The sequence below is a fragment of the Nonomuraea sp. NPDC050643 genome, from assembly GCF_040654715.1.
In the GTDB taxonomy this organism is placed as follows: Bacteria; Actinomycetota; Actinomycetes; order Streptosporangiales; family Streptosporangiaceae; genus Nonomuraea.
This window is the reverse complement of record NZ_JBFAIM010000010.1, coordinates 1-57,099: the sequence shown is the minus strand read 5'-3', so window position 1 is coordinate 57,099 and position 57,099 is coordinate 1. Positions and strand designations below refer to the sequence as shown.

At 72.2% G+C, this 57,099-nt stretch carries 46 protein-coding genes (1 of these 46 only partly in view); 18 read left to right on the top strand and 28 right to left on the bottom strand.

The window, feature by feature from the left end:
- Positions 1-702 carry the 3' portion of a glucose 1-dehydrogenase gene (locus AB0I15_RS15085; RefSeq protein ID WP_358094953.1) on the top strand. It extends 54 nt beyond the left edge of the window, so 702 of the gene's 756 nt are visible here — the last part of the coding sequence; its start codon lies beyond the left edge, outside the window; it ends in the stop codon at positions 700-702.
- A 44-nt stretch (positions 703-746) separates the two neighbouring features.
- On the opposite strand, the gene AB0I15_RS15080 is transcribed toward AB0I15_RS15085, so the two are convergent.
- Positions 747-1,307, bottom strand: a complete 561-nt coding sequence (locus AB0I15_RS15080; RefSeq protein WP_358094952.1) for a helix-turn-helix domain-containing protein — start codon at positions 1,305-1,307, stop codon at positions 747-749.
- A gap of 92 nt (positions 1,308-1,399) precedes the next feature.
- On the opposite strand from AB0I15_RS15080, the gene AB0I15_RS15075 reads away from it, so the two are divergent.
- Positions 1,400-2,548, top strand: coding sequence for an acyltransferase family protein (locus tag AB0I15_RS15075; protein ID WP_358094950.1), 1,149 nt, complete (start codon positions 1,400-1,402; stop codon positions 2,546-2,548).
- Here AB0I15_RS15075 and AB0I15_RS15070 read toward each other — a convergent pair.
- The 3 genes from AB0I15_RS15070 to AB0I15_RS15060 are packed head-to-tail and all read right to left on the bottom strand — an operon-like array spanning position 2,520 to position 5,768.
- On the bottom strand, positions 2,520-3,881 hold the full coding sequence (locus AB0I15_RS15070) for a sugar ABC transporter substrate-binding protein (protein WP_358094948.1): 1,362 nt from the start codon (positions 3,879-3,881) through the stop codon (positions 2,520-2,522). The genes AB0I15_RS15075 and AB0I15_RS15070 overlap by 29 nt on opposite strands.
- A gap of 11 nt (positions 3,882-3,892) precedes the next feature.
- Positions 3,893-4,840 (bottom strand): carbohydrate ABC transporter permease, encoded by a 948-nt coding sequence (locus AB0I15_RS15065; protein WP_358094946.1) that lies wholly within the window; start codon positions 4,838-4,840, stop codon positions 3,893-3,895.
- A 10-nt stretch (positions 4,841-4,850) separates the two neighbouring features.
- A complete protein-coding gene (locus AB0I15_RS15060; protein ID WP_358094944.1) occupies positions 4,851-5,768 on the bottom strand; it encodes a sugar ABC transporter permease in 918 nt (305 codons plus the stop codon).
- A gap of 145 nt (positions 5,769-5,913) precedes the next feature.
- On the opposite strand from AB0I15_RS15060, the gene AB0I15_RS15055 reads away from it, so the two are divergent.
- Positions 5,914-6,990, top strand: coding sequence for a LacI family DNA-binding transcriptional regulator (locus AB0I15_RS15055; RefSeq protein ID WP_358094942.1), 1,077 nt, complete (start codon positions 5,914-5,916; stop codon positions 6,988-6,990).
- A gap of 16 nt (positions 6,991-7,006) precedes the next feature.
- On the opposite strand, the gene AB0I15_RS15050 is transcribed toward AB0I15_RS15055, so the two are convergent.
- From AB0I15_RS15050 to AB0I15_RS15020, 7 genes are all read right to left on the bottom strand, one after another.
- Positions 7,007-7,546, bottom strand: coding sequence for a hypothetical protein (locus AB0I15_RS15050; RefSeq protein WP_358094940.1), 540 nt, complete (start codon positions 7,544-7,546; stop codon positions 7,007-7,009).
- The gene (locus tag AB0I15_RS15045) at positions 7,539-8,063 is read right to left on the bottom strand and encodes a hypothetical protein (protein ID WP_358094938.1); all 525 of its coding nucleotides are present in this window, start codon (positions 8,061-8,063) and stop codon (positions 7,539-7,541) included. Before AB0I15_RS15045 ends, AB0I15_RS15050 begins: the two co-directional genes overlap by 8 nt.
- 48 nt (positions 8,064-8,111) lie before the next feature.
- A complete protein-coding gene (locus AB0I15_RS15040; protein WP_358094936.1) occupies positions 8,112-18,842 on the bottom strand; it encodes a hypothetical protein in 10,731 nt (3,576 codons plus the stop codon).
- 10 nt (positions 18,843-18,852) lie between these two features.
- Entirely contained in the window at positions 18,853-19,197 is a 345-nt protein-coding gene (locus AB0I15_RS15035) for a hypothetical protein (protein ID WP_358094934.1), read from the bottom strand.
- On the bottom strand, positions 19,194-19,601 hold the full coding sequence (locus AB0I15_RS15030; RefSeq protein ID WP_358094932.1) for a YbaB/EbfC family nucleoid-associated protein: 408 nt from the start codon (positions 19,599-19,601) through the stop codon (positions 19,194-19,196). Before AB0I15_RS15030 ends, AB0I15_RS15035 begins: the two co-directional genes overlap by 4 nt.
- An 89-nt stretch (positions 19,602-19,690) precedes the next feature.
- On the bottom strand, positions 19,691-20,098 hold the full coding sequence (locus AB0I15_RS15025; protein ID WP_358094930.1) for a hypothetical protein: 408 nt from the start codon (positions 20,096-20,098) through the stop codon (positions 19,691-19,693).
- Positions 20,095-20,982: an SseB family protein gene (locus AB0I15_RS15020; protein ID WP_358094928.1), complete on the bottom strand. Its 888-nt coding sequence runs from the start codon at positions 20,980-20,982 to the stop codon at positions 20,095-20,097. Before AB0I15_RS15020 ends, AB0I15_RS15025 begins: the two co-directional genes overlap by 4 nt.
- Before the next feature lie 83 nt (positions 20,983-21,065).
- Between AB0I15_RS15020 and AB0I15_RS15015 the strand changes: the two genes are divergently transcribed.
- Positions 21,066-21,932 carry an aldo/keto reductase gene (locus tag AB0I15_RS15015; protein ID WP_358094926.1) on the top strand — a complete coding sequence of 289 codons (867 nt, stop codon included), beginning with the start codon at positions 21,066-21,068 and terminating at the stop codon, positions 21,930-21,932.
- A gap of 4 nt (positions 21,933-21,936) precedes the next feature.
- On the opposite strand, the gene AB0I15_RS15010 is transcribed toward AB0I15_RS15015, so the two are convergent.
- From AB0I15_RS15010 to AB0I15_RS14985, 6 genes are all read right to left on the bottom strand, one after another.
- On the bottom strand, positions 21,937-22,377 hold the full coding sequence (locus AB0I15_RS15010; protein ID WP_358094924.1) for a hypothetical protein: 441 nt from the start codon (positions 22,375-22,377) through the stop codon (positions 21,937-21,939).
- A 246-nt stretch (positions 22,378-22,623) separates the two neighbouring features.
- Entirely contained in the window at positions 22,624-22,899 is a 276-nt protein-coding gene (locus AB0I15_RS15005; RefSeq protein WP_358094922.1) for a hypothetical protein, read from the bottom strand.
- Between the two features lie 10 nt (positions 22,900-22,909).
- The gene (locus AB0I15_RS15000) at positions 22,910-23,818 is read right to left on the bottom strand and encodes a carbohydrate ABC transporter permease (protein ID WP_358094920.1); all 909 of its coding nucleotides are present in this window, start codon (positions 23,816-23,818) and stop codon (positions 22,910-22,912) included.
- On the bottom strand, positions 23,815-24,714 hold the full coding sequence (locus AB0I15_RS14995) for a sugar ABC transporter permease (protein WP_358094918.1): 900 nt from the start codon (positions 24,712-24,714) through the stop codon (positions 23,815-23,817). Before AB0I15_RS14995 ends, AB0I15_RS15000 begins: the two co-directional genes overlap by 4 nt.
- Before the next feature lies 1 nt (position 24,715).
- Entirely contained in the window at positions 24,716-26,086 is a 1,371-nt protein-coding gene (locus AB0I15_RS14990; RefSeq protein WP_358094917.1) for a sugar ABC transporter substrate-binding protein, read from the bottom strand.
- An 11-nt stretch (positions 26,087-26,097) separates the two neighbouring features.
- Complete coding sequence (locus tag AB0I15_RS14985) at positions 26,098-27,981, bottom strand: beta-L-arabinofuranosidase domain-containing protein (RefSeq protein WP_358094915.1); 1,884 nt, start codon at positions 27,979-27,981, stop codon at positions 26,098-26,100.
- Positions 27,982-28,190: 209 nt separating this feature from the next.
- Here AB0I15_RS14985 and AB0I15_RS14980 point away from each other — a divergent pair, with 209 nt between their 5' ends.
- From AB0I15_RS14980 to AB0I15_RS14960, 5 genes are all read left to right on the top strand, one after another.
- Positions 28,191-30,107: an Ig domain-containing protein gene (locus AB0I15_RS14980; protein ID WP_358094913.1), complete on the top strand. Its 1,917-nt coding sequence runs from the start codon at positions 28,191-28,193 to the stop codon at positions 30,105-30,107.
- A 137-nt stretch (positions 30,108-30,244) separates the two neighbouring features.
- Complete coding sequence (locus AB0I15_RS14975) at positions 30,245-31,579, top strand: ABC transporter substrate-binding protein (protein WP_358094911.1); 1,335 nt, start codon at positions 30,245-30,247, stop codon at positions 31,577-31,579.
- Positions 31,579-32,490, top strand: a complete 912-nt coding sequence (locus AB0I15_RS14970; protein WP_358094909.1) for a sugar ABC transporter permease — start codon at positions 31,579-31,581, stop codon at positions 32,488-32,490. The genes AB0I15_RS14975 and AB0I15_RS14970 overlap by 1 nt, the downstream gene beginning before the upstream one ends.
- On the top strand, positions 32,487-33,296 hold the full coding sequence (locus AB0I15_RS14965) for a carbohydrate ABC transporter permease (RefSeq protein WP_358094907.1): 810 nt from the start codon (positions 32,487-32,489) through the stop codon (positions 33,294-33,296). The genes AB0I15_RS14970 and AB0I15_RS14965 overlap by 4 nt, the downstream gene beginning before the upstream one ends.
- Before the next feature lie 21 nt (positions 33,297-33,317).
- Positions 33,318-35,540 (top strand): family 43 glycosylhydrolase, encoded by a 2,223-nt coding sequence (locus AB0I15_RS14960; protein WP_358094905.1) that lies wholly within the window; start codon positions 33,318-33,320, stop codon positions 35,538-35,540.
- On the opposite strand, the gene AB0I15_RS14955 is transcribed toward AB0I15_RS14960, so the two are convergent.
- Entirely contained in the window at positions 35,525-36,121 is a 597-nt protein-coding gene (locus AB0I15_RS14955; protein WP_358094903.1) for a TetR/AcrR family transcriptional regulator, read from the bottom strand. The two genes, AB0I15_RS14960 and AB0I15_RS14955, sit on opposite strands and share 16 nt — an antisense overlap.
- Positions 36,122-36,177: 56 nt before the next feature.
- On the opposite strand from AB0I15_RS14955, the gene AB0I15_RS14950 reads away from it, so the two are divergent.
- Positions 36,178-36,834, top strand: coding sequence for a class I SAM-dependent methyltransferase (locus AB0I15_RS14950; RefSeq protein ID WP_358094901.1), 657 nt, complete (start codon positions 36,178-36,180; stop codon positions 36,832-36,834).
- A 9-nt stretch (positions 36,835-36,843) separates the two neighbouring features.
- Here the strand turns inward: AB0I15_RS14950 and AB0I15_RS14945 are convergent, their stop codons facing one another.
- From AB0I15_RS14945 to AB0I15_RS14910, 8 genes are all read right to left on the bottom strand, one after another.
- Positions 36,844-37,002 carry a hypothetical protein gene (locus AB0I15_RS14945; RefSeq protein WP_358094899.1) on the bottom strand — a complete coding sequence of 53 codons (159 nt, stop codon included), beginning with the start codon at positions 37,000-37,002 and terminating at the stop codon, positions 36,844-36,846.
- Positions 36,999-37,424, bottom strand: coding sequence for an organic hydroperoxide resistance protein (locus AB0I15_RS14940; protein ID WP_358094897.1), 426 nt, complete (start codon positions 37,422-37,424; stop codon positions 36,999-37,001). The genes AB0I15_RS14945 and AB0I15_RS14940 overlap by 4 nt, the downstream gene beginning before the upstream one ends.
- 259 nt (positions 37,425-37,683) lie before the next feature.
- Positions 37,684-39,294: an ABC-F family ATP-binding cassette domain-containing protein gene (locus AB0I15_RS14935; protein ID WP_358094895.1), complete on the bottom strand. Its 1,611-nt coding sequence runs from the start codon at positions 39,292-39,294 to the stop codon at positions 37,684-37,686.
- Between the two features lie 227 nt (positions 39,295-39,521).
- Complete coding sequence (locus AB0I15_RS14930) at positions 39,522-40,073, bottom strand: ABATE domain-containing protein (protein ID WP_358094893.1); 552 nt, start codon at positions 40,071-40,073, stop codon at positions 39,522-39,524.
- Positions 40,074-40,294: 221 nt separating this feature from the next.
- Positions 40,295-41,122 (bottom strand): alpha/beta fold hydrolase, encoded by an 828-nt coding sequence (locus AB0I15_RS14925; protein ID WP_358094891.1) that lies wholly within the window; start codon positions 41,120-41,122, stop codon positions 40,295-40,297.
- Between the two features lie 249 nt (positions 41,123-41,371).
- Positions 41,372-41,830, bottom strand: coding sequence for a MaoC family dehydratase (locus AB0I15_RS14920; RefSeq protein WP_358094889.1), 459 nt, complete (start codon positions 41,828-41,830; stop codon positions 41,372-41,374).
- Positions 41,827-42,735, bottom strand: a complete 909-nt coding sequence (locus tag AB0I15_RS14915) for an amidohydrolase family protein (RefSeq protein WP_358094887.1) — start codon at positions 42,733-42,735, stop codon at positions 41,827-41,829. The genes AB0I15_RS14920 and AB0I15_RS14915 overlap by 4 nt, the downstream gene beginning before the upstream one ends.
- Positions 42,732-43,634: an SDR family NAD(P)-dependent oxidoreductase gene (locus tag AB0I15_RS14910; RefSeq protein ID WP_358094885.1), complete on the bottom strand. Its 903-nt coding sequence runs from the start codon at positions 43,632-43,634 to the stop codon at positions 42,732-42,734. Before AB0I15_RS14910 ends, AB0I15_RS14915 begins: the two co-directional genes overlap by 4 nt.
- Positions 43,635-43,717: 83 nt before the next feature.
- On the opposite strand from AB0I15_RS14910, the gene AB0I15_RS14905 reads away from it, so the two are divergent.
- Both AB0I15_RS14905 and AB0I15_RS14900 read left to right on the top strand, forming a co-directional pair.
- Positions 43,718-44,563: a PaaX family transcriptional regulator C-terminal domain-containing protein gene (locus tag AB0I15_RS14905; RefSeq protein ID WP_358094884.1), complete on the top strand. Its 846-nt coding sequence runs from the start codon at positions 43,718-43,720 to the stop codon at positions 44,561-44,563.
- Between the two features lie 62 nt (positions 44,564-44,625).
- Complete coding sequence (locus AB0I15_RS14900) at positions 44,626-45,492, top strand: MBL fold metallo-hydrolase (RefSeq protein ID WP_358094882.1); 867 nt, start codon at positions 44,626-44,628, stop codon at positions 45,490-45,492.
- A 96-nt stretch (positions 45,493-45,588) separates the two neighbouring features.
- Here AB0I15_RS14900 and AB0I15_RS14895 read toward each other — a convergent pair whose 3' ends face one another.
- Complete coding sequence (locus AB0I15_RS14895) at positions 45,589-46,926, bottom strand: mannitol dehydrogenase family protein (RefSeq protein ID WP_358094880.1); 1,338 nt, start codon at positions 46,924-46,926, stop codon at positions 45,589-45,591.
- A 44-nt stretch (positions 46,927-46,970) separates the two neighbouring features.
- On the opposite strand from AB0I15_RS14895, the gene AB0I15_RS14890 reads away from it, so the two are divergent.
- The 3 genes from AB0I15_RS14890 (at position 46,971) to AB0I15_RS14880 (ending at position 53,081) form a co-directional block, all read left to right on the top strand.
- Complete coding sequence (locus AB0I15_RS14890) at positions 46,971-48,146, top strand: acyl-CoA dehydrogenase family protein (RefSeq protein WP_358094879.1); 1,176 nt, start codon at positions 46,971-46,973, stop codon at positions 48,144-48,146.
- A 232-nt stretch (positions 48,147-48,378) separates the two neighbouring features.
- Positions 48,379-51,345 (top strand): AAA family ATPase, encoded by a 2,967-nt coding sequence (locus AB0I15_RS14885; RefSeq protein ID WP_358094877.1) that lies wholly within the window; start codon positions 48,379-48,381, stop codon positions 51,343-51,345.
- A gap of 194 nt (positions 51,346-51,539) precedes the next feature.
- Complete coding sequence (locus tag AB0I15_RS14880; RefSeq protein WP_358094876.1) at positions 51,540-53,081, top strand: FAD-dependent oxidoreductase; 1,542 nt, start codon at positions 51,540-51,542, stop codon at positions 53,079-53,081.
- Here the strand turns inward: AB0I15_RS14880 and AB0I15_RS14875 are convergent.
- Positions 53,059-53,520, bottom strand: a complete 462-nt coding sequence (locus tag AB0I15_RS14875) for a hypothetical protein (protein WP_358094874.1) — start codon at positions 53,518-53,520, stop codon at positions 53,059-53,061. The genes AB0I15_RS14880 and AB0I15_RS14875 overlap by 23 nt on opposite strands.
- 224 nt (positions 53,521-53,744) lie before the next feature.
- On the opposite strand from AB0I15_RS14875, the gene AB0I15_RS14870 reads away from it, so the two are divergent.
- Genes AB0I15_RS14870 through AB0I15_RS14860 form a run of 3 tightly spaced genes read left to right on the top strand, consistent with a single transcriptional unit; the run spans position 53,745 to position 56,941 of the window.
- Positions 53,745-55,427, top strand: a complete 1,683-nt coding sequence (locus tag AB0I15_RS14870) for a metallophosphoesterase family protein (protein ID WP_358094873.1) — start codon at positions 53,745-53,747, stop codon at positions 55,425-55,427.
- Positions 55,428-55,484: 57 nt separating this feature from the next.
- Positions 55,485-56,135, top strand: a complete 651-nt coding sequence (locus AB0I15_RS14865) for a hypothetical protein (RefSeq protein WP_358094872.1) — start codon at positions 55,485-55,487, stop codon at positions 56,133-56,135.
- A complete protein-coding gene (locus AB0I15_RS14860) occupies positions 56,132-56,941 on the top strand; it encodes a hypothetical protein (RefSeq protein ID WP_358094870.1) in 810 nt (269 codons plus the stop codon). Before AB0I15_RS14865 ends, AB0I15_RS14860 begins: the two co-directional genes overlap by 4 nt.
- The last annotated feature ends 158 nt before the right edge of the window (positions 56,942-57,099 follow it).

The following is a 57,099-nucleotide window of genomic DNA, read 5'->3' as shown; positions in this document are numbered from 1 at the left end:
GGAATCGGCCGGGCGATGGCCGAATCCTTCGCCAAGGCCGGAGCCCGTGTCGTGGTCTGCGACATCGACCGGGGCCGCGCCGAGGAGACCGCCTCCGGGATCGGGGACGCGGCCGTCGCCGTGGCGGCCGACATCTCCGACGAGGCGTCGGTGGCCGCGCTCGTCGAGGCCGCGCTCGGCGCGTACGGGCGCATCGACGTGCTCTGCAACAACGCCGGGATCATGGACACCATGGCCCTGCCCGCCGACATCCCGCTCGAGCTGTGGGAGCGGATCCTGCGGGTCAACCTCACGGGCACGTTCTTGGTCACGCACGCGGTGCTGCCCCACATGCTCGGCCAGGGCGCCGGCGCCATCGTCAACACCGCCTCCGAGGCCGGCATCCGCGGCGGCGCGGCCGGGGCCGCCTACACCGCCTCCAAGCACGGCGTCGTGGGCCTGACCCGCAGCGTGGCCTGGGCGTACGCCAAGGACGGCATCCGCTGCAACGCCATCCTGCCGGGCCCCACCATGACCAACATCGCCACCGGCGCCACCTTCGACCCGGTCGGCGCCGCCCGGCTCGGGGGCGTCCTCGCCCTCGGCGAGCGCCTCGCCCAGCCCGAGCAGATGGCCGACGCCGCCCTCTTCCTCGCCTCCGACGCCGCCTCCTTCATCAACGGCGCCATCGTCCCGGTGGACGGCGGCTGGTCGGCCGCCTGACCACCGGTGCGGCGCTCCCCGGTCACACCGGACGGCCCTCTCGGTCAGGCCTCGATGCCCGCGCGCAGCAGCTTCCAGACCCGGTCGGCGGTCCGGCGGCGGGCGGGCGCGGCGGTCTTGGCGAGCACTCCGGCCAGCATGCCGACGACCAGCACCAGATCGTCGGCCGTGACGTCCGGGCGGATGCCTGCGGTCCGCGCGGGGTCGGCGAGCACGCCCGCCAGCAGGCCCGCCACGCGGTCGCGGATGCCGAGGATGCGGGGGTCGGGGTCGATCGGCGTCAGGGTGACCATGTCGATGAACGCGGTCGAGGCGATGGTCTGCTCGGTCATCAGCGCCAGCACGTCGTCGAGGGTCGTGCCCGGCTCGGCGGCCAGCGCCTCCAGCTCCGTCACACCCTCCTCGAACACGGCCATCGCCAGGCTGACCCGGTCGGGGAAGTGCCGGTAGAGGCTGCCCTGGCCGACCCCGGCGGCGCGGGCGACCATGCTGAGCGGCGCGGAGTAGCCGGCCCCGGCGAACACCTCACGGGCCGCAGCGATCAGCGCCGCCCGGTTCTCGGCGGCTGCGCTGGGTCCTCTGTTCGGTCGGCGAGTGGCGGGCACAGCGGCCATGGTAGCAACCGGACAGTATTGTCCGGATCATCCCGCCGGGCGACCCCGCCGGGCGACCCCGCCGGTGGCCTAAACTGCGACAGATGTTCCTGGCCCCCGCCCGGCTGGCCTGGCTGGACGCCCTGCGGGGACCGGCAGCGCTGGCCGTCACCATGCACCACGCCGGCTGGACCTTCCTCCCGGAGGTCTGGGCGGAGGTGGATCGCCGCATCGACTTCGGCACGTGGGGCGTGTTCGTGTTCTTCCTGGTCAGCGGGTACATCATCCCCGCCTCCCTGGAACGGCGGGGCGACCTGCGCGCCTTCTGGACCGGCCGCGCCTTCCGCCTCCTGCCGCTGCTGCTGGCCGCCTTCTGCCTGGCGCTGCTCCTCGCGTACGCGGGCGCGCTCCCGCTCGACCCACGGCTCGGCGAACGCCCCCTGCCGGTGGTCGTGTTAGGCAACCTGTCGATGCTGCAGGAACTGCTCAACCTGCCCTCGGTCATCAGCGTGACCTGGACGCTCTCGTACGAGATGGCGTTCTACCTGGTGTGCGTCGCGTTGTTCGCGACCCGGCAGGCGCACAGGTCGGCGGGGATCGCCGTCGTCCTGGCGCTGGCGGCCGTGCCGCTGGGGCTGCTGCTGCCCCGGACGGTGATCGGCGGCCGGGCCGACCTGGTCGCCACGCTGCTGGCGGTGGCGGTCGTCGCGGCCATCGCGATGACCGCGCTGGCGCGGGGCGGCGCCCGTACGGTGGCGGCCGTCGTGGGCGGCCTGCTCGGGCTGGCGCTGGTGGTGCTGGGCAGCCGGGGCGGCACCTGGCAGGGCGTGATCATCCTGGCCACCATGTTCGCGGGCACGGCCGTCCACCGCGCCGAGCAGGGCACGATCTCCTGGCGCGCGGCCGGGCTCGCGGTGACGGCGGTGCCGGCCTGCGGGGTCTTCGCCAAGGACGACCCCGCCTGGGCCCCGGCACTCGTGCTCGCCTTCGCGGTCTTCGGGCTGGCCTTCGCCCTGCGCGGCCGGGCGTTCCCGCGCTGGCTGCCGTGGCTCGGCGTGATCAGCTTCTCCCTCTACCTGCTGCACCCCCTCCTGCTGCACCTGCTCCCGAACCTCCCCCTGTTCCTCCTCGTCCTGATCCCGCTCAGCCTCCTCACCTACCGCCTCATCGAGGCCCCGGCCCAGCGCCTCGGCCGGCGCCTGTCCGCCGCCGACCGTCCCCCGCCTAGCCGACCACCTCGAACAGGGCGTTGAGCTGGTCGTTGACACCCGTCAGCGACGCGGCGGGGGCGCTGCCGATGTAGACGGCGTCCAGCCGGGGCCGCAGCAGCGCGGTGATGTCGGCCGCGTTCGTGGTCACCGGGAACAGGAACGTGGTGCCGTCCTTGACCTGGTCGGTGAACGGTGACACGTCGAGGTTCCGTTCGTTCCTGTTGTACTCGATGGCCAGCTCCGTCCCCCGCGGCCGGGCCGGGAACACCACGCCGGACTCGCCGATGATGTTCTGGCACTCCTCGCCCGACAGGAACTTGACCCATTTGGCGGCGTCCTCCGGCTGCTTGGAGAACGTCGTGACCGAGTCGGCCAGGCCGTTGAACATGGAGGCCCGCTTGCCGGTCGGCCCGATCGGGGTGGGCGCGAGACCGATGTCCAGCTTCTTGCCGGCGGCGTCGGTGAGCTTGGTGAACGCCGAGATCGTCCACGAGCCGTTGAGCCCCATGGCGGCGATGCCCGACTGGATCTGCTTGTCCGGGCCCATGGCGTTGTTGCCGCCGATCGCGGCGAAGTCGGCCATGTAGCCCTTGCGCGCCAGCCCGAAGTACCAGTCCAGCGTCTCCTGGAGGACGGGCTGGTCCAGGTTGAAGCGGGTGCCCCACGGGTTCTTGTCGGTGGCCTGCCAGCCGGCGCTCCCCGTGAACGCCGACCACTGGGTCTGGCCCCAGCTCGTGCCTCCCGAGCCGTCGGCGGCCAGCCCGTACGTCTTGACCTTGGTCTTGTCGAAACCGGGCTCGTCGCCGCGCACGCCGTTCTGGTCGACGGTGAGGCGCGCGATCGTCTTCTCGAACGTGCCGCCGTCCTTCGGGTTCCAGGAGAGGTCGCGCAACCGGGCCGGGTCGAGGCCGGCGGCCCGCACGGCGGCGGTGGAGTAGAACAGCGCGATCGTGTCCCAGTCCTTGGGGGCGCCGTACCGTTTGCCGTCCTGGCCCTTCCAGAGGCCGGCGAGGCCCTGCTGGTAGTCGGAGTCGCGCAGGTCGCGGGTGGCGGCGAGGTCGTCGAGGGGGCGCAGCACCCGCAGGTCCACGAACTGGGGGAACTTCGACAGGTGGTCGGTGAACACGTCGGGGGCGGCGTCGGCGATGAAGCCGGCGGTCAGCTTGGACCAGTAGTCGTCCCAGCCGTACTGGGAGATGTGGATCCGCAGGCCCGGGTTCTGGCGCTGGAAGGAGTCGGCGCACTTCTGGTAGCCGGGCTGCTGGGCGGCGTCCCAGAGCCAGTACTCGATGGTGCCCGTGGTGCCCACGCCCCCGCCGCCGCAGGCGGTGGTCAGCAGCACGAGTGCCGCGGCCGCGTACGCTTTCCTGATCATCGCCGGCCTCCTCACTTGATCCCGCTGAAGCCGATGGAGTTGACGATGCGCCGGGCGAAGAAGAGGAACAGCACCAGCATGGGCAGCGCGGCCACCAGCGTGGCCGCCATGAGCCCGGCCCAGTCGGGGCCGGTCTGCGGGGACTGCGACTTGAACACGCCGAGCGCGACGGTGAGCACGCGGGAGTTGTCGGTGTAGCTGACCATGAGCGGCCAGAAGTACTCGTTCCACGCGGTGATGTAGGTCAGGATCGACAGCGTCGCGATCGGCGCGGCCGAGATCGGCAGGATGAGCCGGAAGAACACCCGCGTCTTGGAGGCGCCCTCGACGAGCGCGGCCTCCTCGACCTCGCGGGAGATCGTCAGGAAGAACTGGCGCAGGAAGAACACCGCGAACGGGGTCATCAGCATGCTGGGCAGCGCGATCCCGAGCACCGTGTCCACCAGGCCGAGTTGCTTGATCAGGACGAAGTTGGGCAGCAGGGTGAAGATCGCGGGGATCATCAGGCCGGCGAGGAAGAAGGCGAACACCTTCTCGCGGTGCCGCCAGCGCAGCCGGGCGAAGGCGTAGGCCGCCATGGCGGAGAAGAACACCTGCCCGGCGGTGATCAGTGTGGCGACGAGCACCGAGTTGAGCAGGTAGCGCCAGAACGCGATCGGCTGGCCCGCGCCGCCCGCGTCGATCGCCTCCTGCCCGGTCTGGAGGCCGAAGACGCGGGCGAACCCGCCCCACGAGGGCTGCACCGGCAGCAGGCTGTCGCCGCCGGCGTAGAGCGCGTTGTTGCTGGACAGCGCGGTACGCAGCATCCAGTAGAACGGGAACAGGCTGACGAAGATCACCAGGATCATGAACGCCCAGGCGAGCACACGGCCCACCTTGACACGGGGCCTGCGCGGCGGCTCCGCCTCGGCGGCGCGCGAACCGGCCGCGGCGGCCGGGGTGCCGGTGGCTATGGCCATGACCGCCTCCTCAGGACAGGTCTGTGGACTCGGCCCTGGTGAGCCGGTACTGGACGAAGGTGATGACGACCAGGACGACCAGCAGCGCGACCGACATGGCCGAGGCGTAGCCGAACTGGAAGCGGCCGAACGCGACGTCGTAGATGTAGTACTGCAGCACCCGCGACGAGTCCACGGGCCCGCCCTCGGTGGCGATGGCGACGGTGTCGAACACCTGGAACGACCCCACCACCGTGATGATCAGCACGAGGGCGATGATCGGGCGCAGCAGCGGCACGGTGATGCTGCGGAACATGCGCACCTCGCCCGCCCCGTCCATCCGGCCGGCCTCGTACAGGGTCGCGGGGATCGTCTGCAGGCCCGCGAAGATCAGCAGGGCGGTGTAGCCGACGTGCCGCCACACGTTGATCAGCGCGACCGTCGGGATGACCCAGGCCGAGTCGGACAGGAACGCGATCTTGCCGACCCCGATGGCCTCGAGCACCTTGTTGCCGATGCCGAGCTGGTAGTCGAGGATCCACAGGAAGACCATCGCCGCCACGACGTTCGACACCAGGTACGGCGTCAGCACGATCCCCCGTAACCACGTCCGGCGCGTCAGCCGCTGCATCATCACGGCGATGGCCAGCGCCACGACGGTCTGGATGCCGATGTTGACGACGACGTAGTAGACGGTCACGCGCATCGCGTTCCAGAAGACCGGGTCCTGGACCATGCGCACGTAGTTGTCGAGCCCGTTGAACTCGGCGGGCGTGAGCAGGTTGAACTTGGTGAAGCTCAGGTAGATGCCGCGCAGCGTCGGCCACACGAGGAAGACCAGGAATCCGATCAGGGCGGGCAGGATGAACAAAAGCGCCAGCCGCGTGTCGTCGCGTGGGCGCCGGGTGGTGCCGGTCCTCGCCGGCCTGGTCGTGGCGCTGGTGGCCATGGGGTCTCCTTCGCCGATGACCGCCGGCCGCTCTCAGGCCGGTCGGAACGGCGGGTGGCGGTCAGTGGACGTGCTCACGTCGAGACTTCGGCGACTGTGCTAAATATTTAGCGTGAGTGTGCTTCTCCTCACATTCGATGTCAAGGTGCATGTCCTGACAAACCACGCCATCGGCTCCGAAGACGGGCAGGCCGACATGACCCCCGGCAAACGCACTCGGGTGACGCTGCGCGACGTCGCCGAATGGGCCGGCGTCTCCACGACCACCGCCTCCTTCGTCCTGTCCGGCCGCCGTGACATGCGCATCTCCGCCGAGACGGAGGAGCGGGTCTTCCAGGCCGCCAGGACACTCGACTACCGCCGCCGGCTCGTGCCGCGGACGCCCCTCCCACCGGGGGCGCCGGCGATCGGCGTCATCTCCGACGTCGTGGCCGGCGGGCACTTCGCCGGCGAGATGCTCCGCGGGTGCGTCGCCGCCGCCGCCGACCACGGCCACGTGGTGCTGATGGCCGACAGCGAGGACATGGACGCCCTGGAGTCCTCGGCCGTGCGCGCCCTGCTCGGGCAGGGGGTCCACAAGTTCGTGTACGCGACCATGGCCACCGTCGTCCACACCGTCCCCCAGGTGCTGCGCGGGCAGCGGCTCGTGACGGTGAACAACGTCGACCCGACGCTCGGCGTGCCCGCGATCATCCCCGACGACACCAGGGCCGGCGAGGACGCGGCGCGGGCGCTGGCCGAGGCCGGGCACACCACCGGGATCTGGCTGGTCGGCCAGGTGCTCCCGCGCGCCGTCGCCGCCGGCCGCCGCCTGACGGGTGTCAAGGCGGGCCTGCGCGCGGCCGGGCTCCGGCTGGCCGGGCACGTGCGGTGCGGCTGGTGGCCTGACGAGACCCGGAGAGCGCTGAGCGGGCTGTTCAGCGCGGGCTGGTGGGAACGGGACCGGCCGACGGCGGTGATCGCCATGAACGACCGGGCCGCGATGGGCGTCTACCAGGCCGCCGCGGAAGCCGGCCACCACGTCCCCGGCGACCTGTCCGTGATCTCCTTCGACAACTCCGACCTGGCCCGCTGGCTGCATCCGGCGCTGTCGAGCATGGACCTGCCGTACTTCGACCTCGGCCGCCGCGCCGTCGAGCTGCTCCTGACCGAGCGGGCTGAGCCACGGGTCCACAAACTGCCGATGGAGTTACGCGCCCGAGCCTCCGTCGCACACCGCTGACCCGCCGCTGAGCCGGTCAGTCGTCGGCCGTGTGGAGCCGGTGGAAGTCGTCCAGGCTCTGGCGGTAGAAGGCGAGGTCGCCCTCCAGCTTCGCCCGGGTGAACCGGCCGGGGTCCGCCTCGCGGGCCGACCTGCCCGTCTCCGTCCAGAACTCCGCCACGGGCACCTCGTCGTCCTCATCGGCGAGGAACTTCAGCGCCTCGGCCACGGCCTCGGCCGCGAAGCTCCAGTCGGCGGCCACGGCGTCGTACTTCTCGGCGTCCGAGGGGTCGGCGGCGTAATAGAGCGCCCCCTCCAGGGCCCGCTCGGCGTACGTCGCGCCGACCAGCACCCACTGGCCGGGGTCGAGCAGCTCGGACAGCCCCGTGCCGAACACGGCGCCGGAGAGCTGCGCCGCGTCCTCCGCCTCGTACGGCACGAGCACCTCGACGTCGCCGGCGCTCAGCACCCACCCGTCCGGCTCCTCGGCGACCGTGGCCCGCTCGGACTCCCCGGTCGTCAGGTCCAGATGGACGTACGCCTCCACGAGGGAGCGGGCCACGCCGCGCTCAGGCATGCCGCGCCTTCAGCTCGCGGTAGGTGTCGCGGACGATCAGCAGCCGGTCGAGCTGGAACCTGCCCGGCTCGGCCGCCCGCACCCCCTGCCCCCGATCGGACCAGAACCCGTCGTCGGGCACCTCGTCCGCGCCGGGCGGGATGAACTTGACGACCTCCTCCACGGCCGCCGCGGCCACCGCCAGCGTCCGGCGGGCCTCGGCCCGGTCGTCGACCGGGACGTTCCCCGCCGTCAGGTCGGCCACCCAGAGCCACTCCCCCGCGTCGAGCAACTGCGACGCCTCGGCGCCCCCGAACGTCGGGTATCCGGCGGGCATCACCGGCTTCTCCGGCAGCCCGAACAGGTATTCCCTGGCTCTCCCGCAGCTCTCGCAGGCACCGGAGTAGCGGTTGGCCAGCTCGCCGCCGGCGCTGACCAGGCCGCTGTCCCAGGTGGTCTCCACCGATCCGCACGCGCACGGGTGCAGGTCGAGGTAGAGATGTGCCTCATCCCTCGTCCGTGCTACCGCGAATGCCATAACCGTCCTTCCTCCGGGGGTTCCCATCATGCCGGTACTCCCCCGCGCTCACACCGACACGACATTCGTCCCCGACGCCGGTACGTCCCGCAGCCCGCACCAGCACGGACCCGCTTCAGGACACCGGCACCTCTCCTCCGGCGGCGCTCCGGTCCCGCTGTGGAGCCTGCGCATGCGCTCCCAGTCGGCGTGCCGGGCGCCGGGACGCGGGCCGTCGAGCAGCGCGGCCAGTTCGGCGGCCAGCGCGGCGGAGACCATCCCGGTGGGGGCCGTGGCGGCCAGGTCGTACAGGACGGCCCGGCGGCCTGGGCGCTGCGCCGGGGTGGCCGTGCGAACCTGGCGGACGGCTTCGTACAGTTCGGCCAGCGCCCGGTGGTCGGCGACCGGCAGGCCACGGGCCTGAGCCACCGCCCCGGCGGCCGTCGCGGCGGCGATCCGCTCGTTCGCGCCGACCGTGAGGTGGCCGCTCACCTGGAACGTCAGCACCCCCTGGGGGACGAGCCCGGCCTGTGCCGGGCGGATCTCGACGGGGATGGGCGGGTGGCCGGGGAGCACGATGTCCAGCAGGCCGGGGCCGTGCGTGCGGACGCGGGCGCCCATGAGCGCCGCACCGCGCTCGACGGCCTTGGCGGCGGCGGCCTCCGGCAGCGCCGGCCGGCCTCGCAGGGCCGCGACGTGCTCGGGACCGAGCTCGCCTGCCCGGGCCAGCGCCGCCATCCTGCCCGCCGCTCCCGGCTGCCCGTCCGCCAGCCCGGCCCTCGCGGCCTCCGCCCGCAGCGCGGCGGCCAGCGCCTCCGACGATGCCGAAGCGGCCGCCGCACCACCCAGCGCGGCGGCGAACGACCCCGGAGCGGTGTCCTGCCCACTCAGCGCCGCGGCGATCGATCTTGGGGCGGCCGTCGTCGGGCCGCTGCCGAGGGCGGCGGCGAGGGAGCGGGTCTTCGGGGCGGACGACGCGTCGGCCAGGGCGCTGATCAGGCCGCGAATCCTGGCCAGCGTCATCGCGTCTTCCACGCCCAGCGCACGCGGCCCCGGCACCGTGGCCGTGCCGAGGGCGCTCCCGGGCGGGCGGCCGGTGAGGGCGGCGGCGTGCGCGGCGACCTGCACGGCCACGGCGACCCTGGCCTGGGCGCCACCGTCACGCGGCACCTCCAGCACGAGCCGGTCCCGCGCCCGGTCACGCACGCGCACCTCACCGTCAACCCGCCCACCATCCGGGGAGGCGGCCGGGCCGGGGACCTGCGTCGCGGCCTGGCCGGGGGCCGGAGTGGCGGCCTGGCCGGGGGGCGGGGTGGTTTCGGTGAGGACGAGGGTGAAGGGGCCCGCGGCAGTCGTCACGACGTACTCGCCCGGCCGGTTCCCGGGCGCCACCGACGCGACCCCCGCCGCCTCCGCCACCCGGTCGAGCGTGGTGGCCGGCGCGCGCGGCCCCGAGCCCCAGGGCGGCGACGGCGGGGTGTGGCCGCGGCGTTCGATGTCGGCGGCGATCGCGTCGATCGCGGCGGCGATCACCTGGCGGCCCTGGCCCTCACCGGCCGCCCGCCACTTCCGCGACAGATGCGCGTGCTCGTCCAGCCGGGGCGTCAGGCAGTGGTCCGTGCCCTCGGCACGATGCTCCGACAGCGCCCCTCTGACCACCCCTTGCCGCGCCCCGGCCGCGGCCGCGACGCCCTCCTGGGCCACGTGCGAGATCTCGTGCACCAGCACCGACGACACCACGTGCGGCTCCACCCGGGGCCCGATCCGCAGCACGTGCGGGTCCGCCGCGGTGCCCGCCCGCAGCTCGGTACGGCCGGTGAGCCCCTCCCCCGGATCCTCCGCCAGCACCCGGACGTGCTGGTCGCCCGCGCCCGGCAGTTGGAGGACGAGCCGGTCGGCCCCGGTCCAGCGGACGTGGGAGACGGCGCCGCCGAAGTCGGAGGCGGTGACGTCCTGGCGGCGGATCTCGGCGACGGTCAGGTCCGGGACCCCCTCGGCGCGGGCCGAGGCGGCGAACGGGGTGCCGTCCAGCGCCGGGGAGGTCACCGACGGGGGCGAGGTCACGCCCTGGGAGACGCTGCCGCCCTCGGGCACGTGCGCGGGCTCGGTCGCGGCCGGCCAGGCGGGGTCGGCCGCCGGGACCGGGCGGACGTTCCTGGCCTCCAGCGCCGCCGTGACCTGCTGGGCGAAGGTGCCGGGCTCCTGGGAGTTCAGGAAGACGTGCCGCAGGTCGAGGTTGCTCCACTCGGCGGCGTCGAGCAGGGGCGGGGGCAGCGTCGAGAACGCCGCGGCGAAGCCGCCGTCGGGGGTCACGCTGCGTACGATGCCGTCGGGGGCGACCTCGTAGCGGCGCATGGCGCCGCCCGGGTCGTACGCCGGCACGAGCGCCACGGCCACCCGCTCGCGCGCCGCGACCCGCGCGTCCCGCAGGGTCTTGATCAGGTTCTCGCGTCCCTGCTCCGGAACGAACGTGAACGTGTCCAGCGCCGGCAGCGCGGCCCCGAGGCTGATCCCCGCCTCCATCCGGGCCTGCAGTTCCTCGATCTCGTGCCCGAAGAGCGTCACGTCCACGAAGCCGCCGCTGGCGCCCGGCATGTGGTCCGGCTCGCCGACGGGCCGCACGTTGCCGTCGCGCCGCCGGGCGACGTGCTGGAAGGTGAGGTCGTAGTCGACGCGGAACCGGACGGTGTAGGCCTTGCCCTTCACGAACATGCTGCGCTCGCGGCGTGCGCCATGGTGCTCGGTCACGCTCTCCGAGGCCTGCTCCCCGACCCGCATGCCGACGTCGATGCCCAGCGCCTCGCTCCTGCCGCCGCCGCCCGCGGCGACGGGCACGGCGTGGCCGCGGGACATGGACACGTTCTGGTTGTCGGCCTTCCTGTCGACCTCGCCCTTCTCGGCGTCGAACGGCCCCGCCACGACCGTGAGGTCGGACAGGCGGGCCTTGATCGTGACGTCCGCGCCCTGGTCCTTGAACTTCTGCCTGGCCATCCGGACGACGATGTCCCCGCCCGGGCCGGACATCCGCTCGAAGCCGGTGATCAGCGCGGACGACGACAGCCGCGTGAACAGCTCGGCCTGGCGCTCGCTGACGGTGTCCGCGCCCAGCATCTTCGACAGCTTGGCGGAGATGACCTCGTACAGCGAGGGCCTGCCCGGCTCCTGCCACAGGGTCTCGGCGAAGTGGCCGGGGTGGAGTTCGGCCCGCCGGGTGTCGGTCACGGTGACGAGCGGCCCTGGGTCCTCGCTCTCCTGCCGGGTCATCCCGGTCGGGATGCGGCGTACGAGCCGGGCCTGGAACCGCTGGGGGGCGGCGGGGTGCCGCCGGCGGCGGATGCGTTCGGCGGCCCGCTGGATCGCGGCCGGGCGCGGGACGCGCGACGTCACCGCGCGGCCGGCGGCCTTCACCCGGCCCGCGCCCGGCAGCGTCCGCTGCCTGGCCGGGCCGCGCTCGATCTCGATGACGAGCACCATGTCCTGCTGCACCCTGTCGAGCCCGTTGAACAGGCCGATCCGCTGCAGCCTGGTCCCCTGCTCGTTGCTGGTGCCCGCGTGGGTGCGGCCCCGGTCGGTGGACACGCCGGTGCTCCGGCCGCTGCCGTCGTCCGCGGCGGCGTAGTCCAGCCCGACCGCGTAGGAGCCGTTGTACGCCTCGGTGTGCGACAGGTCGGTGTAGCGGTAGCGCTGGACGATGATCCCGGAGTCGGAGGTGTGGCCGAGGAGGGTCGCCTTGCGGGGGTCGGACGCGGGCTGCATCCGTACCTTGACGGTGACCTCTTCGGTCTGGCCGGCCTGAGGGCCGGTGTGCACGGTGTAGCTCTTCTCGAAGCCCCGCGGCGACCACATGTCGGTCAGGTGGATCTGCGCGCGGTCGCCGTCGAGGTCGACCTTCAGCTCCTTGCGCAGGGTCGGCGTGCCCTCCACGGCCCCCGGCACCTTGTCGTTCAGGACGCCCAGCACCGCGTCCAGGAGCTGGACCTGCTCGCCCTGGTCGTTGGTCACCGTGAAGGACTCCACGGCGCTCAGGCCCATGCCGTTCTCGTACGGCGGCGCGAGCACGACGTCCCTGGCCCGCCTGATCAGCTCCTGGGCCTCGCTCAGCACCTCGCGCAGACGCTGCGCGGCCTTGCCCTGGCGCTCCTGGCCGGCCGTCCTGCCGAGCCCGGTCACCGCCTTGAGCGCCTTGATCAGGTTCTTGGGGGTGTGCTTGTCGGCGATCTCCGGGGCCGTGCCTTCGGCCCGCGCCTGGGACAGGGCCTTGACGTACGCCTGGACCAGGGGGACGGCGAGCATCTTGTCGAGGGTGAGGCTGCCGTTGCGGAAGCGTTCCACCGCGTCGCCCACCAGCGCCAGCGGCAGGGCGAGGTCGCCGTCGGCGTACATGCGCAGCGCGTCGTACTCCGGGATGGCGAACAGGGCGCTGCCCTGGGCGGCGGTCTCCTCGCCCGGGACGAGCGGGATCCGGCCCTGCCCGTTCGGCACCGCGTTCGCCATGCTCTCGGAGCCGTTGAGCGTGAGGTTGACGTCGGCGCGCAGGAGGTACTGCCGGCCGAACTCGATCGTCAGCTCCTCGGTGCCCCAGATGTCCAGGATGGACGTGGAGGTGGCGGTGCCTCCCGAGCGGGAGGGCAACCCGAGCGTCCCGCCGTCGTTCGAGGTCCCGCCGTCGTCCAGGTCGGAGGCCCCGACCGAGGCGCCGACGGAGAGACCCGACGAGCCGCCCCACGACACTCCGGAGCTGCCCAGCCCGAACACGATGCGCCCGTTCACGTGGTCGACGACGCCCAGGACCTCCGCGTTGTCCATCTCGCCCGAGACCGACAGCTCCGAGCGCGTGGACGTCGCACCCTGCGGGCGGATGCCGACCTCGGTGGCCAGCGGCCTGGTCAGCAGCTCGGGGTGGGAGATGAGGTTGCGCATGTTGAGGAACGCCGCGATGTGGTGGAACGCCGGCGAATCCTCGCGCATCCCCCGGGGCAGCACCTGCCGCGCGGCGTCCATCACGCCGCGCACGTCCATGTGCAGGAGCGTCGCCCGGTCCAGCAGCGCCGCGCTCGGTTTGCCCACCGAGGTGGAGGCCGCCGGGTCGCTCGACGGGAGCAGGTCGGCGGCGAACACCAGCCGGGCCTTGCCCTCCTCGGAGGCCAGCGGCGTGACCTCGCCGTCGTGGTGGAGGGTCACGGAGAGCCGGTGCTTGACGTTGAAGATCGCCACCGGGCCGGTGCTCTCCGAGAGCGTCACGATGTTGACGGTGCTGCCGGCGCTGGAACTCGCCGTACGGGTGCGGCTTCCGCCGGCGTTGACGCCCACCTCGTGCGAGAGCCCGTCCTGGCCCTGTTCCGGCCCGTCGCCCTCGCTGACGGAGGGGCCGCCGCTGTACGTACGGGACCGGGAGATGCCGCGGGCCGAGGTGTCGGTGCCGATGTCGAGGTTGACCACCGACTCCGCCGAGGTCACCCCGACGTAGTCCGCGCGGTCGCTGAAGTCCTGCGTCAGGTCGATGTGCAGGGTGAAGTGCTCCGGGGCGCGGTTGCGGCCGTGCACGACCAGGTCGACGAGGATGCCGTCCTGCGCGAGCTGGTCGTAGGCGGTCCTGAGCCGGCGCTCGGAGAGCTGGGCGACGACCTCTTGCAGGTTGAGGATCTGGCTGACGCGCGTGAGGGGGTCGGAGTCGTAGCTCGGCACGCCGTCCACCACCTTCGGGATCACCCCGCTCTCGGCCAGCGCGTCCAGGACGTCCTGGGTGACCTGGTCCAGCCCGGTGATCTCCTGGACGAGGGCCGGGCCCGCGCCGCGCAGTTGCCCGGGGCCGTCGCCGAGCCACTCCGGCAGTTCGGTCTTGCGGCCCTTGATCGGCACCGGCCGTGGGTCGCCGCGCAGCACCTGGTTGCCGTCGCGGTCGAGCAGCGGCCGGCCGTCGTGGTAGACCAGCGCCGCCGAGTCGACCGGCAGGCCGAAGCGGTAGGCCGCCGACTCCTGCATGCGTACCAGCGCGGTGCTCCGCATCGGCGGCAGCGTGATCGGGGTGTCGCCGATCTTCTCCACGGTGAACGTGTGCCGCAGCTCGAGCCGGTAGCCCTGCGTGTGCCGGGTCTTCCTGTGCACGCTCGGGTGGATCGCCTGGCCGTTGGCCGTGGACGAGTACGACTGCGACGCCCCCCTGCTCGCCTTGAGCTTGGGGCCGATCTTCGGGGCGTAGTCGCCCAGGTCACCGAAAACGTCCACGCCGTCCAGAGCGGGGTGGTTGACCCCGGCGGAGACGTTGCCCTCCAGCGAGCCGCCGTACGACCCCCCGCCGGGCGAGGCGGCGAAGTCGACGAGCACCTCCTCTTCCCACTCGTCGTTGCTCGCCGCGCCCACGGGATCGCTGCCCACCATCACGACCCTGGTCTCGACCCGCACCCGCGCGGCCAGCTCGCCGTCCACGGTGATGTCGCGGGTGAACCCGCCGTTGACCGCCTCCCGCAGCCGGCTCGGCAGCTCATCGGTGACGAACTTGCGCAGGTCGCTGTGGGCGTTGCTGCCGACCTGCCCGAAGTCGCCGCCCAGCCTGCCCGTGAGGGTGTCGAGGGCCTCCTCCAGGCCGGTCATGCCGGTGACGACGTGGTTCGGCATCTTGGGGTCGCGCTTGGCGTCGTCGACCCAGGCGAGCTTGCGCGGCGCCTCGTCGGTGTAGGAGTGCGACACCCACAGCCGCTGCGCGCCGGCGTCCCCGGGCAGGCCGGAGCCGACCGTGGTGGTGTCCCGCCACACCTCGTCCCGCCCGGTGCGGATCTCGACGGTCCACGTGGCCGCGGCGTCGAACAGCAGCGACTCGCTCCTGTTGTCGGAGACCGAGCCGCCCTGAGCGAACGTGCCCGCCCCGCCCGACGTGGACCAGTTGCGCCCGCCGCTCACCCCGACGCCGACGCCCAGCAACTCGGCCACCATCCGCGGCCACCCGCCATCGGGCATGAACGGCGCCAGCACCTTGGTGTTGAAGCCCAGGGGGAGGCTGGCGCTGCCCGACTCGGTGGCGTTCACCGTCCGGCCCGCCTGGAAGAAGATGCCCACCATCATCTCGGACGCCTTGACGGCCGGGTCGATCACCTCGACCAGGTCGCTCAGGCCGAGCTTGATCCGCACCTCGGCCGCGGTGCTCCCCTGGCCGGCGCGGAGCACCACGCCGTCGTCCGTGACGGCCTTGTGGAAGTCGGCGCGGATCGCGCGTTCCAGCTCGTCGGGCGTGAACTGCTTGGCGACCTGGTTCCGCTCCAGCAGGGCGTTGACCTCGCGGGTCAGCGCGCCGAGATGGGCCAGCCGGCCGGAGGGCATCGCCGCGGACAGGGCGACCTCCTGCGGCAGCGCCTTGGCCAGCGTGTCCAGGTACGTCTGGTGACGCCGCGTGGCCTCGGCCGCCAGGGAGCGGGCGATGTCGGCCATGGGCACCTCGCCTGGCCGCGTGGGCCTGACCGAGTTGTTCAGCGCGACGAGCGCCCGCTCGTACGCCTGCCTCGTCCGGGTGGCCTCGGTCAGCGCGGCGGAGTACGACTGGGCGATCCTGCGGTGCCTGGCCTGCGTGGACCGGTGGGTGCGAGCCTCCCGCCTGGCCTTGCGGGCCCGCTCGGACTTGCCGCTGTCGCTCTGCTTCTTCGCCTTCCTGGCGTTGCGCCTGGACTTCTTGGCCTCCTTGCCGGCCTCCTTGGCGCTCCTGGTCTTCGCGTCGATCTGCTGCTGGAGCGCCTGCTCCGCCTTCCTCAACGCGTCGATGACCCCGCTGAGGTCGGCCGCGAGCGGGTGCTCGCCCAGGACGGGCGGGGCGTGCGCCGCCCGTGCGCCCTGGGTCGGGGCCCAGGGTTCGGGCGGCGGGGTGTCGCCGTGGGCGCGCAGCTCACGGATCACGCCGTCGATGTCGACGGCGAGCCGCCGCTTCTCCGGCAGCGTGCGCGCCTGCCGCCACTGCTCGACCAGGAACGCCAGCTCGTTGCGTCTGGCGGGCACGCACTCGTCCCGCGTCGGCCGGTTCCCGGGCAGCACCCGCCGCAGGACGCCCTGCTGGTCTCCCTCACTGGTCGCCGTCAGCCGCTGCAGCGTGTCGGTGATCTCGTGCAGCCAGACTCTCGGCAGTTGGTCGTTGGTCATGCGGGGGGCGAGGTGGACCAGATGCGGGTCCTCGGCCGTGCCCGCCCTGAGCTCGGTCTCGCCCATCAGCCTCGGGTCGAGGCCGCCGACGACGGGGCGGAAGTGCTGGGTGCCGTGCGTCTGCGTGCGCACCACCAGCGTCTCGTTCCCGGGGGCCCAGGTCAGGTCGAGCACGCCCTCGCCCTGGAAGTGGTCGGCGCGCAGAGGGCCGGTGCCGTCGCGGGCCTCGTCGGGGCTCAGGTCGGGGCCCTGGCGGGCGTTGGGGACGTGGCCGGTGCCGGGCACCGGCCTGGAGGTGACCGTCCCGGGCCGGCTGGCCGGCGCGGGCGCCCTGCCGGAGTCGGCAGTGTCGGGGTCGCCGTTGGGGACACCGTTGGGGGCACCGTTGGGGACACCGTTGGGGGCCGTGTCCGGGGCCGTTCCGGGGGCCGTCTGGGAGGCGGTGTCTGGAGCGGCTTGGGTGGTGGTGCCCTGAGCCAGGTGGAGGGCGTCGGCCGGGGCCGGGGCCGAGAGCCGGTCGTCGGCCTGGGCGACCAGCAGCAGGGAGGCGGCCTCCACCTCCAGGTCCGCCTGGTTCTGGACCTCCGTGGCGCGGGCGTTCAGCACCGCCCGGAGGCGGCCCATGACGGCGGCCGGGACGATGCGAGCGCCGTCGCCGCTGGGAATGAGCAGGTCGCCGTCCGGCCCGATCACGGCGCCGGGGAAGTTCGTGCCGATCGCGTCCAGCAACGCCGACCGGGCCCGGACCGTCGGAGCCGCCGACGCCACCGACGCCACCGACGCGGCGGCGGGAGCGACCGTCTCGTCGGAGGCCGAGCTCTGGCCAGGGGCTGGGCTCTGGCCAGGGGTCTGGTCGGGGGCCGATGTCTGCTGGGCCTGGTTTTCCGGTTGCGGCGGCTCCGCGCCATCGGGGGTGGCGGTGTCGCCCGACGGGTCGTGGGCCGGCGCGCCGGCAGCGTCCATCGAACCCTGAGCCGGCGTGTCCGCGTTCGCCGCAGAGCCCTGACCGGGCGTGTCCGGGGTCGCCGCCGAACCCTGAGCCGGCGTGTCCGCGCTGTCCGCTGTGCTCTGACCCGATTCGTCCGCGCTGTCCGCCGGGTCCTGGGCCGCTGTGTCCGCGTTCCCCGCCGGGTTCTGGTTCCCGGCGCCGTTCCCGGCCGCCGAGGTGCTTCCCGTCGTGGCGTGCGCGGGGATGTTGCCCGTCGTGGTCTGGGCGATGTCGTCCGGCTGGAGGGTGTCGTCCGGCTGGAGGGTGTCGTCCGGCTGGGGGTCCTCGTCCGGGGCCGGGGCGACGGCCGCGTCGCCCGGGGTGGTGGAGGCGCGCCGCTGCGACGGCCCGTCCAGGTCCGGCGAGCCGGGCCGCCCCTGCCCCTGACCCGTGGAGGAGCCGACGGTGCGCGAGGCGGTGGCCGGCTCGGGGACGCGGGCGGCACCGGGCGCCGAGGGTTGGCCGCCGTCCGGGGTGGGGGCGCCGTTCGGGGAGGTGCCACCACCGGCCGGGCCACCGCCGCCGGGACCGTTGGTGCCCGCGTTGGCCGCGTTGGCCGCGTCCGTACGGGCGGCCGCGTCGTTGGCCGAGGCCAGCGCGGCCATCGGGTTGCTCAGGGCCGAGTAGACGTCGGGGTTGAACGGGCTGATGCTCCCGGTACGCCCCACACCACCGAGGAAGCCCCCCAGCAGCGCGTCCTGCGAGAACGGGTTCTGCCACTGCCCGTACACGGCGCCGTTGGCGATGAAGCTGCCCACGGGCGAGGCGATCGTGTTGGTCAGGCCGGTCGTGAGGGCGCGGCCGGTGAACCCGGGCACGTGCCGGGTGACGCTGGACACCGGGCCGGCCAGCCGGGTGCCGATGACCGCGCCGGTGCCGGCGCCGACGACCGCGGCCCCGGACTTCTGCCAGTCCCAGTCCTGGCGCGTGCCCATCCGGATCTGCTGGTACTGGGCCGCGGCGTCGATGAAGAACTCCTCACCGATCTCCTCGATGAGCTCCCTGCCGAGCGGCGAGGCCAGCAGCCTGACCAGGGCCCCGCGTCCGGTGGCCCCGCTGAGCACGGCCACCCTGGCCAGCCGGGTGGCGCCCATCTCGCGGCCGGCCATCGTCATGAGCCTGACGAGGATGCGGTGGATCGCGGCGCGGGCCCCGGCCGCGTACGGGCCGACCAGGGCGGTGGAGGAGCCGGCGGTGAAGAAGGCGACGGCGATGGCGATCGCGATGGCGATGACCGTGATCCAGAACGCCACGTTGATGGACAGCTTGGAGTACTGGGTCTCGACGGCGAAGTTCTGGGCCTGCTGCGCGTACGCCTGCGCGTTGCCGCCCACCCCGGCCAGGCCGCCCTCCTGGCCGTACAGGACCCGGGCCCGGGTGACGAAGTTCGCCGTGGCGGGCGCGGCCCAGCCGGTGACGATGGTGCGCGCCGCCGTGCCCGCGGGCTCGGCGGAGCCGGCGGCCCCTTCGGCCAGGTCCGCGTACGCCTGGGCCAGCTTCGACAGCCCGCTCTCGCTGGCCTCCGGCCACTTCTGGCCGGCCGACAGCAGGGGGATCAGCCAGTGGACCACCCAGTCGGGCAGCGACTCGGTCTCCCAGACGGGCAGCGTGTCGAGGTCGATCCGGACCAGGGGCTGCCCGCCCGCCTGTCCGTCCGAGCCCTGGACCTCGATCCCGCCGGTGTTCGCCATGTGCCGCGCCTCAGACTTCGCGCAGCGTGCCGGTCATGTCGTGCTTGATGTCGGCGTCGGTCCGCAGCGTGTTGTCGATGACCTTGCGCAGCCTGGTACCGGCGTCGGTGACCTCGCCGCCGAGCCGGGTGCACTGGGTCAGCATGCCCGGGGGGCCGTCGCCGCGGAAGTGCGCCTCATGGAAGGCCCGGCCCTCCGCGCCGCCGCCCCACGGAGCGCTCGCCAGGCACTCCTCGACCTGGGCCACGCGTCGCCGCAGCCCTCGTTCCAGGTCCTCGGCCATCGTGGACCATGCGGAGATCCCCCGGTCCACGATCGGCTTGGCGACGTACGCGCCTTCCCACCACTCGTTCACCTGTTGCCCTCCATCTGATCGGTGAGCCGGGCCATGACGGTCTCGAGGTCGCCCTCGAGGTGCGCCCTGAACTGCTCCGGCGGGATCACCGGCGCGAAGATCTCGGCGATCCGGTCCTGTGCCTTGGCGGCCGCCCGCTGCGCGGTCTCCGCGATGGTGTCGGCGAGGTGACGGGCGTCGGGACGCCGGAAGACGCGCGGGTCGAGGTCGAGCCGGACGAGCTCGCCTCGTGCGCCGACGGTCACCGACACGAGGCCGTCGCGCGACGTCTCGGTCACCTGGACGGCCTTGGCCCGGGCGTGCATCTCCGGCCCTTCGTCCTGCAGCCGGTTGAACATGTCGCGCAGTTCGTCGGCGTACGCCCGCATCGCGGCTACGTCCGGCCTGTCCGATGCGCCGCCCATAACCCTCCCGTAGCCGTCCTGCCTCTTACAACACAGGTGCCTGACGAGTAAGTTTCCGTCACATGAACACCATGAAACAAGTCTTCACCCTAAAAGTGATGATTCTGGACAGTGATGGATACGGGTTCCTCCCGGAGTCCGTTCACCTCTGACCGGGCCACCCAGCGGCGGTACACCCCCCGTTCGACCCGGTCCAGCCCCAGTTCGCGCGCGGTGATCGCGGACCCGCCCAGATACTCGATCAGCAGCCGTTCACCTTCCTCGTCGTGCACCAGGAACGGCTCGTCCCGCCAGCGGCACACCGTCGTCACGAGGTGCAGCGACTCGCATTCGGACGCGGGCACCGTGCGTACGTGGCAGCCGGGCTCGACCTCCTCGAAGCCGTCCAGCGGCTCTGCGCTGCGCAGGCGTACCCACAGCTCGAAGGCGTGCGGCTCCGGGCTGGCCGGGTAGTCGGCGCCCCGCCAGCGGGCCCGGTACGCCGCCCCGCGCGTCATGACCTCGTCCCGATCAGCAGCCAGCGCCGCAGGTCGCCGTGGTAGACGGCGTGCCGGTGCTCGGTGCCCTCGAAGGTGAGCTCCCAGATCTCGGCGCCGTGCGGCAGGCCGACGCCGTACACCTTGTACTCGCGGATCACGCTGTCCACGCTGGGCACCAGGCCCATCCCCACGAATGGCGGCTCCTCGACCACCCAGCCCGCCACCGCCTCCCGCCCCTCCTCGTCGATCCCGCCGTACGGGGTGCGGTAGAGGTCGAGGCCCACCGGCCGCCAGCGCAGCATGTTGAGGGAGCCGTCGCCGGTCAGCAGGTCCGGCCGGCCCAGCGCGGCGGCGAGCACGGCGGGCGTGGCGATGTGCGAGACGTCCAGCGCGTGGTGGCAGTAGCCGGACACCCGCGGCTCGCCTCCGGTCAGCAGTGCGTGGATGTCGCCGGGCCCGAGCAGCTTCTGCATCACGGGCACGCCCGACTCGGGGTCGATCCGAAGGTCCTGGACCAGCGTGGGCACCGCCAGCCGCGCCACCGCGCCCGACTCCAGCGTGAACGCGACCTCGAGCCCCGGATTGACCGCCAGCCCCCACCTCAGGTCCGGCCAGCCGGCCGCCAGCTCGGTCATCGTCACGATCCGGCAGTGCGTGGCGGCGCCGCCGGTGGCCAGCGTCATCGCCTCGACCGAGGTGTAGGCGAGCAGCCACGTCCGTTCGGCGTCGGCGGCCGTCGCCCAGGCGGGCGCCTCGGTGCCCGCCGCCGCGGCGGCGGTGATCGGCAGGGCCAGGTCGGCGCCCCGCAGCAGGCTCAGGCACAGCGCGCGCCGACCCTCCCGGTACGCCTCCCACAGCCGCTCCTCGAACGGACCGGCCGGTGTGTGATCATCGACCCTCATTCGCCCATTCTTGCCCTTGACCGGCGCAATGCCACAGACCGGGCATTGACCTGGAGTGCACTCCAGCAGACAAGGTGGGACCCATGCAGAACGCCATGAGAACGCGCGCCATCGGAACGCGCCAGGTCGGGGCCATCGGACTGGGCGCCATGCCCATGTCGGTGACCGGTCACATGCCCGACGAGTCCCAGTCGATCCGCACCCTTCTCGCGGCCCTGGACGCCGGTGTCACCCTGATCGACACGGCGGACGCCTACACGCCCTCACATGACGACGTCGGCCACAACGAACGCCTGGTCGCCCGGGCCCTGTCCCTCTGGGCGGGCGACGCCGGCACCGTGCTCATCGCGACCAAGGGCGGGCACACCCGTACGCCCGGCGGCTGGGACGTGGACGGGCGGCCGTCGTACCTCAAGGAGGCCTGCGACCGCTCGCTGAAGGCCCTCGGTGTGGACAGCATCGGTCTCTACCAGCACCACCGGCCCGACCCGAAGGTGCCGTACGAGGAGACGATGGGCGCGCTGAAGGACCTGCACGACGCCGGCAAGATCCAGATGGCGGGCATCTCGAACGCCGACCCGGCGCAGATCAGGCTCGCGCACGACATCCTCGGCGACCACCTGGTGAGCGTCCAGAACGAGTATTCGCCGCGCTTCCGCTCCAGTGAGCCCGAGATCGACGTCTGCGCCGAGCTCGGCCTGGCCTTCCTGCCCTGGTCGCCGCTGGGCGGCATCGGGCGCACCGGGGAGCTGCACGAGCGCAACGCCGCCTTCACCGCCATCGCCGAGGCCCGTGGCGTCTCCCCGCAGCAGGTCTGCCTGGCGTGGGAGCTGGCCCGCAGCCCAGTCGTCATTCCCATCCCGGGCGCCAGCCGCCCGGAGACCATTCTCGACTCCGTCGCCGCCGCCAGCCTGGAGCTGACCGAGGAGGAGCTCACCCGCCTGGGCTGACGGATCAGGCGGGCAGGTAGGGCGCCAGGTCCGTGACGTGGCACAGGGCGAGATCGGTGCGCGGGAAGTTCGATCCGTCGAGCTGCAGGAAGATCTCGCCCAGCCTGCGCACCGCGGCCCAATGGACGCCGGCTCTCGTCAGCTCCAGCTCGACGCTCTCGCCGTCGATGGAGACGGCGACGTGCTCCAGCGGGCCGCCCTCGCGGATGCGTTCGGCCAGGTCGGTGATCCTCCGGGCGTGACCGTAGGCCTCGCTCGGCCGCGAGGGGGCGCCGGCCACGCGCCGGGCCAGGTCGTAGGCGGCGTTGATGCGCACGACGCGGGCCGACGACGGCGCCCGGTAGCTGCTCACGCTGAGGTCGGCCGTTCGCGAAAGGCGATGCGTCAGCGACAGCCTCTCGGTGAGCAGGCGCGCGTCCGCGGTGCCGGCATTTCGCAGCCGCACTCCGCCGATTCCCCGCTCCCCTTTCCATTCGGGAGAAAGGCCATAGAGGGGAAGGTCGCCGTCTCGATACCAGCGAATCACATCATCGGATTGCCGAAGGCCTGTCATGCCCTTCACGATACGCCCGGACGGCGCCCCCATGGCCCGTCACGCAGGGCTTTCGCGGCGAGAGTGGGACCCGGGTCTCGCGCTCCAGCGAAAAACTCAATTTTCCCGTCGCACCATGACCAAACAGCGGAAATACATTCAGCGAAATCCCAGGGCCGCTGGGCCCCGACCGCGATGGTGAATTCCTTGGTCAGTGGCATGCCCCGTTTGTCGTGATCCCGGAGCCGCCCGGTGCACGCCTGCCCCGTCGTCACCCGGGATGTGGGCGCTCCCGCAGGCCACGGCGTGCCCGAACTCGTGCATGACCAGCCCGTGCACGTCGATCACCGGGCCGGGGTCGCTCTTGTGCCGGTCCTCGTCCGCGAGCGCGAGTGTCAGCCCGGCCGGCGCGATGGCGGCGCAGGTCCTTCTCATGCGGCTCCTGTCAGTTCTTGATGCCGGTGAGCGTGACGCCTTCGATGAAGTAGCGCTGCAGGAAGAAGAAGAGCGCGATGATCGGGGCGATGACGGCGGCCGAGGCGGCCATCAGGTAGCCCCACTGGGTGAGGAAGACGCTCTGGAAGGAGGCCAGGCCGAGGGAGAGCGTGTACTTCTCCTCGTCGTTGAGGTAGAGCAACGGCCCGAGGAAGTCGTTCCAGGTGCCGATGAAGGTGAAGATGGTCACGACGACGATCGCGGGCTTCGACAGCGGCATGACGATCGTCCAGAAGACCCGCCAGGGCGAGGCGCCGTCGATGTAGGCGGCCTCGTCCAGCTCGAACGGGATCGTCAGGAAGAACTGCCGCAGCAGGAACACGTTGAACACCCCGCCGCCCGCGCCGGCGAACCAGCTCGGCACGGTGAGCGGCAGGAAGGTGTCGAGCGCGCCCAGCTCCTGCCACATGACGAAGGTCGGGATGAGCGTCACCGCGTACGGCAGCATGACCGCGCTCAGCAGCAGCGCGAAGACGACGTCGCGGCCCCGCCAGCGCAGGCGCGAGAAGCTGAAGGCGGCCACCGAGCAGGTCAGCACCGTGCCCAGCACGCTGACGACGGCGATGATGACGGTGTTGACGAAGTACAGCCAGAACGGCTGGGCGGTGAGCGCCTCGCCGAAGTTCGACCACTGGAACGGCGACGGGATCCACTCCGGCGGCGCGACGAACATCTGGGCGTCCTGCATGAGCGCGCTGCGCACCAGCCAGACGAAGGGCAGCAGGGTCGGCACCGCCCCGGCGGCCAGGGCCGCGTAGATCAGCGCCTTGCCGTACCTGCGCGGCCGGCGCAGGCCCGCGACCGGGGCCACCCGGCCAGGACGCGACCTGTCGCGCCGGGGCGCCTCGACCGCGGTCATCGGGCACCCGCCATCTCGTAGTAGACCCAGCGGCGGGCGTTCCTGAACATCAGGAACGTGATCACCACGATGATCATGAACAGCACCCAGGCGAGCGCGCTGGCGTAGCCCATCTCGCTCTCCCTGAACGCGATGCGGAACAGGTAGTAGACGTAGAACAGGGTGGCGTTGTTCGGGCCGCCCTCGGTCATCACGTACGCCTGGTTGAAGACCTGGAAGGTGCCGACCACGCCGACCACCAGGTTGTAGAAGATGGTCGGCGTCATCATCGGCAGCGTCACGTGCCAGAAGCGCCGCCACGCGCCGCCGCCGTCGATCGAGACGGCCTCGTACAGGTGCTTCGGCACGCCCTGCAGGCCGGCCAGGAAGATCACCATGGTGTTGCCGAAGCCCCACGTGCTCATGATGACCAGCGACGGGATGGCCGTGGCCTCGTCGTAGATCCACTGGCCGGACGGCAGCCCGGCCTGGCGCAGCAGCGAGTTGAGCAGCCCGAAGTCGGGGTTGAAGATCCAGATCCAGAGCACCACGTTGGCGATCGCGGGCACCAGCGTCGGCAGGTAGAAGATCGTCCGCCAAAGGGACAGGCCGCGCACCTTCTGGTTGAGCAGCATGGCGACGGCGAAGGACACGATCAGGACCAGCGGTACCGCCCCGAGCGTGTAGTACGTGGTCGCGCTCAGCGACGTCCAGAACAGCTCGTCGGCGGCCATCGCCGTGTAGTTGTCCAAGCCGACGAAGGAGGGCGTGCCCCCGATCTGCCAGTCCGTCAGGCTGAACACGAACGAGGCCACCATCGGCCCGGCCGTGAAGATCAGGAACCCGAGGATCGCGGGCACCGCCATGAGCAGACCCCAGCGGCGCTCCATGCGACGCTGGCCGGAGATACCGGCCATGTCAGAGCGCCTGCGTGTGCTGCCAGCCCTGCAGCATGCCGGTGATCTTCGGGACGGCCGCCTTGAGCACCGTGGCGGCGGGCTCCTTGCCGGACTCGATCTGCTGCAGGGCGGGGGTGAGCACGTCGCTGGAGATCGCGGACAGGTTCTTGACCCGGTTGCGCAGGTCGGGCACGCCATGGTCGCGCGCGTAGTCCACGACCGCGGTCCGGAACTCCGGCGGGTGCCCGTCGTTCCTGGTCCAGGAGTCGATGGCGGCCTGGTCCTCGTAGTACTTCCGCTCCTGCGGCATCCACAGGCCCTGCCTGTAGAGGTCGACGTACTGCGGGTCGATGTGGAAGGCGAACAGCTCGACCGCCTCCTCCACGTTCTTGGTGCCGCTGAACACCGACGACGCGCCCGCGACCTGCGAGGTGGTGAACGGGTCGCCGTACGTCGGGAGCACGCCGATGCCGTAGTCGACCTTGCTCTCGTTCATGTCGAGCAGCGCCCAGTGGCCGTCCACCACCATCGCCACCCGCTTGGTCTTGAGCAGGATGTTGGTGCCGGGCACCTCGTCGCCCGTCGCGGCGAGTTGGCCGGGGCCGGGGGCGACGCGGTGCTTGTAGATCAGGTCCTGCAGGTTCTGCAGCACCTCGATCGCCTCGGGGGTGTCCAGCAGGCACTTCCTGCCCGCCTCGTCGGCGAAGTCGCCGCCGTTGCTGCGCAGGAAGCCGTACCAGGCCGCGGTGTAGGTGAGGCTGACGGAGATGCCGAACTGTCGGACCTGCTTGGGGTCGAAGCCGGACTCGTCGGGGTGCCTGCCGTTCTGGTCGACGGTCAGCTTGTACGCGTTCTCCAGGAGCTGGTCCCACGACCAGGCGGAGGAGGCCACCGCGGGCGGCACGGCGACGCCGGCCTCGGCGATGGCGGCCTTGCTGTACCACAGCAGCTCGATCTCGTTGGCCGTGGCCACCCCGTGCAGCTTGTCCTGGCCGTACCAGAGGTAGGCGTCCGGTAAGTAGCCGGCGAGCTGCGGATACTTCCGCAGGTACGGGAACAGGTTGACCAGCTTGCCCTGCTCGGCCAGGCGGAACGACATCGACATGGGCACGTAGCCGAGGTCGGGCGTCCTGCCGCCGGCGACCAGGGTGTTGAGCTTGACGTCGTACTCGTCGGGGGTGAAGACCGGCTTCACCTTGATCTGCGGTTTCTTCTGCTCGAAGGCCTTGAGCATCTTCTCGACGGCGGCCTTCTCGAAGGTCGAGCCCCAGTACATGAACTGCAACTGCGTGGCCCCCGGCGCGGCGGCCCCGCCCCCCGATCCACAGGCCGCCGCGGCGGCGCCCAGGGCGGCCAGGCCGCCCATCCGGAACAGCTCTCTTCTCTTCATCTGCGCCTTCCTTACACGAGGGGTATCCAGACCCGCATGAGGCCGCCGTCCCGGTTGTCCCACTGGTAGTAGGGGACGGCCGTGGCGGTGGCCGGCGCGTGGTCGCGGAGGTCACCGGAGGCCGTCGTGGCGGTCGTGGCGGTCGTCGCCGCGTACGGCGGCTCCCCGGGCGGCGCGGGCGGCAGGCGTACGGCCTCCGCCTCGATCAGCACGGTCCTGCCGACGCCCGGCAGGTCGCGCTCCACGGCGCGCAGCCGCGTGCCCGGGACGAGCGCCAGGTCGTCCAGGCCGGCCTCCTGGTCGATCTGCTCGAAGCAGTAGACGAGCGGGCCGCGCTCGATCGCCGCGCACCCCCGGAGCGCGTCGATCCTGCGGTGCGGAAGGACGAGCCGGGGGGTCAGGTCCAGGTCGATGGTGAAGGTCTCGCCGGGCTCCCAGTCGCGCCGGATCCGGGTGTAGCCGTTGTCGTCCGGCGTGAGCGCGCCGGGCGGGCTCCAGGCGGGGATCCGCAGCTTGAGCGTCCACGCGCCGCCGGGCGTCTCGCGCACGGTGAAGCGCACGCGGCCGTCCCACGGGTAGTCGGTCTCGACGTCGAGCGTGACGCCGCCGGCCCGGATCGTGCCGGGCATGTACTGGTGGACGGACAGCCCTTCGGCATCGGCGGTGGCGACGTAGTGGCCGAGCGAGGAGATCAGGCGCATGATGTTCGGCGGGCAGCAGGCGCAGGCGAACCACTCCCGCCGCCGGCCGAGGTAGGCGTCCTCGAACAGGTCGGCGCGGCGCTGGAGCGGGTTGACGTAGAAGAAGCGGGTGCCGTCGGCCGAGGTGGAGGCGGCGAAGGCGTTGTAGAGCGTGCGCTCGATCAGGTCGGCGTACCTGCCGTGCCCGGTGGCCAGCAGCAGCCGCCAGTTCCAGTGGATGCTCGCGATGGCGGCGCAGCTCTCGTTGTAGGAGCGGTCCGGCGGCAGCTCGTAGCGCTCGCCGAACGCCTCTCCGTCGTGGCGGGAGCCGTGGCCGCCGGTGATGGCGGTCTTGGTGGCGACCAGGTCCTCCCAGCGGCGTACCGAGCACTCCAGCAGCGACTCGTCGCCCGTCTCCAGGTAGACGTCGACGATGCCGGCCTCCAGGTAGAGCTGGCGCACGGCGTGCCCGACGGCGGTGCCGGCCTCGCGTACGGGCAGGTGGTCCTGGGCGTAGAGCGGCCCCATGCCCTTGTCGGCGATCAGCCCCTTGCCCCGGTTGTCGATCAGCTTGGCCGCCAGCTCCAGGTAGGACCGCTCCCGGGTGAGCCGGTACAGCTCGACCAGGGCCGTCTCCACCTCCGGATGCCCGTCGATGCCGTCGTCACCGTCGCGCAGGAACCGCTGGACCAGGTGGTCGGCGAACCGGCGCGCCACCGCCAGGAGCTCCTCGCCGCACCCCGCCCGCGCCGCGGCCACCGCCGCCTGGAACAGGTGACCGGCGCAGTACATCTCGTGGCTGTACTCCAGCTCCTGGTAGATCAGGTCCGGCTTGACCATCTGGTAGTGGGAGTTCAGGTAGCCGTCGGGGCGCTGCGCGCGGGCCAGCAGCGCGGCCGACTCGGCGATGAAGGCCGGGTAGGCGTCGCCGGGCAGCCGGCACTGCTCCCAGGCGACCGCCTCGAGCTGCTTGTACAGGTCGGAGTCCTGGAAACGGTAGCCCTGGAAGGTTCCCTCACCCTCCCCCGCCGCCAGCCGCAGGTTGGGGACCGCCCCCGAGCGCTCCATCTGCTCGAGGCCGAGCGGGATGCTGTGCTCCCTGTTGATCCGTTGCCAGCGCCCGAACGGGCCCCCATGGATCTCCACGTCGTCGATGCTCAGCGGCCACTGCGCCCCGGTCGAAGGTGCCAGCGGACCACGGACGAAGCCTGACATCGTGCTCCTCGAAAGCCGAGAACGGTTTCTCGCCCGCAATGTAAGATGTCACACAGCACTAGTCAATAGATCGCGATGTGCGGGCCGAAAACCTTTTCTGAAACAGCGCCTTACTTCGAACTGTACAGATGCAGTGGGGCCCTTGACAGACTCCTGACAGGTGGGCTTTGCTTCCGAAAACCTTTTAGCTCTTTCGCAAGGAGCCCCCCATGAAGGTTCTCGCGGCCATCGCCGCCATGCTCGCGTCCTTCCTCTTACCGGGCCTCTCACCCCCGGCCCACGCGGCCCCCACAGCGCAGGTGATCGACCTGTTCGGCCGGAACGTCAACGGCTACGGCGTCAAGCTGGTGGACTGGCAGGGCTACCTGGCCAACCCCTACGTCGAGCTCACCGTCAGGCCCCCGTCGGACGTGCCGTTCCCGGTCGGCATCGACCTCAAGGCCGAGGGCACGTCGCGGCTGATGATGGACCTGCCGAGCCAGCTCACCGCCACCGGCGCGACCAAGACCCTGACGTTCGCGAACGCGAACGAGCAGAAGATCTTCCGCCTGGCCATCCACTCCAAGCGCGGCCCCGGTGAGGACGAGCAGTACACGCTGCGGCTGACCATCAGGGCCGCGGGCGGGGCGTCGTACCAGCAGTCCATGCCGATCTTCGTGCAGCAGGACGAGAAGACGGCGCTGCAGCCCACGCTGCCGATCGCCTTCGACTACCGCTACGACGACATCACCGGCTACTTCTCGAACCAGGCGTTCCGCACGGCCTCCGAGGAGGCGGTCAAGGACTGGTTCCGCTTCTTCGACATGCAGCCCTTCGACACCGTGGCCGCCGGCGCCGAGCCCAACCACCTGCCGGGCAACGACTGGCAGAACACGATCAACGTCACCAACAACAGCGCCTACAACGGCATGTACGTCTACTTCAGGGGCATCCAGACCCCGTACTCGACCGGCTACCCCGCCAACAACGGCCGCTACAGCACCCGCGACGGCCAGCAGGTGGCCGGCCCGCTGCACCGGTCCACCGCGATGATCTTCGAGTACGACGAGGCCGGCAAGCAGCTCTTCACCTCCCTGGCCGACGAGGACTGGTACCGGACCGAGATCCAGGGCTCGGTGCTCGACGTGCACGGCCTGGTCATGCACGAGTACGGCCACGCCGTCGCCTTCCACAGCGACTGGGCCGGCATGCGCTCCTACGTGGCGAACGGCGGCAACGACCCCGACGTGGTGGAGTACCAGGGCCGCGCGGTCCCGCTGGACGGCAGCTACCACATCCCCGGCGACCAGCCCAGCTGGGACCGGCTGAGCGGCCAGAGCGGCGGCTGGACCCACCTGTTCCCCACCCGCAGGTGGATGCTGACCAAGCTCGCCCTGCTCGTGGCCGAGAACGCCGGGTGGCGGCTCAACCGCAACCTGACCCCGTTCCTTAAGCCGTCGATCACCACCGCCTCGCTGCCGCAGGCCACGCCGGGCACCGCCTACCAGCAGCAACTGGCCGCGAAGGGCGGCGTGCCGTTCTACGACTGGCAGGTCACCGGCGGCTCGCTGCCCGCCGGGCTGAGCCTCGACCGGTTCACCGGCGCCATCACCGGCACGCCCACGTCGGCGGGCAGCACCTCGACGTTCACGGTCCAGCTCAGGGACTACGACCGGCTCAGCGCCCCGGTGACCAGGGCGTTCACGCTCACGGTCGGGAGCGGCGGCGCCGTGAACCTGGCCGGCGGCGCGACGCCGTCCGCGTCGTACACCTCGCCGTGGGAGAGCGTCGCGGCGCTGAACGACGGGATCGACCCGCCCTCCTCCAACGACACGGTCAACCGCCGCTGGGGCACCTGGCCGCAGACCGGCACGCAGTGGGCCGAGCTGACCTGGCCGTCGGCCCAGACGCTGCGCTCGGCCGAGGTGTACTTCTTCGACGACAACGGGGGCGTGCGCCTGCCGGCGTCGTGGAAGCTGCAGTCCTGGAACGGCAGCGCGTACGTGGACATCCCGGCCACCTATTCCAGGAACCTCAACGCCTACAACCGGGCGACCTTCACCGCCGTGACGACCGGCAGGTTGAGGGCCGTGCTGCAGAGCGGCACCGGTTCGGTCGGGCTGCTGGAGGTGAAGGCCTACGCCTGACCTTGTGGCACGCGGGCGCCAGGACCGGCCTGGCGCCTGATTTACAACGCTGTAACGAACTCGCCGGACGCTGTTTACAACGTTAGATACAACGATGTACAACGGGGCATCACCACACGGGCAGGAAGTGATGCAAGATGTCCCTGGATAACCTCACCCGGCGGCGCGCTCTCGGTCTCGGCCTCGGCGCCTTAGTTCTCACCGGATGCGGAGGGGGCGGCGGCCCGCGGCAGCAGGCGGCCCAGCAGACAGGCGCGCAGGCGACGGCCGCCCCGACGTCCTACACGGGCCCCGCGGTCTCGCTCGCCTTCTGGAACGGCTTCACCGGCGGCGACGGCCCCTTCATGAAGAAACTGGTCGAACAGTTCAACAGCGCTCACCCGAACATCAAGGTGACGATGAACGTCTACCAGTGGGCCGACTACTACGCGAAGGTCCCGGCGGCGGTCGCCGCGGGGCAGGGTCCCGACCTGGGGATCATGCACGTCGACAGCGTGGCCACCAACGCGGCCCGCCAGGTGGTGCTGCCCCTCGACGACGTGGCCAAGGCGCTCGGCCTGACCGAGGCCGACTTCTCGCCGCCAGTGTGGCAGGCGGGCGTGTACAAGGGCGCGCGCTACTCCATCCCGCTCGACGTGCACCCGCTGGGCATGTTCTATAACAAGAGCGTCCTGTCGAAGGCCGGGCTGGACCCGGAGAGCCCGCCCAAGACCGGCGAGGAGTACCTGGCCGCGCTCGAGGCGCTGAAGAAGGCGGGCGTCCAGGGCCACTGGGCCACGCCGTTCCCGTTCACCGGCAGCATGCAGTTCGGCAGCCTGCTCTACCAGCACGACGGCGCGCTGTTCGCCGACGACGCCAGTGTCTCCCGCTTCGCGGAGGAGCCCGGCGTGCAGGCGCTGACCTGGCTGGTCGAGCTGGTCAACAAGGGCTACAGCCCCAAGAACGTGGGCCAGGACGCCGACTTCATCGCCCTGCAGAACGGCAAGGCCGCCTTCAACTGGAACGGCATCTGGTCGATCAACACCCTGCGCGAGGCCAAGGACCTGCAGTGGGGCGTGGCGCCGCTCCCCCAGATCGGTACGAAGCCCGCGGCCTGGGCCGGCTCCCACCAGTTCGTCGTCTTCAAGCAGCGGGCCGCCGACCAGAACAAGCTGGCCGCGGCCAAGGTCTTCATCAACTGGATCGGCGGCCACTCGATCGAGTGGGCCAAGGCCGGCCAGGTCCCCGCGCGCAAGTCGATCCGCGACGGCGCCGAGTTCCAGGGGCTCAAGGAGCAGGCCGCGATCGGCTCCCAGATCGACCACCTGTACTTCCTGCCGTCCGTGGCCGGGATCGGCGACGCCTCGGCGGTCGTGGACCAGGCCATCAACGCGGCGATCCTGCTGAAGAAGAGCCCCAAGGACGCCCTCACCGAGGCGGCCGCCAAGGCTGACAAGATCCTCGAGCAGAACCGGAAGAAGTACGGCGCCTGATGGCCACGATCACCGCCAAGGCCTCCCGGACCGGGACGGCGTCGCTGTCCTGGAACGGGCGGGCCACCCCCTACCTCTTCCTGGCGCCGTACCTGGTGCTGTTCTGCGTGTTCGTGCTGGCCCCGGCGATCTTCGGAATCTGGGTCAGCCTGCACGACTGGGACTTCCTGCTCGAAGGCAAGCCGTTCGTCGGGCTGGACAACTACACCGCGCTGCTCGACCCGGGCTCGGCCGTCTACGCCGACTTCTGGATGTCGATGCGGGCCACCGGGATCTTCACGCTGTTCAGCGTGCCGTTCCTGGTGGTGCTGCCGCTCGGGATCGCGCTGCTGCTCAACCGGCCCTTCAGGGGCAGGACGTTCTTCCGCGGGCTGTTCTTCGCCCCGTATGTGCTGGGTGTGGCCGTGGTCTGCCTGATGTGGCGGCTGCTGCTCGACCCGAACCTCGGGCTGATCGACTCGCTGCTCGGCACCGACATCGCATGGACGACGTCGACGCCCTGGGGGTGGGTCGCCCTGGTCGGCGTCACCGTGTGGTGGACGATCGGCTTCAACGGGGTGATCTACCTGGCCGGTATGCAGGACATCCCGCGCGAGCTGTACGACGCCGCCAAGGTGGACGGCGCCGGCCGGTGGGCCGAGTTCCGCCACGTCACGCTGCCCGGGCTGCGGCCCGTGGCGCTGTTCGTGGTGACGACGACGATCCTGGCCTCGGCCAACATGTTCGGGCAGTCGTACCTGCTGACCCAGGGCGCGCCGGGCGGCGAGACCAGGACCGCGATCGTCTACATGCTCGACGTGGGGCTCAGCCAGTACAAGATGGGCAGCGCCTCCGCCATGAGCTACGTGCTGACGCTGGTGCTGATCGTTGTCAGCGTGCTCAACTTCCGGCTCTTCAGGGGGCGCTCGTGAGGCGTTACACCGCCCTGCTCGCGCTGGCCGTGGTCTTCGTGGCGCCGCTGCTGTGGGCGCTGGGCACCTCGCTGAAGAGCAAGTCGGAGGCCACCCGGGTGCCGCCCACGCTGTTCCCGGCGGAGCCGACGACCTCGGCGTACGGGACCCTCTTCGAGGGCACCACGCAGACGCCGGTGCTGCGCTGGTTCGTCAACAGCCTGGTCGCCGCCACCGGGCACATGGTGCTCGTGCTGGTCGTCTCGTCGCTGGCCGCGTACGCGCTGGCCCGGCTGGAGTTCCGGGGCAAGGGGCTGATGTTCGGCCTCATCGTGGGCACGCTGCTGGTGCCCGGGTTCGTCTTCCTCATCCCCTCGTTCCTGATCGTCGACCAGCTCGGCTGGCTCGACAGCCTGGTGGCGCTCATCGTGCCGGGCGCGGCGGGGGCGTTCGGGGTGTTCTTCCTGCGGCAGTTCTTCCTCGGCCTGCCGCGCGAGCTGGACGAGGCGGCGCTGCTCGAAGGCGCCAACCACTGGCACATCTTCCTGCGGATCACGCTGCCGCTGTCGCGGCCCGCGCTGGCCACGCTCGCCGTGCTGAGCTTCCTGAGCAACTGGAACGACTTCATCTGGCCGGTTTTCGTGATCTTCAGCCCCGACTACTTCACGCTGCCGCCCGGCTTGTCGATCCTTCAGGGCGCGTACACGATCGACTATCCGGTGATCATGGCGGGCGCGGTGCTGGCCAGCGTGCCCGTGCTGATCCTGTTCGGGCTGACCCAGCGCTACGTCATCGAAGGCATCTCCCGCAGCGGACTGAAAGGCTGACATATGCGTATAGCAGTGGTCGTGTCACTGCTCGCGTCGTTGTTCACGAGCCCCACCACCTACGACAACCCGGTGTCCGAGCCGTTCGCCGACACCTTCGCCGACCCCGCCGTGATCCGCGGGCTCGACGGCTACTGGTACTCCTACGGCACCTCCGACCCGCTCAACGAGGGCGAGGGCAAGCACCATCGGCTGCCGATCGCCCGCTCCAGCGACCTGGTCGACTGGACGTACGTCGGGGACGCGTTCGGCGAGGACGAGCTGCCGCCGTACGCGGCGCCGGGCAGCCTGCTGTGGGCGCCCGACATCCGCTACCTCGACGGCCGTTACGTCATGTACTTCACCGTCACCAACACCACCAGCACCCCGCACCAGTGGGACTACTCGATCGGCGTGGCCACCTCGCCCACGCCGACCGGCCCGTGGACGCACGGCACGGCCCCGGTGATCCCGCCGCGGCCGTCCGGCGACTCCTACTGGAACACCATCGACCCCACCCAGTTCACGGACGTGGACGGCAAGAAGTACCTCTACTTCGGCGGGTTCTTCGGCGGCCTGTGGGTGACGGAGCTGACCGCCGACGGGCTGAGGACCGTGGGGCAGCCGGCGCAGGTGGCCATCGACAACAAGTTCGAGGGCGCGTACGTGGTCCGGCGTGACGGCCACTACTACCTGCTGGCCTCGTCGGCGAACTGCTGCGCGGGGCCCACCACCGGCTACTCGGTGCTGGCGGGCCGGGCCACGAGCCCCAAGGGCCCGTTCCTGGACCGCGAGGGCCGGCCGCTGCTCGCCTCCCGCGCCGGCGGCACCCCGGTCGTGGCCCAGAACGGCAACCGCTGGATCGGCGTCGGCCACCACGCCCAGCTCACGGACCTGGCGGGGCAGGACTGGATGCTCTACCACGGGATCGACAGGTCCGACCCGTTCCTGGACCAGCCGTACGGGATCAACGAGCGGCCCATGCTGCTCGACCGCCTGGACTGGATCGACGGCTGGCCGGTCGTGCGCGCGGGCGCGGGGCCGTCCGAGCGCTCCGGTGCGGCGCCGGTGACGCGCGGCTCCGTGCACGAGGGCTTCTCCGGCGACCTGTCGGCCTGGCGCGACACGAACGGCTGGTCCGTACGGGACGGCCACGTCGCCCACACCACGACCGGCACCACGACCGGCACCACGACCGGCACCACGACCGGCACCACGACCAGCACCACGACCAGCACCGCGACCGGCACCTCCACGCTCACCGCCAGGCTCGGCGTCGGCGGCGACCTCCGTGCCGAGACCGACCTCCGGCTCCCGGGCGCCGCGACCGGTTCGGCCGGGTTGCGGGTGGGGCAGGCCACCGCCGTCGTGTCCGAGGGCGGCCTGACCGTCACGGCGGGCGGGCAGAGCCGTACGGCGCCGCTGCCCGGCGGGGCCGCCACCTGGCGGAACCTGGCCGTCACGGTCAAGGACCGCACGATCACGGCCGAGGTCACCTCGGCCCGGCTCGGCGACCCCCAGGCCACGGTGCGCCTGGACGCCCGCGTCCCGCTGTCGGGCACGTTCGGGCTGGTCGCCGAGGGAGCGGCCGACTTCGACAACGTCAGCGCGGCCACCCTCACCAAGCCGGTGACCCGCCTCGCGCCGGTTCCCCAGCCGGGCCGGCTGCTGGCCACCGACGAGTTCGACGGCCGGGGCGGCGGCTGGCAATGGGTGCGCCAGGACCCGGCCGCCAAGGTCACCGAAGGCGTGCTGAGCTGGCCGGTGCAGAACTCCGACCTGGTGGGCACGGCCAACACGGCGGGCGTGCTGCTGCGTGACGCGCCGCAGGGCGACTACATCGTCGAGACCAAGGTGAGCCTGGACCTGGGCGAGGACACCGTCCGCAACTACCAGCAGGCGGGGCTGGTGGCGTACGTGTCGGACGACGACTTCGCCCGCCTGTCCCAGGTCGCCATCTGGAACACCCGCCAGGTCGAGTACGGCAGGGAGCTGCGCTTCGCCGACCGCCTGTCCTACGGCGGCAACATCGCCGGACCGCCGGAGCGGACGACATGGCTGCGGCTGGCCCACCGCGTCGATCCGGCCAACGGCGAGCACGAGTTCCGCGCCGGCTCCAGCCGGGACGGCAAGACGTGGACGTGGGCCGGCGTCTGGACGTTCCCGAAGGGCACCACGCCGCGCATCGGCCTGGTCGCCCACGGGGGCGCGCAGCCGCCGGTGAACGCGGAGTTCGACTACGTCCGCGTCTATCGCAGCCGGTAGAGGAAGTCGTCGGCGAGCCGGTCGGTGTAGTCAGGCCCGATCGGCTCGCCCGTCACCAGGACCCGGTAGTAGAGGGGCCCCACGAGGCGGTCGGTCTCGGCGGCCACGTCGAGGCCGTCGGGCAGCTCGCCCCTGAGCGCCGCCCGTTCCAGCGGCAGCCGGTCGCGGCGGCGCTGCTCGTCCAGATAACGCGCCCGGAAGTCGGCCGCGAACACCGGGTCGTGCTGGGCCTGCGCGATCAGCGCCCTGACAACGGCGCCGGTGTCGGTCCGCGTCAGGATGTGGGCCAGCCGCCCGAGGTAGGCGCGCAGGTCGAGGGCCAGGTCGCCGTGGTCGGGCGGGGTCAGCTCCTCGGTCATGTCCTGCAGGAACGCGTCCATGAGCACCTCGGTCTTGGTGCTCCACCAGCGGTAGACGGTCTGCTTGGAGACCCCGGCGCGCGCCGCGATGCCCTCCATGGTGACTCCCGCGAACCCCTTCTCCGCGAGCAGGTCGTCGGCCGCCTCCAGCACGGCCTGCCGGGCCTCCTCGCTGCGCCCGTGCCGGTTCCCGTGGTGACGCCGCCCCGCCGTCTCCGTCATCCCCGCATCATAATGCCCTCTAGAATAGACAGGACGTTGCGTCTACCCTAGAGGGCATGACCAACACCTACACGCTCACCGACCCCAGGGTCGAGAGCGCACTCAGCAGGATGTTCACCGCGTCCGCGCACGACGACGCCACCGCCGCGCGGTCCTACGCGCGGCATCCCGGCGGCTTCGCGGCGATGACCACCGAGGAGCAGGCCGAAGCCGCCGCCGAGGTCTACATGCCGATCTCGGCCGACGGCGGCAAGCTGCTCTACGGCCTGGTCCGGACCACCCGGCCGGCGACGGTGGTGGAGTTCGGCACCTCGTTCGGCATCTCCACCCTCTATCTGGCCGCCGCCGTGCGCGACAACGGCAGGGGCCACGTCTACACCACGGAGCTCAGCAAGGACAAGATCGCCGCCGCCCGCCACACCTTCGCCGAGACCGGCCTGGACGACGTGATCACGGTGCTGGAGGGGGACGCCCGTGACACCCTCGCCGGCCTGGGCGCCGACTTCGTCCTGCTCGACGGCTGGAAGGAGCTGTGCCTGCCGGTGCTGCGGCTGCTCGAACCGCGGCTCGCCCCCGGCACCACCGTGGTGGCCGACGACGTGAACCTCGCCGGCCTGCGTCCCTACCTGGACTACGTACGCGACCCGGCCAACGGCTACCACAGCGTGACCTTCCCCGTGGAGGACGGCATGGAGCTCAGCCAGCGGCTGTGACCCGGCGCGTCACAGGCAATAGGGCACGAGCCACCTGTCCGCGTCGTAGACGTCCCGGGCCGGGTCCGGGACGGTGGCCGGGCGCTCCTCGACCGTGTCCTGAAGGCGGACCCGGTCGGGAAGGCGGGTGAAGCGGTCGCGGCGCGCCGCCTCCGGTGGCGGGGTCACGCGGCCGACGCGTGGATGGTGACCGGGATGTTGCCCCGGGTGGCCTTGGAATAGGGGCAGATCTGGTGGGCGCGGGCGCCCAGTTCGTCCGCGGTGCGCTGATCCACGCCGCCGAGCTCCAGGTCGAGCACGGCCGCCAGGCCGAACTCCCCGTCATCACCGTGGTTCAGCGTCACCTCGGCCCGGATGACGGCGCTCGTCAGCCGCACCCCGCGCTCCGCCGCCGCCCTCCTGACCGCGCCCAGGAAGCACGCGGACCAGCCCGCGGCGAACAACTGCTCGGGGTTGGTGGCCCCGCCGGCGCCCCCGAACTCCTTCGGGATCGCGAGGCCGGTGTCGAGGAGGCCGTCGGCGGCGGCGACGCGGCCCCCGTTGCGGCCCTCTCCGGTGGCGGTGACGACTCCGGTGTAGCTGACAGCCATGGTGTTCCCTTTCCGACGCTCACATCACCTGTTCAACTGGTGACGATGCTGGCAGCATTGGTCGTCACCTGTCAAGCCGGTGACGCTAGGTGGAGGCGGCGGCCCTGCCAGCGGGCGCGCAGCCAGCGGTCGTGGCTGGCCACGACGGCGCCGGGGCCCTCGACGCCCAGGGCCTGACGGTGCTCGCGTCGGGTTCGTCCGCGTCGGGTTCGTCCGCGCCCGCGAGCCTCGGTCGCGGGCGCGGGGTGTGCGGGTGCGGTCAGGCGTCCAGCAGCCGGCCGTCGGAGAGCGCCAGCCGGCGCTCCACGCCGATCGCGGCGAGGAAGCGTTCGTCGTGGCTGACCACCACGAACGCCCCCTCGTACGCGCTCAGCGCGCTCTCCAACTGGCCGACGCTGACCAGGTCGAGGTTGTTGGTGGGCTCGTCGAGCAGCAGGAGCCGGGGCGCCGGTTCGGCGAACAGGACGCAGGCGAGTGTGGCCCGCAGCCGTTCCCCGCCCGACAGCGCCCCGACCGGCAGGTGCGCGCGGGAGCCGCGGAACAGGAAGCGGGCGAGCAGGTTCATGCGCTCGGCCTGCGGCATCGCGGGCGCGTGGGCGGCGAGGTGCTCGGCCACGGTGCGGTCGAGGTCCAGCAGGTCCAGGCGCTGCGACAGGTAGGCGATCCGGCCGTCGGCCCGCCGTACCAGGCCGCCCTCCTCCGGCTCCAGCTCCCCGCCGATCATGCGCAGCAGGGTCGACTTGCCGGAGCCGTTCGGCCCGGTCAGGGCGATGCGCTCGGGGCCGCGGATCGTCAGGTCGACGCCGGGCTCGGCGAACAGGCCGCGGGCGCGCAGGCGTTCGCCGAGGAAGACCGTGCGCCCGGCCGGGACGTTGGTGCCGGGCAGCTCCAGCGCGATCCTCTGGTCGTCGCGCAGGGCGCGGCCGGCCTCGTCGAGCCGGGCCTTGGCGTCGCTGACGCGGGCGGCGTGCGTCTGGCCCGCCCGGCCGGCCGACTCCTGGGCGCCGCGCTTCATGTTCCCGGCGAAGATGCGCGGCAGGCCGGCGTTCTTGAGGTTGCGGGCGGCGTTGCTCGCCCGGCGCTCGGCCCGCTCGCGGGCCTGCTGCAGCTCCCGCTTCTCGCGTTTGAGCTCCTGCTCGGCGCTGCGCACGTTCTTCTCGGCGACCTCCCGCTCGGCGCGCACGGCCTCCTCGTACGCGCTGAAGTTCCCGCCGTACGAGCGCAGCTCGCCCCGGTCCAGCTCGGCGATGCGCTCCATCCGGTCGAGCAGCGCCCGGTCGTGGCTGACCAGCAGCAGGCAGCCGTGCCACTCCTCGAGCACGCCGTAGAGCCGGCGGCGGGCGTCGAGGTCGAGGTTGTTGGTCGGCTCGTCGAGCAGCAGCACGTCGGGTCGCCGGAGCAACTGCGCGGCCAGCCCGAGCGAGACGACCTGGCCGCCGCTGAGCGTACGCAGCCGCCGGTCGAACGCCACGTCACCGAGCCCGAGCCGGTCGAGCTGGGCCCGGGTGCGCTCCTCGATGTCCCAGTCGTTGCCGATCGTGGTGAAGTGCTCCTCGCCGGCGTCACCGGACTCGATGGCGTCCAGCGCGCTGATGACGGGCGCGATCCCGAGGACGTCGGCCACGGCCAGGTCGCCGTCGAGGGGCAGGCTCTGCGGCAGGTAGCCGAGCACGCCGTCCACGGTGACGCTGCCGGCGCCCGGCCGGAGATCGCCGGCGATCAGCTTGAGCAGCGTGCTCTTGCCGGCGCCGTTGGGCGCGACGAGACCGGTACGGCCCGGGCCCACGGTGAACGACAGGTCCTGGAACACCGGGGTGTCGTCGGGCCAGGAGAAGGACAGGGCGGAGCAGATGATGAACGCATCGGACATGGAGGAGACCTCGTACGGGAACGCGGGCGCGCCACGGCCGCCCGGCAAGGGGACATGGGAACGTGAAACGACGACAAGGCCACAGCGGCGGCGACAGCGCACGCCGGCCGTGGGCCGATCACTTCCGGTATCACCCGGAGATGTCGTCGTCACCTGCCATGTCTGGTCTCCCCTTTGGTTACGCCTACGAGCGTTTTTCACCCTAGCAGCCACCATCTGGTGCCGTGTCAACCCGCGCCGGCCCCCTCCTTCTTGCGGGCCCGGTAGGCCGCCGCCTTGATCTTGTTGCCGCAGGGGTCCATCCCGCACCACTCGCGGCGCCCCCCGCGCGAGCGGTCGATGAAGACCTTGGTGCACTCGGGGTTGGCGCACTCCTTCATGAGCGGCACGTCGGGCCCGCTGAGCACCTCGATGGCGTGCCGCGCCACCGTGGACAGGGCCTGTGCCGGGGTCGCCTCGGTCCGCCGGCCTCCGGCGGTGAGCTGGGGGGTCGCGGGCGGCATCCGCGCCGCCTCGTTGACCAGCGCGAGCGCCGCGCCGTCATAGCCCGCACCGGCGAGACGGGCGGTGACCAGGGCGTAGATGGCCTCGCGCACCGCCACCGCGCGGACGAGGTCGGGCTCTTGACCGGCGGAGACGATGTCGACGATGCCGGACGCCACGTACCAGGAGTCGAGACGCGACGGGGCGTCGAGCGTCTCGAAACGCACGGTGCGGCGGGCACGCAGCGTCGCGGCGAAGTCGAGGGCGGGGTTGCCGCACAGGAAGACATGGTCCACATCACCAGTTTGACAGGTGATTTCTGACGCTGGCAATCGGGGCCGGCGGTCGGGGCGAGGTCAGGCGCCGAGGTGCCCGACCGCGCCGATGAGGCCGGGAACGCTCAGGTCGATTTCCGTGGGGCGGTCGATTTCACATTCCGGCCGCCACGCCCCGACCGGCACCAGGCCCGGTGGCGGTCACATTCCGCCCTTTCGGGAAATCCCCGCCCATCGATCAATCATCGTCGCAGAAACTCCAGCGTTTCTGCCAGCATGCCGCGGGCCCGGCTCTTGGGCAGACCGTGGCCGGTGTGATCATGGACGTGGAGCGTGGCGCCGGGGATCGCGGCGGCGGTCTCGCGCAGGCCGGCCGCCGGGAAGAACGGGTCCTGCGCGCCCCCGATGAGCAGCGTCGGCGTGGTGAGCGAGCCGAGCCGGTCGAGGGTGTCGTGGGCCAGGACGGCGCCGACGGTGGCCGCGAAGTCCGCCTCGTGGACGGCCGACGGCGCTCTGCCGCCCGCCAGGGCTCCGGCCAGCCGCGCCAGGCGCTGCGCGGCGGCGCCGTCGATCGCGGCGGCCGCCAGGTCGCCGCGCAGGCTCCGCCACCGCCGTGCGGCGGCCAGCGCCTGCCAGTGACGGCAGATCTCCTGGCCCGGCGGGGCCAGGCGGGCTCCGGTGACGACGAGGACGAGGCGGTCGACCAGGTGCGGGTGGTCGAGGGCGAGGTGCTGGGCGATCAGCCCGCCGGTGGACAGGCCCATGATCACTGCCGGGCCGAGGCCGTCGCCGTCGCCGTCGCCGAGCACGGCGGCGTAGTCGTTCGCGAGATCGCTCGTGCTCGTCCCCGGCTTCAACCCCTGGCCGCGGCCGATGATGTGCACGGTGTGCTCCGCGGCTAGCGCATGGAAACCGCGGGCGTACGCCCAGGTGGTCAGCCGGCCGGGGACGTCGTTGTCGAGGGCCATGCCCGGCAGCACGACCAGCGCGCGCGACCCCGAGCCGAAGCGTACGTAGGGATGCCGGTCACGCAGAAGCCCGGATGCGACCGTCGCACCGCTGTCAGCCATGTCCCACCGCCGTCGTCGCCCCCACGATACGCCCGGCGCGCGGGGCGGGCTTGCGAACCCTCCCCGAGGCGCTGCGCGGCAGGCCGCGGCCGAGCTCGAAACGCCGGCGCATCTTGTACCTGGGCCACCCCGGTCAGCCCGAAGTCGCGGAGCTCCGAGGCCGGCGGCGGTGGCCGTCAGCGGGAGGTCACGGCGCGACGCGACTGGACCGGTCCGTCAGGGCGTGGGACCTGGCGGGGCTTCGTTCGGTCAGGCGTAGTGGCGGTAGAGGGCGCGGGCGACGCAGGCCGGCTTGGCCACGCCGTCGATCTCGACGGTGAGGTCGACGACCAGGTGGACGCCGTCGCCGGGCACGTCCTCGACGGAGACGACCGTGGCGGCGAGCCGGATCCTGGCGCCGACCTTGACCGGGCTGGGGAAGCGCAGCTTGTCCAGCCCGTAGTTGATGCTCATCGCGACGCCCTCGATCGTGAGCACCTCGGTGAAGAGCGGGATGAGCAGGGCGACGGTCAGGTAGCCGTGGGCGATGGTGCCGCCGAAGGGGCCGTCCTTGGCCTTCTCGGCGTCGGTGTGGATCCACTGGTGGTCGTCGGTGGCCTCGGCGAACAGGTTCACCCGGTCCTGGGTGATCTCCAGCCAGGAGCTGTGGCCGAGGTCCTGGCCCGCGAGCGCCTTCAGCTCGGCGAGGCCGTGCACGGTGGTCGTCATTCCTGGGTCTCCTTGGGGGTCAGGCCGAGCAGGCGGGCGGCGTTGTCCTTGAGGATCTTGGGACGGACCTCGGGCTTGATGTCGAGCTTGGCGAAGTCCGCCAGCCAGCGGTCCGGGGTGATGACCGGGTAGTCGGAGCCGAACAGGACCTTGTCCTTGAGCAGCGTGTTGGCGTAGCGGACGAGCTGGGGCGGGAAGTACTTCGGCGACCAGCCGGACAGGTCGATGTGCACGTACGGCTTGTGCGTGGCGACCGCGAGGGCCTCGTCCTGCCAGGGGAACGAGGGGTGGGCCAGGATGATCCGGAGGTTCGGGAAGTCCACGGCCACGTCGTCGACCAGCATCGGATTGGAGTACTTCAGCCGGATGCCGCCCCCGCCCGGCACGCCCGCGCCGATGCCGGTCTGGCCGGTGTGGAACAGGGCGATGGCGCCGAGCTCCTCGATGACCTCGTACAGGGGGTAGGCCATCGGGTCGTCGGGGGCGAAGCCCTGGATGCTCGGGTGGAACTTGAAGCCGCGCACGCCGTGGTCGGTGATCAGGCGGCGGGCCTCACGGGCACCCGCCCGGCCCTTCCACGGGTCCACGCTGGCGAACGGGATCAGCACGTCGGCGTGCTCGGCGCAGCTCTCGGCGATCTCCTCGTTGGAGATGCGGGGATGGCCGGTGGCGTGCTCGGCGTCCACGGTGAACACCACCGCGGCCATCTTGCGTTCCCGGTAGTAGGCGGCCATCTGGGCGACGGTCGGCCGCTCGTGCGCGCCGAAGTACTCCTCCGACGCGCCGAACAGCGCGGGGCTGAGCGAGCCGTGCCCGTCCTTGGAGATCTCGGCGTGCGTGTGGACGTCGATCGCGACAAGCTCGCGAACGTTCATGGCACCGGCGTTCATGGCGTCGGCGTTCATGACACGGGCGCCTTCGGGGCGGGGATGCCGTACGTCTCCGGCTCGAAGGCGCCCCAGGCGGCCCCGATCGCCTCGGCGCTCCAGCCGCCGTCGGCGTGGGCGACGGCCTTCTCGGCCGGGTGCGACCAGAGCGCGAGCCGGTCGCCGCCGATGCCGATGGCCTGCCCGGTCACCCCGGCCGAGGCGTCGGAGGCCAGGTAGACGATGAGCCCGGCGACGTCCTCGGCCGTGCCCATGCCCTCGTCCCTGCGCAGCCAGGCGGGCAGCGGGCCGCCGGTGCGCTCGGCCTCCGCGAGGATCGGCGCGAAGGCGGGGATGGTCTTGGTCATCTCGGTGGCCGCCACCGGGACCACGGCGTTGACGGTGACGCGCGCCCTGGCCAGCTCCATCGCCCACGTACGGGCCATCGCGACGATGCCCGCCTTGGCCGCGGCGTAGTTCGTCTGCCCGAGGTTGCCGCGCTGCCCGGCCGGGGAGGAGATGAGGATCAGCCGGCCGCCCTCGCCCTGCTCGCGCATCCGTACGGCGGCGGCGCGGGCGCAGGTGAACGTGCCGCGCAGGTGCACGTCGATCACCGTGTCGAAGTCGTCGTCGGACATCTTCCACAACATCCGGTCGCGCAGCACGCCCGCGTTGGTGACCATCACGTCCAGCCGCCCGTACCGCTCGACTGCCGTCGCGACCAGCCGCTCGGCGACCTCGGTGCCGCCCACGGCCCCGTCCGCGGCGACCGCGCGCCCGCCGGCGGCGGTGATCGCGCCGACCGTGCCGGCGGCGGCCTCCGCGTTCACGTCGTTGACGACGACGGCCGCGCCGGAGGAGGCCAGCGCCTCGGCGTACGCGCGGCCGAGGCCGCGACCGGCCCCCGTGACCACGGCTACTTTCCCGGACAGATCCATCCACGCCACCTCTCGATTTCGGGCACTTTCGTAACTCTCGTCAGAGTTTTGCCCAGTATCGCGAATCCGTCTACCCTCTCCTTGTGACGCTCAGTGAGGGAGACGACCCGGGGCAGTCCGCCCGCCCGCAGTCGTTGATGTTCAGCTTTCTCGGCATCTACGTCCTGGGCCGCGACCTCGCCGTCTACTCGGGCAGCGTCATCGGCCTGTTCGCCCGGCTGGGGCTGTCGGAGGAGGCGGTGCGCTCCACGCTCACCCGGATGGTCAAGCGGGGGCTGCTGGCGCGGCATCGGCGGGGGCGCAGGACGTACTTCGGGCTGACCGCGTACGCGGCCGGGGTGCTGGAGGACGGCCGGCGGCGGGTCTGGGAGACCGGCGCGGTCAACCGCGGCTGGGACGGCACCTGGACGCTGGTCGGCTTCTCCCTGCCCGACAGCCGCCGCAGCACCCGTCACGACCTGCGCTCACAGCTCGTCTGGGCCGGGTTCGGGCCGCTGCTGGGCGGCATGTGGATCGCTCCCGGCACCAAGGACGTGAGCGCCATCGTCACCGCGCTCGGGCTGCACGACCACGTCACCGTGCTGGCCGCCCGCGCGCTCAAGCCGACCGAGTCGGCCGACCTCGTGCGCCGGGCGTTCGACACCGAGCAGATCGCCGAGCGCTACCGCGCCTTCCTGGAGCGCTGGGACACCCCCCGGCCGCTGCCCGCGCTGCCCGACGACCTGGCCCGCCAGCTCACGCTGCACACCGACTGGTTGCAGCTCGTCCGCCAGGATCCGCACCTGCCCGCCGAGCACCTGCCGCCCGACTGGCCGGCCATCCGGGCCGAGCAGGTCTTCCACACCCTGGCCCGCGCGTACGAGGGGCCCGCGCGAGCGCTGTCCGCCGGGCTGCTCGACGAGCTGGCCGTCCAGCAGCCGGGCGCCTGACGCCGGTCGCCCCGCGCGCCGGTAGTCAGGTGCGGGCGGCCGGAGAACCTAGGGTGTCGGTCATGTGGAGTCGGTTCGCGCTCGGAGAGCTCAATTGCCTGGTCATCAGCGACGGGCAGCCGGAGCCGCCCTGGGAGCCGCCGCTGGAGACGTTCTTCACCCCTGACTCGGGCGTGCCCGAGCAGGAGCTGCGCGAGGCCGTGGCCCGGGAAGGGACCGGCAGGGCCACGCTGACCGCCGCCTACAACTGCCTGTGCGTGGAGACCCCGGGCGGGCTCGCGGTGATCGACACCGGGCTGGGCCGGAGCTTCCTCGGCTACGGGCCCTACCTCTCCCCACTGGTCGGCCATTTCACCGAACGGCTAGGCGAGGCCGGCTACAGCGCGTCCGACCTGACGGCCGTCGTCTTCACGCACCTGCACGAGGACCACTCCCGCGGGGCCGTCTGGTCGGGCGAGCCGACGTTCCCCGAGGCGACCGCGTTCGCGCACACCGCGGAGGTCGCGTTCTGGACGGACTCGGTGGCCTCCTCCCTGCCGGGCCTCGAGCGCGGGGCCGCGCTGGAGGCGATCAGGCTGTTCGGCGAGCGGCTGCACCCCGTCGAGTACGGCGTCGAGATCCTGCCGCGCCTGCGCACCGTGGACGCGGCCGGCCACACCCCGGGCCACACGGCGGTCCTGCTGGAGTCCCGGGGCGAGCGGTTGCTGTGCGTGGGCGACTCCTTCTACGACCCGCTCCAGCTCAGGCATCCCGGGTGGCGCACGCCGTGGGACCTCGACGCCGAGCGTTCCGTACGCAGCCGGCGGCGGATCCTCGAGTGGGCGGCCGACGAGAACCTGCTCGTGCACGCCTACCACCTGCCGTTCCCCGGGCTCGGCCGGGTCAGACGGTACGGCGACGCCTTCGAATGGCAGACCGTGCGGCCCTGAGCCGCCATGCCGTGCGGCCCTCCGCCGCCCAGCCGTGCGGCCTCTCAGCGTCAGGCCGTGCGGCCTCTCAGTGGGAGGCCGTGCGGCTCTGAGCCGTCAGGCGAGTTCCCCGGCCTCGCGTGTGACGGCCTCGGCCAGGTCGGTGTCGGCCGCCAGTGCCGGGTCGAGCCAGGTCAGGAGGCCACGTACGGCCTCGGGCAGCGGCCCGGCGGCGGACGGCGCGGTGGCGTCACGTACCGGGACGCCATCGCCGCGCAGGTGCAGCAGCCAGGCCGCGAGCACGCGGACGGCCCCGGCGGGCAGCCTGCCGCACCGCCGCTCGGCGCGGAGCACGGGCAGGACGCGCACGGGCACCTTCAGCGACCCGTGCTCGGCGATCTTGGCGAGGGTGTGCCGGATGCGCGGATTGGCGAACCTCTCCAGCAGCGCCGCCCGGTACGCCTCCAGCTCCCGCTCGGGGAAGTCCAGGTGGCGTGACGCCTCGGCCCACCACTCCCCGAGCCAGGCCCGGCACACCGGGTCGGCGACGGCCTCGGCCACCGTGGCGTGCCCGCGCAGGGAACCGCCGTAGGCGAGCAGGGAGTGCCCGCCGTTGAGCAGCCACAGCTTGCGCTCCTCGTACGCGGTCAGGTCGGCCACGAACCGGGCGCCCGCCTCCTCCCAGCGCGGCCTGCCCGCCGGGAAGTCCCCGCTGAGCACCCACTCCGTGAACGGCTCGGTCACCACGGGCGCGGCGTCGGCCCGTCCGGTGGCACCGGCCACCACCAGGGCGTCCTCCTCTTCCGGGTACGGCGTGATCCGGTCCACCATCGTGGTCACGTAGTGGCCGCCGGCCCGCAGCCCGGCCGCCTCGGCCAGCTCCTCGACCACCCGGGCGGTCACCTCGCCGTTGCCGGGCAGGTTGTCGCACGACACGATCGCCACCGGCCCGCCCCCGGTGTGCCGCCGCGCGACCAGCCCGGCCACCAGGCGGCCGGCCGCCGTGCCGACCGGCGCCCCGGGGTCCGCGCGCAGGGCGGCGACGTCGGCGGCCACCTCCGGCCAGGTCAGGTCGAGCCCTCCCCCGGGGCCGCGCGTGTAGCCCGCCTCGGTGACCGTGAGCGTGACCACGGCCAGCTCGGGCCGCCGCCAGTACGCCAGCCAGGTGCCGTGGTCGCCGCCGGGGCGTACGTCGGTGACCGAGCCGATCACCTCGAAGGCGTCGCCGTCGCGGGCCCGGGTGACCAGCGTGTAGAGCCCGTCCTGGGCGGCCAGCCGCTCGGCGATGCGGGTGCTGCGGCCGGTGAAGGCGGCGATGCCCCAGGCGGCGGAGTCGGGGGCGTGCTCGGTGTACCAGGCTTGATGGGCGCGGAAGAACCCGCCCAGCCCCAGGTGCAGGATGCGCACCGGGGCGGCGGGGCGGGCGATGGCGGCGCGGTTCAGGATCGATGTCACAGTCGTCCCAGGATAGGACCGCCCGCCTGGGGTACCCGAATGCCATGTCTGAGCTGCTGACCGGAGATTTCTACGAGTTCGAGAACCTGCTCGCCGCCGACGAGCGCGAGATCCTGCTCCGCGTGCGCGCGTTCCTCAAGGAGAACGTCGTGCCTGTCGCGAACCACTATTGGGCGCGCGCGGAGTTCCCCCTCGACCTGGTGAAGGGGTACGCCGGGCTGGGCATCGCCGGGCTCGCCCACCCCGAGTGCCCGGGGCCACGGCCCAGCGGCCTGCTGAGCGGGTTCCTGGCGCTGGAGATGGCGCACGCGGACCCGTCGATGGCCACGTTCTTCGGCGTGCACACCGGCCTGGCCATGGGCAGCATCGCCACCTGCGGCTCCGAGGAGCAGCGGCGGCGCTGGCTGCCCGAGATGAGCAGGATGGAGAAGATCGGTGCGTTCGCGCTGACCGAGCCGGAGGGAGGCTCGGACGTGTCGGGCGGGATGCGCACCACGGCCAGGCGCGAGGGCGACACGTGGGTGCTGGACGGCGCCAAACGCTGGATCGGCAACGGCACGTTCGCCGACCTCATCGTGGTGTGGGCGCGCGACACCGAGGACGGACACGTCAAGGGCTTCGTCGTCGAACAGGGCACCCCCGGCTTCACCGCCATTAAGATCGAGAACAAGATGGCGCTGCGCACGGTCCAGAACGCCGACATCACCCTGCGGGACTGCCGCGTCCCCGAGACGAACCGGCTGCAGCAGGCCGATTCGTTCCGCGACACCGCCAAGATCCTGCGCAGGACGCGGAGCGGGGTGGCCTGGCAGGCGTGCGGCATCATGATCGCCGCCTACGAGATCGCGCTGCGTTACGCCAAGGAGCGCGAGCAGTTCGGCCGGCCCATCGCCAAGTTCCAGCTCGTCCAGGATCTCCTGGTCAGGATGCTCGGCAACGCCACCGCCTGCCTGGGGATGGTCGTACGCCTGGCGCAACTGCAGGACGCCGGGATCTACCGCGACGAGAGCTCCGCCCTGGCCAAGGCGTACTGCACCACCCAGATGCGCCAGGTCGTCGGGTGGGCGCGGGAACTGCTGGCGGGCAACGGCATCATCCTCGACTACGACATCGGCCGGTTCGTCGCGGACGCCGAGGCGATCTACTCCTACGAGGGGACCCGGGAGATCAACACGCTCATCGTGGGACGCGCCATCACGGGCCACAGCGCCTTCGTCTGACGGCGATGCGCCGATCCTCCGCGCCGAGCTCCCGGACGAGCGCCGGTGGGCTGCGGCGGGTTCCGGACGTGAGCGCCGGTCCACCTGCGGCGCGTTCCCGGACGTGAGCGCCGGGCGGCCGTGGCGCGTTCTTGGACGTGAGCACCGATCGACCGTGGCGGGTTCCGCTTGTGTTGGCCGACGTGCCCGGCGGCGGGGTTCGCGAGCGGGGGAAGTGGCTTACGATCGGCGCATGTTGCCCGGCCGGCACGGTGAATGCGCGCGGCTGAACGCGCTGCTCGCAGGCGTGCGGGAGCACCGGAGCGCCGCGCTGGTGATCCGCGGCGAGGCCGGGATCGGCAAGTCGGCCCTGCTCGGCTACGCGGCCGAGCACGCGGGGACGTCACGGGTGCTGCGGGCGTGCGGTGTCGAGTCGGAGGTGGAGCTGCCGTTCGCGGCGCTGCACCAGCTCTTCCACCACGTCGGCCCCGACCTGGACCTGCTGCCCGCCCCCCAGTCCGCCGCGCTACGCACCGCCCTCGGCCTGGCACCCGGCCCCGGGGCGCCGCAGAACCAGCCGCAGAACCAGGCGCAGAACCAGGCGCAGGACCAGGCGCGGAACCACGGGTCGGACCAGCCGCGGGGTCAGCCGCAGGAGCAAGGGTCGGTGATCGGGCGGGAGGAGAGCCGGTTCCTGGTGGCGGCCGGCGTACTGACCCTGCTCGGGGAGCTCAGTGGCGAGCGCGGTTTGCTCTGCCTGGTGGACGACGCCCATTGGCTCGACGGCCCGTCGGCGGACGCGCTGCTGTTCGCCGCGCGGCGCCTGGAAGCGGAGGGTGTGGCGCTGCTGTTCGCCGCCCGCGAAGGAGAGCAGCGTACGTTCGCCGCCCCAGGGCTCCCCTCGCTCCGGCTCGAAGGGCTCGACCCGGCCACCGCCGAGACCCTGCTCAGCGACCGCCTCCCCACGCTCGCCCCCGGCGTACGCCGCCACATCGTCACCCACACGGCGGGCAACCCGCTGGCGCTGCTCGAACTGCCCGCGGCACTCACCCCTGAGCAACTCGCCGGGCGGCGCCCGCTCCCCGACCCGCTGCTCATCGGGAGCGAGACGGCCCGCCTGTTCACCGACCGGCTCACCCACCTGGCCCCGGCGACCAACCGGCTGCTCGAAGTGGCCGCCGCGGACGACACCGGCGACCTCAAGGTCATCCTGCCCGCCGCAGCCGCGCTCGGCAGCGGGCTGCCCGCGCTGCAGGCCGCCGAGCAGGCCGGCCTGGTGACGGTCGGGGACGGGCGGCTCCTCTTCCGCCATCCGCTGATGCGCTCCGCCGCCTACCAGCACGCGACCTTCGCCGCCCGGCGGGCCGTGCACGTCGCGCTGGCGCGGGCGCTGGAGGAGTCGGACGAGCCGGACCGGCGCGCCTGGCACCTCGCCGCGGCGGCCATCGGCCCTGACGAGAGCGTGGCCGGGGCGCTGGAGGAGTCCGCGGGGAGAGCCGCGCGGCGCGGTGGTCCGGCGGCGTCCGCCACCGCGCTGGAGCGGGCGGCCGAGCTCACCCCGTCCGCCGCAGTACGGGGGCGCCGGCTGGTGGCCGCCGCACACGCGTTCTGGAGCGCGGGCAACCCCCTACGCGCCACCGCCCTGCTGCTCCACGCGGAGCCCCTGATCGAACCCCCCGCTCAGCACACGAACCCCCCGGCCGCCCCCTCCACATCACACCCACACCCACACCCCCCGAACGACCCCACCGCACCAAGCACGAACCCCCCGACCGGCCCCTCCGTGCCGAGCGTGAATCTCTCGACCGGTCCCGCAGGGCAGCGGGCCGAGTTGTTGCAGCTTCGGGGGTTGATCGAGTTGCGGTGCGGTGCGCCGGAGTCGGCGTACGAGGTGCTGGTGGAGAGTGCCGCGCACGCGGCGGACGGGCCCGCCGCCCTGCGGTCGCTGGTGCTGGCGGCCGAGGCGGCCTCCTTCAGCGGGGACGCCTCAAGGGTGGTGGAGGTGGGACGGCTGGCGGCGGGGATCGGGCCGTCCGACGACCCGATCGTACGGATGCTGACCGGCACCGCCGCCGTCTTCAGCGGCGACTGGGCCGCCGGGGCGCGGGAGTTGCGCGCGGTCGTGGCGGCGGCGAAGGGGGTGGACGATCCGGCCGCGCTGTTGTGGGTGGGCAGGGCCGCCCTCTACCTCGGCGACCAGAGCATGGCAAGGGCGGTGCACCAGCGCGCGGTGGAGTCCGCTCGCCGCGCGGGCGCGCTGGGGGCGCTCACCACCATGCTCGACCGCCTGGCCTTCTCCGAGCTGCTGCTCGGCAGGCCGGACGACGCCGAGGCCGGCGCCGCGGAGGGGCTGCGGCTCGCCGAGGAGATCGGGCAGGACGAGGCCGTGGTGCACCACCTGGGCATCCTGGCGCTGGCCGCCGCCGTCAGAGGTGACGACGAGCGCTGCCGCGCCCACGCGGAGCGGGCCCTGGCCGGCGCGGCGGCCCGCGACATCCGTCTGATCAGCGCGCTGGCCACCTGGGCGCTCGGCCTGCTCGAACTCGGGCACGCCCGCCCGGAGGCGGCGCTCGCCCACCTGCTCGAACTCTCCGGCGCGACCGGGCATCCGGCGTTGCGGCTGTGGTCCACGCCCGACCTGGTCGAGGCCGCGGTCCGCGCGGGGCGGCCGGAGCTGGCGGTGGCGCAGTACGAGGCGTACGACCAGTGGGCGGCGCGCGTGGACATGCCGTGGGCGCTGGCGGCCTCGGCCCGCTGCCGGGCTCTGCTCGACGGCCTGCCCACGGCCCTCGACCGGTACGAGGAGGCGCTCGCCCTCCTGGCCCCCGAGCCCCGACCGTTCGACCGGGCGCGTACGGACTTCCTGTGCGGGGAGGCCCTGCGTCGGGCCAAACGCAGGGGCGAGGCCAGGACCAGGCTGCGCGCCGCGCTGGAGACGTTCGAGCGGCTGGGAGCCGTGCCGTGGGCCGAACGCGCGCGGGCCGAACTGCGCGCCAGCGGCGAGACCGCGCGCCGCCGCGACCCCACCGCCTTCGCCCGGCTGACCCCGCAGGAGCGTCAGATCGCCGAGTACGCCGGCCGTGGCGCCTCCAACCCGGAGATCGCCGCCGCCGTGTTCCTCAGCCGGCGCACCGTCGAATACCACCTCAGCAAGGTCTTCACCAAGCTCGGCATCACCTCCCGCATCGACCTGGCCCGGCTGGACCTGGAAGAGCTCTGACCGCGAGAAGCCGCGACGGCGAGGACCAGAGACCGAAAGGAGCCGTGACCGCGAGGAACCGTGACCGCGAGGAACCGTGGGCGGCTGGTGAGCCGGGGACTGTGGACCTCACGGATTCGACGTGGGACCCGCCGCAGGCATGGTGACGGGGAACCGCGGGCAACGGCCCGCGCCCCGACCTGAGGGAGCACATCATGCGTCCCACGTTCTCCGCCGACGTCGTCGTGGTCGGCGCCGGGCCCACCGGGCTCATGCTCGCGTGCGAGCTCGCGCTGGCCGGTGTGCGGTGCCGCGTCCTGGAGCGCCGTACCGACCAGTCCAACCTCACCAGGGCCTTCGCCGTGCACGCCCGCACCCTCGAACTGCTCGACGCGCGCGGGCTGGCCGGCGGGGTGCTGGAACGCGGGACTCCGGTCCGGCGGCTGGCCCCCGTTCCCGGCGCCACGCTGGACCTGGGCATACTCGCCGGCCGCTTCCCGATGCTGGCGATCGTCCCGCAGAGCGGCACCGAGTTGGTGCTGCGGGAGCGCGCCGCCGAGCTGGGCGTGGAGATCGTCCCCGGGGCCGAGGTCACCGCCCTCCGGCAGGACGACGAGGGTGTCACGGTGGAGACGGGCGACGGCCGCTCCGAGCGGGCGCGCTACGTGGTGGGCTGCGACGGCGCCCACAGCTCCGTACGCCGCCTGCTCGGCGTCGACTTCGTCGGCAAGCAGTACGAGACCCACATCCTGCTGGCCGACGTGCGGCTCTCCAGGCCGCCCACGGACGCGCTGTTCGCCAGGACCGGCGTCGAGGGCGCGGTGATCGCGGTGCCGTTCGGCGACGGCTGGTTCCGTGCCATCGCGTGGGACAAGCGGCGCGACCGGGTGCCGCTTCGCGAGCCGGTCACGCTGGCGGAGATGACCGACGCGTTCGACCGGATCGCGGGCGACGACTTCGGGATGGGACCGCAGCGCTGGAGCACCCGTTTCCTCAGCGAGCGTCGTCAGGCCGCCCGATATCGGGTGGGGCGGGTCTTCCTGGCCGGTGACGCCGCGCATGTGCACTCCCCGCTGGGCGGCCAGGGAATGAACACCGGCATCCAGGACGCGATCAACCTCGGCTGGAAGCTGGCCGCCGAGATACGCGGCACGGCTCCCCCGTGGCTGCTGGACGGCTACGAGGGCGAGCGGCATCCGGTCGGCGCGAGCGTGCTGCGGCTGACGGACCTGTTCAACCGGCTCGTGCTCGGCCGCTCGCGGGTGCGTAACGCGCTGCAGGCGCTGGCGATCAGGGCGATGCTGCGCTTCGAGCGGCGCAGGCGCACCATGGCCGAGCGGATCAGCGGGGTCGGCATCGCCTATCCGCCGAGGTCGCGGGGTGAGCACGCGTGGGCGGGGCGGCGGATGCCGGATGTGGACTGCGACGGCGGCACGCGGCTCTACGAAACGCTCAGAGACGGCCGGTTCGTGCTGGTCATCGGGCCGAAAGCCGCCCTGCCCGACACCGCTCTGTCCGGCACCGCCCTGCCCGGCACCGCCCTGCCCGGCACAGCCCTGTCCGGTGCTGCGCGTTCTACCACGTTGCGCGTCGTTCGTTCCGCGGATCCGTCGCTGCCCGGCGCCGTCCTGGTCCGGCCGGACGCGTACGTCGCCTGGGCCGCCGACGGGCCGGTGAGCGCGGCCCAGATCGAGGCCGCCGTCGCCACGTGGTCACCCGCCGGAGAGCGACGGCCTAAGGCAGCGCCGAAGCGGTGAGCCGGCCGGTGGGGCGGTAGACGGCGCACATCACGTCGCGGTCTCCGTCGGCCCAGGTCTCGGCGGTCGGCATGATCGGGTAGTACTTCAGGTCGTCCCGTACGCCGCCCCACAGGCCGGCATAGCGCTCGCCACAGCTCCTCCACCCGAACGCCGTCAGCGCCCGCCGGTCGTACGGGCCGTCGGGCATGTGCGTGAAGCCGTACGACTGGTTGTCCGCCCCGCCGTCGCAGGGCGTGTAGAGCACGATCCGCTCCCCCGCCCCCGGCGAGTACGTCGGATCGCTGAAGCACTCACCGCCCTCGATCAGCAGGATCCCGGTCGTCTCGGCGGTGATGAAGCCGGCCGTCTTGACGGTGGGCTGGACGGGCGGGACCACGAAGAGCGTGCCGAGGGCGGCGACGGCGGGCAGCAGCCCCCACCGGCGGGTCGTCGCCATACGTGTTCACTCCCGCCCTCGCGCGTCACGATCCGGGCCGATCGTAGACGCGGCCGGGGAAACGCCGGGCCAACGCCCGATGACCGCCGCCTTGACGATCGTGAATTCATCCGCCGGTCGGCCACCGGACAGGTGATCGTCAGGGATGCCTGGGTGAATGCGCTGGCGTCCATTTCCCGCGCTCGCGGGTGGACGAGCCCCGCTTCTCATGGAGAGAGCCAGAAGTGAACAAGCCCAGGAAGTCGTGGCCGGTCAGGCCGCGGCAGGCGAAGCTCGCCGCGGTCGGCGCCGGTGCGCTGCTGATCGTCGGCTTCGCGTTCGGCCCCGCCGCCGTCGGCGCGGCGGCGCCTCCCGTGTACCCGGCCGCCGAGGTGCACAAGCCGTCCCCCATCCCGGACCGGATGATCCTCATCCCGACCACCACGCCGGCCACCAGCCAGCGCGTGTCGTGGCGGGCCCAGGCCACCGCCGACACCGCCCAGGCCGAGTTCCTGGAGGCGCCGCGCGCGCTCGGCCAGGTCGCGCCCGCGGCGGGCGCGGTCAAGACGGTCAGGGCCCTGGCCAGCACGCCGGTGAACACCACGCTCGGGTACGCCTCCACGTACCACACGGCCGAGCTCACCGGGCTGAAGCCCGGCACCCGCTACACCTACCGCGTCGGCGACGGCACCAACTGGAGCGCGTGGACCGACTTCACCACGGCCGCCTCCGGCTTCGAGCCGTTCTCCTTCATCTACTACGGCGACGCGCAGAACTACATCGACTCGGCGGTGCCGCGCGTGTTCCGCCAGGCGTTCGCGGACCGGCCGCAGGCCAAGATGATCGTCAACGCCGGCGACCTCATCGACTCCGCCAACAGCGAGGAGCAGTGGGGTCAGTGGTTCAAGGCCGGCGGGTTCATCGACGGCCAGGTCAACAACGTCTCGATCCCGGGCAACCACGAGTACAGCGGCGGCCTGTCGGCCTTCTGGCGGCCGCAGTTCCCGTACCCGGACAACGGGCCCGGCAACGCCGAGCTCAAGCAGACCGCCTACACCCTTGACTACCAGGGCGTCCGCTTCATCGGCCTGGACACCAACCACCAGAGCAACGCCGCGCTGATGGCCGCGCAGACCTCCTGGCTGGAGGGCCTGCTGAAGGACAACCCGAACAAGTGGACCGTGGTGACCTTCCACCACCCGGTCTACTCGACCACCGGCACCCGCAACAACCCGAACGTCCGCTCCCAGTGGGCCCCGCTCTTCGAGAAGTACGGCGTGGACCTGGTGCTTCAGGGCCACGACCACTCGTACGGGCGCGGCAACCAGGTGGCGGCGCGCAAGTCGACGACCGTGCACAACGGCGTCGCGTACGTGGTGTCGGTCTCGGGCGGCAAGATGTACGCGCTCAACGGCGGCGAGAACTGGACCGGCAACGGCGCCGAGGTGCGCAGCACCAGCGAGAACACCCAGCTCTACCAGCTCATCGACGTGGCGGGCGACTCCATCACCTTCGAGGCCCGCTACGCCAACGGCGAGCACCACGACGGGTTCGTGGTCCGCAAGAACGCCAAGGGCGAGCGCACGGTCAACGACCTGCGTACCGCCGAGAACACGGTCGGCGAGCAGGTCACCGTCGACAAGACCACGGTACGGCGGCTGGAGCAGGTCAGGGTCTCGGCCTACGGCTACGACCCGGGCGAGCAGGTCACCGTGTGGTGGCGCGACCAGGACGACGCGAGCAACGGCGGCGGCCGGCCGGGCGGCAGGAACGGCACGCTGATCGGCGAGGTGAAGGCCGACGAGCTGGGCCGCGTCCAGCAGACCATCAGCGTGCCGGCCGGCGTGACGAGCGGCCACACGTACGAGGTCTACCTGGAGAGCGAGCACCAGAAGATCACCAGCCCCGCCGTCAAAGTGACCCAGTGATCCACCCCGGGTGGGGCCGGTCACCGGCCTCACCCGGGCCCGTACAGGAGCCACCTCGTGACCCTCATCAAACGCGCCCCGCTCATCGCCGCGGGCGCCGTTCTCCTCTCGGCTCTCTTCGCCGCGCAACCCGCGGCGGCGCACCCGTTCGGACCGCCCTCCACCGCCAGGATCGGCGCCGACGGGTCGCGCGTGACGCTCGCCTGGCTGCCCGCCGAGGACGACTGGGTGGCGCTCGGCCGCTCGGTCGGCGCGTTCGGGGACCCGTCCGCGGGCGCCGACACCACGCTGACCGGCGAGCAGAAGCTGGCCCGCTCGGCAGGCGTGCGCGACTACCTGCTGGCCCGGATCGGGGTGACCCAGGCCGGACGGCCCTGCGCGGCGGAGCTGGCGCCGCTGGAGCGGCTGCTGGCCGAGGGCGCCCGGTTCAGCTTCGCGTGCGCGGAGCCGGTCGTGGAGGTCGACGTCCGGATCGAGGCGCTGAGCGACCTGCACGAGGCGTACCGGACCGTGCTCACGGCCGAGACGCCCGCCGCCCCGGCGCGGACGATGCTCACCGCGTCGTCCGGCACCCGCCGCCTGCGCTTCGACCCGTCGGCGGCGGGCGGGGTGCCTCTCGTGGTGCCCGCCGTGGCGCTCGTGGCCGCGCTCGGCACACTGGCCGCCTTTCTGGTACGCCGCCGCCGTCAGGTGGGTGCGGGCGCGTGAACGGGGCCACCGAGCAGGAGAACTACCTGATCGCGCTGTTCGACGGGGCGGGCGCGTTCTGGCTGATGCTGGCCGTGGCGCTGGGCGTGGGGGCGCTGCACGCGGTCGCGCCCGGCCACGGCAAGAGCGTGACGGCGGCGTATCTGATCGGCACCGAGGGCCGCTACCGCGACGCGCTGCGGCTGGGGGTGGTGGTCGCGTTGATGCACACGGTGTCGGTGCTGGCGCTCGCGCTGGCGTGGGTGGGGCTGAGCAGCGCCGCCGTGGGCACCAAGGCCGTCACGGCCTGGCTGCAGGTGATCGCGGGCGCGGTCGTCATCGCGGTAGGCGCCCACCTGACCTACCGCCACCTCCGCCTCCGCCTCCGCCTCCGAAGAACATCCGGCCACGGCCACGGGCATGAGCACGGACACGGGCATGGCCACGGGCACGGTCACGGCGACGGCCACGGCCACGGGCATGCGGAGCCGGTGGATCCGTGGTCGCGGCGTGGGCTCACCGCGCTGGCGCTGTCCGGCGGGCTGGTGCCCTCGCCCTCGGCGTTCATCGTGCTGGTCAGCGGCCTGCTCACCGGGCGGTCGTTCGACGCCGTCGTGCTGGTGCTGGCGTTCGGCGCCGGGATGGCGGGCACGCTCACGGCCGTCGGGATCGTGACCGTGCACGGGGCCACGCTGCTGCGCCACCGCGTGCCGAACCTGCGGCTGCTGCGCGTGGCGACGGCGTGGACCCCGGCGCTGGCGGGCGTGGCCGTGGCGATCGGCGGCTGCCTCTACCTGGCCACCGCCGTCACGGCCCTGACCCCCTAGCCCCGTTTTCCGCAGGTCGGGATGTTTGGGGCATCTCCGGCGCGGTGTCTTGATCGTTGCTGGTGGAGACGGTAGTCCCGGAACTCGTGAGACAGCGAGCGCAGTTCGGTGGCCCGAGTGTGGAGAAGATGCTCGGGGCGCTGCCCGTGGTGGCCGAC

What these genes read in the sequence shown, in the direction of transcription:
- AB0I15_RS15020 (WP_358094928.1), bottom strand. Translation starts at nt 20,982, where the DNA reads ATGAGGGTCGATGATCACACACCGGCCGGTCCGTTCGAGGAGCGGCTG.
- AB0I15_RS14915 (WP_358094887.1), bottom strand. Translation starts at nt 42,735, where the DNA reads ATGAACGCCGACGCCATGAACGCCGGTGCCATGAACGTTCGCGAGCTT.
- AB0I15_RS14975 (WP_358094911.1), top strand. Translation starts at nt 30,245, where the DNA reads ATGTCCCTGGATAACCTCACCCGGCGGCGCGCTCTCGGTCTCGGCCTC.
- AB0I15_RS14875 (WP_358094874.1), bottom strand. Translation starts at nt 53,520, where the DNA reads ATGGCGACGACCCGCCGGTGGGGGCTGCTGCCCGCCGTCGCCGCCCTC.
- AB0I15_RS15050 (WP_358094940.1), bottom strand. Translation starts at nt 7,546, where the DNA reads ATGCCTGAGCGCGGCGTGGCCCGCTCCCTCGTGGAGGCGTACGTCCAT.
- AB0I15_RS14920 (WP_358094889.1), bottom strand. Translation starts at nt 41,830, where the DNA reads ATGACGACCACCGTGCACGGCCTCGCCGAGCTGAAGGCGCTCGCGGGC.
- AB0I15_RS15005 (WP_358094922.1), bottom strand. Translation starts at nt 22,899, where the DNA reads ATGAGAAGGACCTGCGCCGCCATCGCGCCGGCCGGGCTGACACTCGCG.
- AB0I15_RS14980 (WP_358094913.1), top strand. Translation starts at nt 28,191, where the DNA reads ATGAAGGTTCTCGCGGCCATCGCCGCCATGCTCGCGTCCTTCCTCTTA.
- AB0I15_RS14900 (WP_358094882.1), top strand. Translation starts at nt 44,626, where the DNA reads ATGTGGAGTCGGTTCGCGCTCGGAGAGCTCAATTGCCTGGTCATCAGC.
- AB0I15_RS14880 (WP_358094876.1), top strand. Translation starts at nt 51,540, where the DNA reads ATGCGTCCCACGTTCTCCGCCGACGTCGTCGTGGTCGGCGCCGGGCCC.
- AB0I15_RS14910 (WP_358094885.1), bottom strand. Translation starts at nt 43,634, where the DNA reads ATGGATCTGTCCGGGAAAGTAGCCGTGGTCACGGGGGCCGGTCGCGGC.
- AB0I15_RS14955 (WP_358094903.1), bottom strand. Translation starts at nt 36,121, where the DNA reads ATGACGGAGACGGCGGGGCGGCGTCACCACGGGAACCGGCACGGGCGC.
- AB0I15_RS14935 (WP_358094895.1), bottom strand. Translation starts at nt 39,294, where the DNA reads ATGTCCGATGCGTTCATCATCTGCTCCGCCCTGTCCTTCTCCTGGCCC.
- AB0I15_RS15000 (WP_358094920.1), bottom strand. Translation starts at nt 23,818, where the DNA reads ATGACCGCGGTCGAGGCGCCCCGGCGCGACAGGTCGCGTCCTGGCCGG.
- AB0I15_RS14925 (WP_358094891.1), bottom strand. Translation starts at nt 41,122, where the DNA reads ATGGCTGACAGCGGTGCGACGGTCGCATCCGGGCTTCTGCGTGACCGG.
- AB0I15_RS15040 (WP_358094936.1), bottom strand. Translation starts at nt 18,842, where the DNA reads ATGGCGAACACCGGCGGGATCGAGGTCCAGGGCTCGGACGGACAGGCG.
- AB0I15_RS15075 (WP_358094950.1), top strand. Translation starts at nt 1,400, where the DNA reads ATGTTCCTGGCCCCCGCCCGGCTGGCCTGGCTGGACGCCCTGCGGGGA.
- AB0I15_RS15060 (WP_358094944.1), bottom strand. Translation starts at nt 5,768, where the DNA reads ATGGCCACCAGCGCCACGACCAGGCCGGCGAGGACCGGCACCACCCGG.
- AB0I15_RS14970 (WP_358094909.1), top strand. Translation starts at nt 31,579, where the DNA reads ATGGCCACGATCACCGCCAAGGCCTCCCGGACCGGGACGGCGTCGCTG.
- AB0I15_RS15015 (WP_358094926.1), top strand. Translation starts at nt 21,066, where the DNA reads ATGCAGAACGCCATGAGAACGCGCGCCATCGGAACGCGCCAGGTCGGG.
- AB0I15_RS15070 (WP_358094948.1), bottom strand. Translation starts at nt 3,881, where the DNA reads ATGATCAGGAAAGCGTACGCGGCCGCGGCACTCGTGCTGCTGACCACC.
- AB0I15_RS14990 (WP_358094917.1), bottom strand. Translation starts at nt 26,086, where the DNA reads ATGAAGAGAAGAGAGCTGTTCCGGATGGGCGGCCTGGCCGCCCTGGGC.
- AB0I15_RS14950 (WP_358094901.1), top strand. Translation starts at nt 36,178, where the DNA reads ATGACCAACACCTACACGCTCACCGACCCCAGGGTCGAGAGCGCACTC.
- AB0I15_RS15065 (WP_358094946.1), bottom strand. Translation starts at nt 4,840, where the DNA reads ATGGCCATAGCCACCGGCACCCCGGCCGCCGCGGCCGGTTCGCGCGCC.
- AB0I15_RS15045 (WP_358094938.1), bottom strand. Translation starts at nt 8,063, where the DNA reads ATGGCATTCGCGGTAGCACGGACGAGGGATGAGGCACATCTCTACCTC.
- AB0I15_RS14995 (WP_358094918.1), bottom strand. Translation starts at nt 24,714, where the DNA reads ATGGCCGGTATCTCCGGCCAGCGTCGCATGGAGCGCCGCTGGGGTCTG.
- AB0I15_RS14890 (WP_358094879.1), top strand. Translation starts at nt 46,971, where the DNA reads ATGTCTGAGCTGCTGACCGGAGATTTCTACGAGTTCGAGAACCTGCTC.
- AB0I15_RS14885 (WP_358094877.1), top strand. Translation starts at nt 48,379, where the DNA reads ATGTTGCCCGGCCGGCACGGTGAATGCGCGCGGCTGAACGCGCTGCTC.
- AB0I15_RS14940 (WP_358094897.1), bottom strand. Translation starts at nt 37,424, where the DNA reads ATGGCTGTCAGCTACACCGGAGTCGTCACCGCCACCGGAGAGGGCCGC.
- AB0I15_RS15030 (WP_358094932.1), bottom strand. Translation starts at nt 19,601, where the DNA reads ATGGGCGGCGCATCGGACAGGCCGGACGTAGCCGCGATGCGGGCGTAC.
- AB0I15_RS15025 (WP_358094930.1), bottom strand. Translation starts at nt 20,098, where the DNA reads ATGACGCGCGGGGCGGCGTACCGGGCCCGCTGGCGGGGCGCCGACTAC.
- AB0I15_RS14985 (WP_358094915.1), bottom strand. Translation starts at nt 27,981, where the DNA reads ATGTCAGGCTTCGTCCGTGGTCCGCTGGCACCTTCGACCGGGGCGCAG.